Here is a 57025-nt window from a genome sequence, read left to right as displayed (position 1 = left end):
CGCCGGCGAGCGAAGCCGAAGCGCTGGCCGAACTGGCTGCGACCATGGCAAAAAACACGGTGCTGAAGAGCTTCATCGGCGCCGGCTATCACGGCGTCCATGTGCCGCCGGTCATCCAGCGCAACCTGTTCGAGAACCCGGCCTGGTACACCGCCTATACGCCCTACCAGGCCGAGATCAGCCAGGGCCGCCTGGAAATGCTGTTCAACTTCCAGACCCTGGTCACCGAATTGACCGGCCTGCCGGTGGCTTCGGCTTCCCTGCTCGACGAAGCGACGGCGGTGGCCGAAGCGGTCGGCATCGCGCTGCGCCATCATCGCGACAAGCGCACCAAGGTAGCGCTGGCCGGCACGCCGCATCCGCAGACGCTGGACGTCGTGCGCACCCGCGCCGAGCCGCTCGGCATCGAGATCGATGGCGAGACCATCGACGACAACACCGCCGCCCTGCTGGTCTCCTGGCCGGACACGTTTGGCGTCTATGGCGACCACAAGGCGGCGATCGAGAAGGCTCGCGCCACCGGCGCCGTGGTCGTCTTCATCGCCGATCCGCTTGGTCTCACGCTGACCGACGCGCCGGCAAGGCTTGGCGCCGACATCGCCGTCGGCCCGATGCAGCGCTTTGGCGTGCCGATGGGCTTTGGCGGCCCGCACGCCGCCTATTGCGCCGTCTCCGACAAGCTGACCCGGCTGATGCCCGGCCGCCTCGTCGGGCAGTCGATAGACAGCAAGGGCCGTCCCGGCTATCGCCTCGCCCTGCAGACGCGCGAACAGCATATCCGCCGCGACAAGGCGACCTCCAACATCTGCACCGCGCAGGCGCTGCTTGCCAACATGGCGACCGCCTATGCGATCTGGCACGGCCCCACTGGTTTGCAGGCGATCGCAGCGCGCATCCATGAGCTCGCCAACCGCCTCGCAGCAGGCCTGAAAACCGCTGGTGTTTCCGTGCTCGGCTCAAGCCGTTTCGACACGGTGACGGCCGAAGTGAAGGGCAAGGCAGCTTCGATCGCCGCTGCCGCTGAAAAAGGTGGCCGGCTGCTGCGCGTCATCGATGCCGACCGCATCAGCATCGCCTTCGACGAAACCTCGACCGAGGCGGATCTCGAGGCTATCGCCGCCCTGTTCGGCGCCAAGTCCGGCGCTACTGAGGCCGGCGCGATGCCCGGCAAGCCGCGCGGCAAGGAGTTTCTGACCCAGCCGGTTTTCCGCGAAAACCACTCCGAGACCGACATGATGCGCCTGCTGCGCAGGCTAGCCGACAAGGATTTGGCGCTCGACCGCACCATGATCCCGCTGGGCTCCTGCACCATGAAGCTCAACGCGGCGGCCGAAATGATGCCGGTCAGCTGGCCTGTTGTCGCCAACCTCCATCCCTTCGCGCCGGCCAGCCATTCGGCCGGCTATCGCGCCATGGTCGGCGAGCTGGAAGGCTGGCTGGCGGAGATCACCGGCTTCGACGCCGTCAGCCTGCAGCCCAATGCCGGCAGCCAAGGCGAATATGCCGGTCTGCTCGCCATCCGCGCCTATCATCGCGCGCGCGGTGAAGGCCATCGCACCATCTGCCTGATCCCCCAGTCCGCGCATGGCACCAATCCGGCGAGTGCGGCGATGGCCGGCATGAGCGTCGTCGTCGTGCGTTGCCTGGAGGACGGCAATATCGACATGGACGATATGCGGGCCAAGGCCAACGAGCATTCGACCAATCTCGCAGCTCTGATGTTCACCTATCCCTCGACGCACGGCGTCTACGAGGAAGGCGCGCGCCACCTGTGCGCTCTCATCCACGAACATGGCGGCCAGGTCTATTTCGACGGCGCCAACCTTAACGCGCTGGTCGCCCTGGCGCGGCCCGCCGACATCGGCGCCGATGTCTGCCACATGAACCTGCACAAGACCTTCTGCATCCCGCATGGCGGCGGCGGTCCGGGCGTCGGTCCGATCGGCGTCAGGGCGCATCTGAAACCCTATCTGCCGGGTCATGTCACGGAGGGCTCGGCGCATGCCGTGTCCGCTGCCCCGTTCGGCAGCGCTTCCATCCTGCCGATCACCTGGATGTACATCCGCATGATGGGGGCCGCCGGCCTGAAGCAGGCGACGGAGACGGCGATCATCTCGGCCAACTATGTGGCGACGCGGCTCGCGCCGCACTTCCCGCTTCTCTACAAGGGCAGGCACGATCGCATCGCGCATGAATGCATCCTCGACACGCGCGTGCTCAAGGAGAGCGCCGGCATCAGCGTCGACGATATCGCCAAGCGGCTGATCGACTACGGTTTTCACGCGCCGACCATGTCGTTCCCTGTCGCCGGCACGCTGATGGTCGAGCCGACCGAATCCGAGCCCAAGCGCGAGCTCGACCGGTTCTGCGAGGCGATGATCGCCATTGCCGGCGAGGCCGCGAAAGTGGCGAAGGGTGAATGGCCGCTCGAAGACAACCCGCTGGTCAATGCCCCGCACACGGCGGCCGAAACCCTTGCCGGCCAGTGGACCCACCCCTATTCGCGGCTGGAAGCGGCCTACCCCGCCGGCGATGTCGACACAGCGGCCAAATACTGGCCGCCGGTCTCGCGCATCGACAATGTCGCCGGCGACCGCAACCTCGTCTGCTCCTGCCCGCCGCTGTCGGAATATCTCGGCGCCGCCGAATAACACTCTGGCCTGTCAGGCTGAGCGCAGGGCCGGTCCGTCAGCTTTGCCGTTGAGGACAAGCACGCGATTTCGCCCGGCGTTCTTGGCCGCGTAGAGCGCCCGGTCGGCCTCGGCCAGCACTTCATCCAGGCTGCTGCCGTCTTCCTTGCCAAAGCCAATGCTGCCGCTGACGCTGCTGCGCAACGGCCCGCGCGGCGTCGGCACCACTTCCGTGCCGAAGGCGACGCCGATCCTGCTGGCGAGATCGTAGGCCTTGTCTTCGGTCATCCGAGACATGACCAACGCGAACTCCTCGCCGCCCAGCCGGAAGGCGTCGACGCCAACCCTGTCATACTTCTTGATGACTGCGGCGAAACGGCAGAGCACCCGGTCGCCGACGGGATGGCCATAGATGTCGTTGGTCCGCTTGAAGTGGTCGAGATCGAACATGGCGACCGACATGAATGAGCCGAAGACGCGCTCGCCATAAAGCGAGTTCAAAGCCCGCCGGTTCATGAGACCGGTCAACGGGTCGGTCAAGGTCTCGGCCTTCAGTTCTATCTGTGCCTGCAGATGATGCAGCGACAGCGTCAGCGCGCCGAGAGCCGTCATGCAGGCGACCGCCACGACCGAATTCAACCGCTCGGCCCAATTGTCGGGTGCGACGCCGAGCACCCACTGGCCCTTGACCAGAAGCACGGCGCCGCAGAGCCCGAAGGATACGCCGCAGACGCCGCTTAGCGCCGAAACGACCAGCAGAATGCCGCGATCCTGACCGCCCTTGATCCAGAACATCACCCCGATCGAGGCGAGCAGCACTGTTACCGTCGTATAGGTGAGGATGAAGCCGACACCATCGAAACCGAGATAGGTCACGCCGGCGCAGACAGCGATCGCGAACATGGCCGGCAGGACAGCGCGGCTGTAATTGCGCACACCGAGATATTGCATGGCCGAAAGTGAAAGCGCCAGGAAACCGAGGCTGAGCAGCGCCAACGCTGCCTGACAAAGCAACGGACTGGGCTCCCTCGTGTAGCGCCAGAAGACGATGACGTGGGCGACAAGGACGAGAATGCCGCACGCAACCGTCAGCACGAAGCGTGCACGCGGCGCCGTGAACCAGATCACAAACATGGTGACGCTCAGGCATGTGCCCGACAGCGCAGCCGCCAGCAATAGCGAACTGAAATCCAGCATGGATGAGCGGCAACCTTTGGGATCTTCGATTTGTGGCGCATCATAGGCATGCAACCGGCCGGAGATACCGTTTTCGGCCGGTTTTCAAAGCAACCTGCCGACAGGGTTTACAAAGCGTCGACTGCCGTCCCGCGAAGCTCGGCACGCGAGTGTCCCTAGTCTCAGCCCTTGTTGAGCAGCGCCAGATTGGCGTTCACCACGCTCGGGTCGGCCATGCCGGCCCTTGCTTCCATGAGCAGCGCTCTCGCCTTCTTCTTGTTGCCGCGCAGCAGCTGCGAATAGCCCATATTGTTGACAATCTGCGGCTTGCGCCCGGCAACTTTCAAAAGCTGGTCGTAGGCGCGGTCGGCGAAGTCGAAGCGGCCGAGTTCGTCATAGGAGGCGGCAAGCCCCATCCATCCCTCGGCACTGTCGGCCTTCAGTTCCACAGCCTTGCGGAAATGCTGTTCGGCAAGGCCGTAATTGGCCTCGCGGAACTGCGCCTTGCCTTGCGCAAGGTCGGAGGTGCTGACGTCTTTTGCCACCGGTTGGATCGATGTGGTCTTGGTTTTGTCGACGTTGTCGGTCGTGCAGCCGCCGACCATCAAGACCGCCGCTAGCGCGGCCATTGCCGTGAAACTTCTGTGACGCATGCCCCTGGCCCCAATCGCCCGATTTACCGGGTCGTTCTCTGAGGAAGCAGACTACAACAGGGCGATTAAACTTCAGTGCGGAAACGCGCCTAAAATTTGGTTTCGGGCACAGAAGCCATTAACCAACCGAAGCCTATTCCGGCTCCAGCGCCTTGAGCCCCGCCGGAAACTGATAGCGCCTGCCGTCGTAGCGCAGCCGGTAGGTTCGTTTCATGGACCTGCCGGGATGGGACTGGCACTCGCCATTCTTGTCGACAGACGGATTGTCGGTGTCCAACCGCTCGAACACTGTGATGTCGTGATAGCCGTGATGTCTCGCCGGGCTCATCGCCAGGCTGACCCGGTTGGATTGAAAGGATCCTGCGCAATTGGTGCGCCTTCGCCGCCAAAGCCGGCCACGATGATGCCGTCGAGCACCAGGCGCAGAGCACCGCCGTCAAGGGCATAGAGCCGCAGGTCGGTTTCACTGAAAGGATTCGGCTGCGAATGGTTTGCCATGTCGATGCGCAGGCCGAAGGCGCCGACATCGGGCGCCAATCTGTAGCGCCCGGTATCGAAGTCGATCTCGCGGATGCCGACGGCATCATCGGTCATCAGCCCGGGCTGGAGCAGGCGCTGGCGCACCTGCCGGGTCTTCCTGTCGACGACCAGAAGCTCGACATCGCCGACATGTCCGTCGTCGCTGGATTGGGAGCTGTCGATCAGCGGCACGGCGACCAACAACAGGTCGTCATGGGCGGGCCAGATCTTGCAGACCACGCCGAATGGCGCATCGCCATCCCAAAGCGTCTGGGCGATGCTGGTGTGAGGTTCGAGCGTGAAGGAGGCGCCATCGGCACTCTTTTGGGCTTTCGGATATGCCTGCTGCACCAGAGCGGCAGCGTCGCCGCAATCGTCGGCCGCGGCCGAGGCCGGCGACAGACTGGCCGCAGCGAGGCCGAGGAAGGCGGTGCACAAGACTATTCGCATGGACGGCTCACTCATTTTGCTTTTTGCGGATTTTGCCGAAGGAGAGCGGCCAAACCGGCCGGATATGACATCCAGGCGAAGCGTAGTTGAAGTGAGTAACCGTAGAAAGCCGCCGGGCGGCCACTTGGTATCTACTGCCTTGGTATCTACTGAACCGCCGTCATTTTGACGATGATCGGGATGACGGCGATCATCAGCACCACCGGCAGGATGCACACCACCACCGGCACCGACATCTTGGCCGGCAAGGCATGTGCCTTCTCCTCGGCCAGCGACATGCGCTTGTGGCGCATTTCGTCGGAGAACACGCGCAGCGCCCCGGCGAGGCTGGTGCCGAGTTCCTTCGACTGCTGCAAGAGCGTGGCGAAGGAGCGCACCTCGTCCAGGCTGAGGCGGTCGGCGAGCGCCTTCAATGCATCGTCGAGGCTGCGGCCGGCCCTGAGTTCCAGCGACACCAGCTGCAGGTTTTGGCTCAGCGACGGATAGGTCTTGGCCAGTTCCTTCGAGACCCGCTCGATGCCTGCCTCCATGCTCATGCCGGCATCGGAGCAGACGATCATCAAATCCATGAAGTCGGGAAAGCCGTTGCGGTATTCGCGCATCTTTTCCCGCACCTTCTGGCTGAGCACCAGGCCGGGCACGAAATAGCCGGCGGCTCCCGACAGGATGATGAAGGTCCAGCGGCTGGTCGCGGTGGAATCGGCGCTGCCCATCCAATGGTTGACCAGGAACGCGCCGATGGCTGCGCCCACCAGGCAGGCGAAGCGGATCAGGAAGAATGTGCCGACCGCGCGCGGCTCCATATAGCCCGCCTGGATCAGCTTCATACGCAACCGGGCGACATTTTCCGGATCGCTCTTGGCGTAGAATTCCTGCGCCCGCTTCACCGCCTTCTCGCGCACGACGCTCTGGTTCTTCTTCGGCGCCACCTCGGCCTGTTGGGGAGTCTTGCTGTCGTCGATCTTGAGCCGGCGCTTGAGATCGTTGCGGTCGCCTTTGGCCACCACCAGCGGCCATGCCACCGCGCTGCCGCCCAATGCCAGCAGCATCGCGGCTACCGGCATCAGCGACGTCGGCGCCAGCGAGGCAAGAAACTGGATCACCTGCTCCATCTCAGAACCGGAAGTTCGACATCTTGAACATGATCATGTTGCCCAGCATCAGCCATGTCACCGAACCGCCCAGCAGATACCAGGTCTTCGGCACATCCCAGACGCTTTGATAAAATTGCGGCATCATCACCATGATGGCGGCGAACAGCAGCGCCGGCACCGCCGTCAGGATATAGGCCGACATACGACCCTCGGTCGAAATGGCGCGCACCTTGCGGCGCAGCTTGCCGCGTTCGCGGATCGTCGTCGACAGCCCGTCGAGGATCTCGCGCAGATTGCCGCCCGAACTCGTCTGGATGGAAACCGCGGTGACGAACAGCGGCAGATCCTCCTGGCCGACGCGATCAACCAGTGAATTCAACGCCGAAACCAGGTCGGAACCATAAGTCACCTCGTCGGAGATAACGCCGAATTCGGTGCCGATCGGATCGGGCATCTCGCGCGACACCATGGAGATCGCCACCGGAACCGGATGCCCGGCCTTCAAGCCGCGCGTGATCAATTCCAGCGCCTCCGGCAACTGCACGCCGAAACGCTTCACCCGCCGGGCACGCTTGGAACGCAGCACAATTACCGGCAGCAGCGCTGTCAGCACCACAAACAGCAAAATGGCGAGCAACAGCGGCAGGCCGTACCAGAGCGCGACGAGCATCATCGCCAGCGCCACGCCCGTCGTCATCGTCAGGAATTTCGGCAAGGGCATCACCATGCCAGACTGCGTGCGCAGCGCGCGAAAACGGTCGGGCGAGAAGAATGACGTGCCGGAATCGAGGCCGCGTTCCTTGCGCAGCTGGATCAGCACCTGTTCCTGGCTGATCTTGTTTTCCTGCAGCTTCATGCGCCGGTTGATAGCCAGGCGCTTGTCGCTGCGGCCGGCATAGAGCAGATAGCAGCCTTCGGCGATCATGATGCCGGTCAGCGCTGCCGCGGCATAGACGACATAGATCGGGCTGAAATTCTCGAACACCCGGCTACTCCTGCGGCCGGCCGGGTTCGAAATATTTGCCGGGGAATTCAATGCCCATATTGCGCAGGTCCTCGAGGAAACGCGGGCGAATGCCGGTCGCCTCGTAGTGACCGAGGATCTTGCCGTCGGCTTCCATGCCGGTGCGCACGAAGCGGAATATCTCCTGCATCTGGATGACGTCGCCTTCCATGCCGGTCACCTCGGCGACGCTGGTCACCTTGCGCTTGCCGTCCGACAGTCGCGTCAGCTGGACGATAAGGTCGAGCGCGCTGGCGATCTGGCTGCGGATCGACTGCACCGTCATCGGCATGCCGGTCATGCCCAGCATCTGCTCGAGGCGCGAAATGGCGTCGCGCGGCGTGTTGGCGTGGATGGTCGCCATCGAGCCTTCATGGCCGGTGTTCATCGCCTGCAGCATGTCGAAGGCCTCCTCGCCGCGGCACTCGCCGAGGATGACGCGGTCAGGGCGCATGCGCAGCGCGTTCTTGACCAGGTCGCGCTGCTTCAGCTCGCCATGACCTTCGATGTTGGCGGGGCGCGTTTCCATGCGCGCGACATGCGGCTGCTGCAGCTGCAGTTCGGCCGCGTCCTCGATGGTGATCAACCGTTCGTCTTCCGGAATAAAGGCTGACAATGCGTTGAGCATTGTCGTCTTGCCGGTGCCGGTACCGCCCGAGATGATGGTCGTTTTGCGGGCGTGGACTGCAGCCGCCAGCACCTCGGCCATGTTCTGGGTGATGGCGCCGAACTCGACCAGCTTGTGCAGGCCGAGCTTGTTCTTTGAAAACTTGCGGATCGACACCAGCGGCCCGTCGACGGCGACCGGGCGAATGGCGGCGTTGAAGCGCGAGCCGTCGAGCATGCGGGCATCGACCATCGGCTGCGATTCGTCGACCCGGCGGCCGACGGCGGCGACGATCTTGTTGACGATGCGCAACAGGTGCGCCTCGTCCTTGAACGGGATATGGACCTGCTGCAGCTTGCCCCGTTTTTCGACGAAGCAGTTCTGGTGGCCGTTGATCAGGATGTCGTTGATGTCGGGGTCCTTGAGCAGCGGTTCCAGCGGGCCGAGGCCGACCATCTCATCGACGATGTCATCGACCAGCGCTTCAAGTTCGACGGTGTTGATCGCCATACGCTCCTGGCGGGTCTTTTCCGACACGAACTCCTGCACCTGCCGGCGCATCTCATCCTTGGGCAGGCGCTCCAGCGCGACCAGGTTGATTTCCTCCAGCAGCAGCCGGTGGATGCGCACGCGGGCATCGAGCACCTTGTTGGCGCTTTTTCCCGGTGTTGTCTCCGGCTTCGGCGGCAAGGCCTTGCGGTTCGTCGGGATGACCACGGCGTGATGCGCGACCGGCGCCGCCTCGGCCGGCTTCAGCGCGCGGACGTCACGGTTCTGCAGGGTCGAGAAGCGGCTGGTCATCCGGCTTTCCTCTTCAGGAGGCCCCTGCCGATGCCGAACAGCGAGCGCGATTTCTCCGGCGTCACGACGGCTTCTTCCGGCAGGATGATCCTCTTCAGATCGTTGACGACATTGGCGTTCGGATCGATCTCATGCAGCGGCACGCCGCGGTCGACCGCTTCGCGCACAAGCCGGTAATTGTTGGAGATGCCGCCGACGAAATGCTCGCCGAGGATTTCCTGGACATCCGCCTGCTTGATGCCGTTGTCGAACATCTTCTGCTCGAAACGATTGACGATGACGTTCGGCTTCACTTCCTTGCCGGCCGTCTCGTAGACCGCCTGGATCAGCCGCTGCGTGTGGCGCAGGCATGGCACCGTCATTTCGGCGACGATGTAGAGCTTGTTGGAGCCGAGCAGCACCGTCTCCGTCCACGGAAACCAGGTGCGCGGCATGTCGATGACGACGTTGTCGAAATAGGCCGAGACGAGATCGAGCATGCGCACCACGACATCGGTCTTGAACGAGCGCATTTCCGACGGATGCGTGGGCGCCGCCAGCACGCAGAGCCCGCTCGCATGCTTGGACAGCATCACGTCCAGCAGCTGACGGTCGAGGCGCTCGGGCTGGTTCTCGATTTCGGTGATGTCGAAGCGCGGCTCCAGGTCGAGATATTCGGCGCAGGCGCCTTGCTGGAAGTTGAGGTCGACCACGCAGGTCGACGCGCCACGCGTCACCGAATGATGCAGCTGGAAGGCGGTCTGCAGCGCCAGCGTCGTGGTGCCGACGCCGCCGGCGGCCGGCATGAAGGTATAGATCTGCGACTCGGTGTTTTCCTCGCGCCCCGGCCCTTGCAGCGCGCGCACGACCGACCGCACCAGATCGGCGGTGGTGATCGGCTTGACCAGGAAATCAGCGACCTGGAGCTGCACCAGGATGCGCACCGCGGCGGCGTTGAATTCCTGGGTGACGACGACCACGGGAACGCGGCCTTCGAGCCGGCGCATGATGCGCTGCAGCGACTCGATCTCTTCCAGCTTTGCCGCATCCATGTCGACGATGAGCGCGCCGAAATCGGCTTCCTGTACCTCGCCGCGCAGTTCGGTAATGTTCTTCTCGACGGTCGAAAGCTGGATCACCTCCGAGGCCGCGAACGCGGTGCGCGTATCCTGCGCAAAGGTCCGGTCGCTGGACACCAGCAGGATCTTCTTGGTCTTGATGCCGCTTGCCATTTTGTCAGCCTGTCAGGTCATTCCCGGTCAAATCACCGGGCAAATCAATCGGTTGTCGCTGTCGGTTGCACGGCCTTGGCGGCAGCAGCCTGGTCGGCGGCGTTGACTGCCGCCTCACTGCGCTGCGCCGGCACCAGCAGCCTGGTGTTCTGGACGCCGTATTTCCAGGGATCGACCATCTGCATGGCCGTATTGGCGGCCTGTGCGTTGCCGGCGGCAATCGTCGGTCCCTCGGAGCGGACATAGTCGTCGCTGGTGCAGCCGCTGGCGAGGCCGGCGAGCAGCAGGGCGATGCATGATTCCACGCGCATGGCTTCAATCCTTCGGCAGGTCGAGGAAATGCCCGACGGTGGTGACCGCGGCCGGCTGTGCCGTACTGCCGCTGGCCATTGCCACTGCACGATTGGCTTCGGACGATTTCACTTCCTCGGTGTTGTTGAGGAAATAGTCGACATTGCTGGCCGGCTGCGTGCCGTCGGTCGGCTCGAGCAGCTTCTTCGACGGATCGACCGGCTTGACCAGATAGGGGGTGACGATGATCACCAGATCGGTCTCGCGCCGCTGATAGGATTTGGAGGAGAACAGCGAGCCGAGCACCGGCAGCTTGCCGAGGCCGGGAAGACGCGATGTGGTAATGTCGTTCTGTGACTGCAGCAGGCCGGCGATCATGAAGCTCTGGCCATTCTTCAGGTCGACGGATGTTTTGGCGCGGCGCACGATAAAGCCCGGGACCGAGATATTGCCGATATTGTAGGAGGCCGAAGCGTCGATCGAGGACACTTCCGGCGCGATGTCGAGGCTCACCAGCCCGTCCTTGAGAACCGTCGGCGTGAAGTCGAGGCTGACGCCGTATTTCTTGTAGCTGACGGAAATCTTGCCATTGTCCTCGGAGACCGGGATCGGGAACTCGCCGCCGGCGAGGAAGCTTGCCGTCTGGCCCGAGCGGGCGATCAGGTTCGGCTCGGCCAGCCGCCTGGCGAGACCACGTTCCTCCAGCGCCTTGATGGCGACGTCGATCGACAGGCCGTTGGACAGCAGCCGGCCGATGATCTCGCCATTGCCGGCTCCCGGCACCGAGCCCGGCTCGAGGGTGACGTCGCGCCCGCCAATGCCGTAAGCGAAATTGGCGCTGTATTTGGCGCCGAGATCCTGTCCGGCCTGGCGATTGATCTCGACGAAGCGGACGTTGAGCTGAACCTGCTGCGAGGACGAGATGTTGACCGAATTGATCACTTCTTCATTGCCGGAGAAGCGGCTGGCGATCTTGCTTGCCTTCTCGGCGGCGACCGCGTCATCGGCCTCGCCCGACAGCACGACGCGGCCATTGGCCGAGCCGACCTTGATCTTGGCGTCCGGCACGCTGGCGCGAATGGTGCTGGCCAGCTGGTCGGTGTCCAGCGTCACCTCGATGTCGACGGTGCCGACCAACTGCTTGTTCTCGTCGAACAGCGCGATGCCGGTGGTGCCGAGATTGTTGCCCAGCACATAGAAGGATTTGTCGGTCAGCGGATTGACGTTGGCGATCTCCGGATCGCCGATGACGATCTGATAGAAGGCGGCATTGGTCATGACCGTCTTCGGCTTGCCCTTGGCCACCTTGATCGACGCATTCGTTGTCGACGAGACATGGACGATATCGTTGTCGGCCTTGGCTGGCGCGCTGAGGCCGAGCATTGCGGCCGCGGCGAGGCAAGCCGCTATCGCGAGCGCCCGCATTGGGCGCAGTCCTTTCGCCATCTGAAATGCATGAAGTCCCGACATCTGTCCCGTCCCTCGCCCGGTCCCCACCGGCAGTTATTGCTGGTCCCGCGCAGGAACCTGGTATTCTTCGACCTGCGTGCCGCGCGTCACGATGATCGTCTTGAATTTCGGCTTCTCAGGCTCCTTGGTCGCGGCAGTGAACAGCGCGCCGGCAGCGGCCTGGACGCCGGAGGCGACCGATCCGCCGAAGGACGAGATGGTGGTGACGCCGTCCTTGGCGGCCCCTCCGTCTGCGGCCGAGCGGAGCGACAGCGACAAGGTGCCGACGGTGCGGGCAAGCGCCACTTTCTGCGCGCCTTCGGTCGTCACCTCGATGGTGACGGAATTGGCGATCTGCGGTGTGGTCTGGCGCTCGTCGGCGCCCTGCCCCACGGTCAGCACCTTGGCGTCGGAGACGACGATCTCGGAGGTAACGGTCGATCCGGCAGCGCCCTGCGCGTTCTTGGCCACTTCCTGGATTTCGCCCGCATCGCGTGTCAGCACCACGTCGACCCGGTCGCCCGGCATGACGAAGCCGCCGACACCGGCGATCTCGTCGGTGCGGATTGTCACCGCCCGCATGCCGGGCGTCATCATGTTGGATAGCGTCGCGCGGCCGTTCGGCCCCGACAATTTGCTGATCAGCACCGGCTCGTTGATCTCGATCGGCGACAATACCACGCGGCTGCCTTCGGCGAGCAATGCATTGACTGTGGTGAATGCGCCCTGCGGCACCGAATCCTCGGACCATGGGATTTCGCTGAGCTGCGCCCGGTCAAGCTCCATGCCGTAACGCAGCGGCGCGTTGGCCACCACGATGGTCTTGAAGACGACCTTGGGGACGGCGGGCGCCGGGATCGACGCCGTTTTCTCTTCGGCATCGGCCTTGGCCTGGCTTTTCACCCAGAAATCCGCGGCAAAGATTGAAATCGCGCCGAAGACGGCAGCGATGCCAATCATCGTTATGGCCTTGCCCCTCACAACCAACCCCTGACATTCGTGGTCTTTTGTTTTGTTGAGGCGACGCTAGGCCGCTTTGTTAAAGATTCAGGAATCGCGCCCGCTCCGCACGGACCTATTTCCGCCGGCTTGGTTATCGAAAGGTTTTAGGATAAGAAGGGTTTAATCCCCGAACGTAACAGGAACTTCCGTCGCTTGGCGCCGAAAAGCGTGGCAGTATCGACGGGTGATTCGCGGCACGGATTCTATGGTAGGCATGGACGACAACAACGATCTTTTCGGCAATCTGGAAAAGCAGCCCCAACCGGCTCGGACACCTTCGCGCCCGGCCGACCCGCTGGTGCAGGCCACGAAGCGTCCTGCCGCGACCAAGGACGGCAGCGAGGGCTATAGCGCCGCCGACATCGAGGTGCTGGAGGGGCTGGAGCCGGTGCGGCGCCGTCCCGGCATGTATATTGGCGGCACCGACGACAAGGCGATGCACCATCTGTTTGCCGAGGTCATCGATAATTCGATGGACGAGGCGGTCGCCGGCCATGCCACCTTCATCGATGTCGAGCTGTCGGCCGACGGATTTCTGACCGTCACCGACAATGGCCGCGGCATTCCGGTCGATCCGCATCCGAAATTCAAGAAACCGGCGCTCGAAGTCATCATGACGACGCTGCATTCGGGCGGCAAGTTCGATAGCAAGGTCTATGAGACCTCCGGCGGTCTGCACGGTGTCGGCGTCTCGGTCGTCAATGCGCTGTCGGACCATCTCGAAGTCGAGGTCGCGCGCGGTCGCCAGCTTTACCGCCAAAGGTTCTCGCGCGGCGTTCCGGTGAGCGGGCTGGAGCAGCTCGGCGAAGTGCACAACCGGCGCGGCACCAAAATCCGCTTCCATCCCGACGAGCAGATTTTCGGCAAGGGCGCCGCCTTCGAGCCGGCGCGGCTCTATCGCATGACCCGCTCGAAAGCCTATCTGTTCGGCGGCGTCGAGATCCGCTGGAGCTGCGACCCATCGCTGATCAAGGAAAAGGACCAGACGCCGGCCAAGGCGGAGTTCCATTTCCCCGGCGGCTTGAAGGACTATCTCAAGGCATCGCTCGGCGATGATTTCCAGGTGACCCGCGAAATCTTCGCCGGCAAGAGCGAGAAGCAGGGCGGCCACGGTTCGCTGGAATGGGCGGTGACCTGGTTCGGCGGTGACGGCTTCGTCAACTCCTACTGCAACACAATCCCGACCGGCGAAGGCGGCACGCATGAGGCCGGCTTTCGCAATGTGCTGACGCGCGGGCTTCGGGCCTATGCCGACCTGGTCGGCAACAAGCGCGCCTCGATCGTCACCTCCGAAGACGTGATGATCTCGGCGGCAGGCATGCTGTCGGTGTTTATTCGCGAGCCGGAATTCGTCGGCCAGACCAAGGACAGGCTGGCAACGATCGAAGCCATTCGCATTGTCGAGACCGCCATCCGCGATCCCTTCGACCACTGGCTGGCCGACAATCCGCAGGAAGCCTCCAAGCTGCTGGAATGGGTGATTGCGCGCGCCGACGAGCGGGTGCGCCGGCGCCAGGAAAAGGAAGTGTCGCGCAAGAGCGCGGTGCGCAAGCTGCGCCTTCCCGGCAAGCTCGCCGACTGCACGCAGAATGCCGCCGCGGGCGCCGAACTGTTCATCGTCGAAGGCGACTCGGCCGGCGGCTCGGCCAAGCAGGCGCGCGACCGCGCCAGCCAGGCGGTGCTGCCGCTGCGCGGAAAAATCCTCAACGTCGCCAGCGCCGGCAACGACAAGCTAGCCGCCAACCAGCAGATTTCGGACCTGATTCAGGCGCTCGGTTGCGGCACGCGCTCGAAATACCGCGACGAGGATTTGCGCTACGACCGCGTGATCATCATGACCGACGCCGACGTCGACGGCGCTCACATAGCCTCGCTGCTGATCACCTTCTTCTACCAGGAAATGCCGAACCTGGTGAATGGCGGCCATCTCTATCTGGCGGTGCCGCCGCTCTATTCGATCCGGCAAGGCGGCAAGGTTGCCTATGCCAGGGACGATGCGCACAAGGACGAGCTGTTGCGCACCGAATTCACCGGCCGCGCCAAAGTCGAGATCGGCCGTTTCAAGGGCTTGGGCGAAATGATGGCCGCGCAGCTCAAGGAAACCACCATGGACCCGAGGAAGCGCACGCTGCTCCGGGTCGATGTCATCGACGCCGTGGCGGCGACCAAGGATGCTGTCGACGCGCTGATGGGCACCAAGCCGGAAGCCCGCTTCCGCTTCATCCAGGAACGCGCCGAATTCGCCGCGACGGAAGTGCTGGATATCTGAGCGCCGGCCGACTCTTCGTTTTGACGCAGTTCCGGGCGGAAAACCGTTTCAAACTTTTCCTGGAATTGCTCTAGCCTGCACTTCCGATACGGAGACCAGCTTGTGATCCGGGCGCGGCTGAAGAGCTACTTCGAAACCAGTTTGGCGGGCCTGACGCAGCCGACGCGCTCGGATTGGATTTTCGCCCTGCGCACGGTTTCGGCCGGTCTGATCGCGCTTCTCGCTGCTTACGCGTTGAAACTCGACCACCCGCAATGGGCGATGATGACGGTCTTCATCGTCGCCCAGCCGGTCGCCGGCATGGTGCTGGCGAAAGGTTTTTACCGGCTGCTCGGCACGCTGGCCGGTGGACTTGCGGCGATCGGCATCACCTCGGTTTTCGGCACCAATCCCTGGCTGCTGGTCACGGCGCTGTCCGTCTGGATTGGGCTGTGCACGCTGGTTTCGTCGCTGCTGCGCAATCCGGAAGCCTATGGCGCCGCACTTGCCGGCTATACCGCGATGATCATTGGGCTGCCGGCTTTCGGCCAGCCGCATGTGATCGTCGATCTCGCTGTCGCGCGCTGCGCCGAGATCGTGCTCGGCATCGTCTGCGCCGGCCTGACCAGCCGGCTGATCCTGCCCAAGCTGGCCGCTGACGCCATTATCTCCAGGCTGAAGCGCAGCATCCTCGACCTTGCAACCTATGCAGGCGGCGCTTTTTCCGGTGGCGACCCGGCGACGCTGGCCGGCCTGCACCGCAAGCTGATCACCGACGCCCAGATGCTGGCCGAGATGCGCGCCTATGCCCGGCTCGAAGCCCCGAGCTTCGCCACCCGCGCCCATCCGGTCCGCCTAACCATCGGTCAGCTTCTCTCGGCGCTGTCGGCGGCGCGCGCGCTGCATTCGCATGCCGCGCCGAAAAACGCAGCGCTCATTCCGGTGCGCTCGGAACTGCAGTCGTTGGTCAGCGAGCTGGCAGCGACGCCCGAGGCGCTGGACGACACGTCGCCCTGGGTGACGCGGCTCGACGCGATTGCCGGCAAGGCCCGGCAAATGCCCGACGCCTCGACCGATCAGGGCGACGACAAGGTCGGCACCATAACCCGCCTCACCATCGCCGCCGATTTCGCCGAAGCCTTCAAGCAGGTGCTGCGCGGCCTCGACGCCCTGCGCGCACCGGTGACGGGCCCCAGCCGGAGCAACAGGCAGCCGCCTGCGCTGGTGGTGCACCGCGATTATCCCGGGGCTTCGCGCAATGCCATACGCGCCGGCCTTGCCACGTTGGCGGTCGCCGCCTTCTGGCTGACGACGAAATGGTCCGACGCGGCCGGCACCGTCATCCTCGTTGCCGTCGTCTCCAGTCTTTTCGCCGCGCGGCCTGACCCGGTGCGGGTGTCCTGGGGCTTCTTCAAGGGAACGCTGCTGGCTTTGCCCTTTGCCTTCCTTGTCGGCCAGGTCGCGCTGCCTGCTTTGCCCGGCTTCGGCTGGTTCGCGCTGTTTGTCGTGCCGATCCTGGTACCGACGGCGCTGGGCATGGCCAATCCGCGCACCGTCGGCGTGGCGACGGCCTTTGCCATCAATTTCCTCGCCTTCCTCAGCCCGCATCAGGCGATGACCTATGCCCCAGGCCCGTTTTTCGCCGGCTCGGCGTCGGTGCTGGTCGGCATCCTGCTGGCGATCGGCGTCTTCATCGTGGTGCTGCCGGTGGATCCATGGCGCGCGGCCAACCGCATCGTGCGGGCCATGCGCGAGGATCTGGCGCGGCTGTGCCTGCATGAGCGGGTGCCGCGGCGTTCGGCCTTCGAGAGCCTGGCCTATGACCGCATCAACCAGCTGATGCCGCTCTTGCAAAATGCCGGCAGGAAAGGCGATGCGATTCTGGGCGGCGGGGTCGCCGCCGTTACCGTCGGCCTTGAAATCCTGCGTCTGCGCGCCGCGCAGCAGAGCCCGTCCACTCCTACCGACACCGCGCTCTCGATCGCCAATTTCCTGCGCGGCCTCGCGCGTGAACTGCTCTTTCGCGCAACCGGCGATCCACAGACAGCAACTGTCACTGTGGCCCGGCAATATGCAGCCAGCCTTTCAGAGCGCAGCGGCGGTGCGGATATGCTGCAGATCGCAGCCTCGCTGCGCATCATCGCCGCCGCGATCGAGGATTTCCCGGATTTCTTCACTAGGGACCGTGGCTAGGGCGTCAGGCCGCGGCTATCGCCAGCGCATGCCCGCGCGCGTTTTCCCGCAGCGCGTCGAGATGGATCGACTTGACCAGGCCGGCGAGATCGCCCTCAGTGGATTGACCTCCGAGTTCCTTCAGCATCAGCCAGCTGACTTCCTGCACGCCGGCGAGGCGCTTGCCGTTGGCGACTTCGCGCCAGATTTTGAGCGCGCGCAGGATGATGCCATGGGTGGAAGCGGCAAGGCCGGCGCTGCGGAACAGCGCCTGCAACGCAACGTCCTGGCCGCCGGCGAGCAAGGCCCGCACCCGCTGCTCCGACTGCTGGCTGAGCGCAACCAGGGCCGAGCCGAAAAAGTCGACCTTGCCGTGGGCAATGGCACGGATGACGAAACTTGCGGTCAGGTCGCCGCGCAGGCGCAGATGTTCGATAAGTGCCGCATGTTCCTCCGCGCGCGTGCCTTCGACCAGCCGCACCGAAGCCTTGACGCAAGCATCGCGCGTGACGCGCTCGGCTCTGGCCGCCCCCATCAGCGCCATCACCAGCGGCGAAGCCTTCAGCGTTTCGCCGAGCTTGACCAGTAGCATGTGCCGGCAGTCGGCCGGCAGCCGCACATCCGTGACCATTGCCTCGCGCAAATGAGCGATATGGCCATGCCGCTCGGCGATGCGGCGGAAGGAGAGCGAGGCTATGTCGGCGCCGTCATTGGCGAGCAGCGCCGCACACGCTTCCGGTTCGCCGATCTCGGCGATCGCCGCGGCAACCGCCATCGAAACGACCGGCCGGTCGGCGATCAGTTTTTGCGTCGCCTTGTGCCCGGCCGCGACGCGGTCGATCAGGTCGGCGTCTGTCAGCAGCGGGGAGCGCGCCAGCACCAGGGCTGCCACTTCCGGCTGATCGGAGGCAAGCGCGCTGATGATCTGCAGCGGCGCGTGATGGCTCATCGACAGCGCTTCGGCCATAGCCAGCCGCACCTTCGACGAGGCGTCGTCGAGCAGCAGCGTCAGCGCCGCTTCGGCCGCGCAACGGTCTTCGAAAGGCAGGTCGGAATTGACGTAGGCGCGGGCCAGCGCGCTCGCCGCCGCGGCGCGCTCCGAAACTCTCGCGGTGTAGATCCATTTGAGAAAATGCGAGACAACCATACTGCCTGCTACGCCCCTTGCCGGAAAGCTTCCGGCCCCAGGAATGACCCTAGGCAGAAATGGTTTACGAACGGTTCACCATGTTTATTAACTGGCTTGCGGGTGGCATGGGCAGCGCCTATCAACCGTCAGGCAGCGGAGGAGAAAAACGATGCCCGGGCTTTATCTCGAAGAGTTCGTCGTCGGACATGTCTTTCGGCACACGCTGCGCAAGACCGTCACCGAAAGCGATAACATGCTGTTCTCGGTGATGACGCTGAACCCGCAGCCGCTGCACATCGACTTCGACTTCGCCGCCAAGAGCGAATGGGGCAGACCGCTGGTCAATTCGCTGTTCACGCTCGGCCTGATGATCGGCATTTCCGTCAATGACATCACCGTCGGCACCACAATTGCCAATCTCGGCATGAAGGAGACGGTGTTTCCGCACCCGGTCTTCCATGGCGACACCATCCGTGTCGAAACGACTGTGATCTCGGTCAGGGAATCGAAATCCAAGCCGGACCGCGGCATCGTCGAGTTCGAGCATCGCGCCTACAATCAGAACGATGTGCTCGTCGCCAAATGCACGCGCCAGGCGATGATGATGAAAAAGGCGGCCTGATGCGCTCGCTGCTGTTTGTGCCCGGCGATTCCGAAAAGAAGCTGGACAAAGGCTTTGGCGCCGGCGCCGACGTGGTCATCGTCGACCTTGAGGATTCCGTGGCGCCACAAAACAAGGCGTCGGCACGCGACATCGCGGCACGCTTTATCGGCGGCAACCGGCAGCAGACAAGCTCCGCCATCTATATCCGCGTCAACGATCTCTCGACCGGATTGACCGACGACGATCTGGCCGCCCTGGTTCCGGTCAAACCCGACGGCATCATGCTGCCGAAGTCGAACAGCGGCCAGGATGTCCAGCAGCTATCCGTAAAGCTCCGCGTACATGAGGCCGAAAACGGATTGCCGGATGGCGCGATCAAGATCCTGCCGATCATTACCGAGACCGCTGCTGGGTTGCTGGCCGCCGCGACCTATGCCGGGGCAAGCGCCAGGCTTGCCGGCCTCACCTGGGGTGCCGAAGATCTGTCGGCGGCGATCGGCGCGCAGGCTGCGCGCGACGATAACGGCCGCTACACCGATGTCTTCCGCCTTGCCCGCACCATGACCATCCTTGCCGCCGGCGCAGCTGAAGTCGCGGCGATCGACACGGTTTTCCCCGCCTTTCGCGACATGGCCGCCTTCGAAGCCGAATGCACGGAGGCCGAGCGTGACGGCTTTACCGGCAAGATGGCGATCCATCCGGCGCAAGTGCCGGTCATCAACGCCGCCTTCACGCCATCGGCGGAGGCAGTGCAACGCTCGCAGGCCATCGTCGCGGCCTTCGAGGCGGCCGGAAATCCCGGCGTGGTCGGCATTGACGGCAAGATGTATGACCGGCCGCATCTCAGGCTCGCCGAACGGCTTCTGGCTCGCGCCAAGGCAGTCGGGGTTTAGTCCCGCGCCAGCACGATGACCCGGTCCTCAGGCAGGTAGGCCAGCGCTTGCGACTTCAACGGGTTGACGGTGACGCCGCCCAGAGCCCGCTCATCACTCTGCGCAGCGCGAACGCGCCTATGTCCGATGGCGATCTCGCCGCGCAGCCGCGCCGATTCCGCGATCGTCCAGAACGTCACCGGCTGATCGATGGCGACATAGTGGCCGACCGGACGCATGTAGATTTCGGAGCCCTCCTCGTCGAGCAGGTCATCGAAGATCGCGGCGAGATGCTGGTTCTCCGATGCCTGCGCCAGCATCAGGCTGACCAGCCGGTTGCTGACGACGAAGTCATCGGCCTTGGTCACCGCCGCCAACTCGCGGTTGCGCACGTCGATCATTTCGCTAACAATCGAGATATGCGTGCCGGCATCGTCTGCGATTTTGCGCAAATGCAGCAGCGTCACCAGCGTGCGCGTATCGGCGGGCTGCGCTGCCATGGTCTCGCTGTAGCCGAGGACGAGCACGTGGTCGTAGGAAGGCACGTCCAGGCTTGCCAGTGCTGTGCTGCTCGACGTGTCGGTGATCCGGCAGGAAACCGACAGATTGTCGCCGACGACCGGCAGCCCGGTAACTTCCTGTTCGAGGCCTGCCGTATCGGCGGCGATGGTCAGGATCGAACCAGGCGCGACATAGCGCGACAGTTCATAGGTTATGATCGGACCGCGCCGGTTCCAGCCAAGGATCAGCGTGCGCTCCGGCTTCGCCTCGATGGGCTGATGGCGAAGAATCGCCGCGGCATGGATCTTGGCTCCGGCGCTTCCCAGCTTGATGGCGGCATCGTCCTCGGCAATGATGATGGCGCGCGTGTCCTTGCCGATTACCAGCTCCGACGGCGGGTTGAGATTGACGCGCCCCTGCTGGTCGCAGAGCCCGATCAGCGTGCAATGCTCATACGCCATCACTGCCTCGCCGAAGGTCTTGCCGGTGAGATCAGGCTGCTCGGTCGTGTAGATTTCGCAGCCGTCGAAATCGAGCAGCTCCGAATAGACGCCGCTGAGACCCGACTGCCGGCTCGAATGCACGACGATGCGCGAGATCAGCTGGTCGGCCAGGACAAGCTGTACCTCGGCCCCGCCGACGACGCGGGCGACCTCGGCGTTCTTTCCGTCGCGGATCTCGGCGGCGATGTTATAGGGCGCCGTGCGCCGGTTCGGGTCGTTGGCCAGCGCCAGCACCGTCTTGATCACCTGCGAATCCGGGTCGTCGCCGTCCGGCGACAGCACGATGATCGAGCGCGAGGTCTGCGGGTTGACGATGGCCAGATCGTAGAGGTCGGTCGGGTCGCCGCTGCGGCAGATGATGCGTGTATTGCCCAGTCTGCCGACTTTGGCGGCGATCTCGTCCTCCATCGCCACCTTGTCCATATTGGCCATGACGACAATGCGCGGATGGCGGCGGCTGGCATTGGCAATGACGAGTTCGGAGATGACGTCGAAGATCGACGGCGACCAGTTGAGGATGATGGTGTGGTCGCTCTCCAGCACCCGCGAACGGCCCTTGCGCAATTCATCGAGCTTGCTGTCGACGCCGGCGCTGAGCACGCCGATGAGGGCCGACACGACGAAGATGCCGGCGAGCGTGACAAAGAGCATGACGAGACGAAAGGCCCAGCCGGTGTCGCCGCCCATCGTGCCGGAATCGAGCGTGCGCATCAGCGATTCCCAGAATGCTTCGAAGAAGTTCAGTGGTTCGCCGCCCTCCGGCGCGATGCGGGTCACCGCAAGAAAAGCCGCGGCGGCGATGATGATCAGCAGCGAAGCGACGGCGAGCCAGCCGATCAGCGCGATCGGCCCGGCCGCCATGCTCTTGTCAAACCCATAGCGCAGCCGGGTTCGCAGCGAGTCTCGTTTCTTCATGTCGCCGGCGACCCCCAAAAAAATCCCCATGGTCGATGCGCCAACCCCCAACGCATCGCCGAAGCCGCTGTCTTAGCCTGTGTTTAAATAAAGGGGAATCGCTTTCGGGTGTCAGCCGTTCCACGGCCCAGCATAATCGGCATAGAGCTTTGCCGGATCGGGCCGCGGCCGTTCCGGCGCCGGTCCCTGATAGCAGCCGATGTGGACGAAGCCGACAACACGTTCCTGTGGCGCCACTCCCAGCAGCGCCCTGCCCTCCGCCACGTCGGAATACCAGTTGCTGATCATGTTGGTGCCGTAGCCCAGCGCATTGGCTGCGATCATCAGGTTCATCGCCGCCATGCCGCCGGACAGGAACATTTCCCATTGCGGGATTTTTGGATTGTCCTTCGGGCTCGAGACCACGCCGATCACCAGCGGCGCACGCGAAAACCGAGCCAGTTCCTGGTTGCGGCGGTTTTCCGGCAGCGGTCCTTCGCGCTCTTCGGCGAGCGCCGCCAGCTTCCTGCCGATCTCGACGCGCGCCTCGCCGCGATAAAGGATGAAGCGCCACGGCTCCAGCCGGCCGTGATCGGGCACCCGGCTTGCAGCCGCGATCATGGTCGCGATATCGCCATCGCTGGGCGCCGGTTCCTTCAATTCAGGAATCGGTGCGGAGTTTCGGGTCAGCAGGAAGTCGATGATCGGCGGCGCCATGGGGCCAGGTCTCCTAAAGCACTCGATTTTGAGCTGAAGCGCGCCATTGCGGATCGGGGCGGCTCGGGCATTGGCGCGGGCGCGCCGGACGAAAGAACCTGTTGCCAAGGCGGTCGGACTCTTAAGCCTTGAAATTGCCACCGCCTTGGGCTTCAACGCAAGGCATGTTTGAGGGGACATCGCGCCTTTTCCTGATTTGGCTCGCCGTAGCGCTGTTTGCGCCGGCCTCGATGGCCATGGCGCAGAATGCCGACGGCATCGGCAATCTGAAACTCCCCGATATTTCGAGCTATGCACCGCCCAAGGGCGAGACGCCGCTGGCACTCGGTGGCGGCGGTGCCATAACGCTGTCGGCGCAGTTGACCGACAAGGGCGCCGACATCACGCGCGGCATCGTCTGGCGCGTCTTCAAGCCCGAGGCCGCCGGCGACGGCAAGCTGCCGATGGTGGCTTCCGCGCATGGCGGCAGCGCCGTGTTCCAGCTCGAACCCGGCAGCTATCTGGTCCACGCCTCATACGGACGCGCCGGCGCCACCAAGCGCATCACCGTCGGCAAGGACGCCAGGCGCGAAAGCCTGGTGCTCGATGCCGGCGGCCTCAAGCTCGACGCGGTGCTGTCGGGCGGCGTGCGTATTCCGCCGAAAAAACTGCGCTTCTCCATTTATGAGGGCACCGCCGAGGCCAATGGCGACCGCGCTTTGATCATTCCCGATGTCGAGCCGAACAGCGTCGTGCGGCTCAACGCCGGCGTTTATCATGTCGTCTCCACCTATGGCGCGGTCAATGCCGTTATTCGCTCCGACATCCGTGTCGAAGCCGGCAAGCTGACCGAAGCCACCGTCGAGCATCGCGCGGCGGAGGAGACCATGAAGCTGGTGCGCGAGACCGGCGGCGAGGCCATCGCCGATACATCCTGGTCGCTGCTCAACGAATCCGGCGATCCGATCAAGGAGGCCGTCGGCGCCTTCGCCTCGATGGTGCTGGCCGAAGGCCAATACACCATCATCGCCAAGAACCGCGACCGCATCTACCAGAAGGATTTCACCGTGGTCGCTGGGCAGAACCAGGAGATCGAGGTGCTGGCCACTGATGCCTCTGCGATCGATCCGGAGGAAGGCGCCGACTAGGTTGTGGACTCATAAGCCCGAAGCCACAGCCGGACGGATCGACCTTGCGATTCGTTTCTAGGCACCGGTTGGAGTGGCCACGATCCGGCATTCGTGGTATGTTTTTGCGGCCTTGAAAGCATGACCCGTACCGCAGTTTGCCTTGGGAGATGCCAAAATGCGCATGTCCTTGCTTTTCATTCCACTACTGCTTGCACCGATTGTATCGCATGCCGCCGGCATTCACGACGCCGCCATGAAGGGCGATGTCGCGGCGATCACGGCAGCGCTCGACGCTGGTGCCGGCGTCGATGAGAGCGACGGGCGCACGACACCACTCTATCTTGCGGTCAAAGGCGGTCATTTTGCAGCGGCAAAACTGCTCATTGAACGCGGTGCCGACGTCAACGCCGTCCCGGACCCGCGTTTGGGTCCTGCCCTTATTCTGGCTTTGGCAAAACGCAGGACCGATTTGATCAATCTGTTGCTGGACGGGGGCGCAAATCCAAATTCGAAGCGCAGCCGCGAAAACGCTATCCACATCGCGGTCAATCTCGGTTGCCTCGATTGCGTGAAAGCACTGGTTGGGGCCGGCGCGGACGTGAATGCGAAGACAATGGACGGCAAGACACCGCTCCATCTGGCAAAATTCAAGGGGCAACGCGAAGTTGCTGACTATCTCATGTCGCACGGCGTCGTGTTGCCAACGCCAGCTCCGATCTCGATGAAGTTGGCTGCTGCCGATGTCGAGAAAGGCCGAACCTACTTCACACACGTGTGCCACGGTTGCCACAATGCCGAGCCACAGGGAGGGATCAAAACGGGACCGAACTTATGGGGCGTCGTCGGCCGCGACAAGGCATCCATGGCAAATATGCGTTACTCCGACACCTTGCTGGCCTTAGAGGGTGTATGGACGTACGAGGACCTGAACAAATATCTGCTTGAGCCCATGCTCACCACGCCGGGTGTTTACATGGAGGTGCCTGGCGTCCCGGACGAGACCGAACGGGTCAACCTGATCGCCTACTTGCGTACACTCAGCGACAAACCGCTCCCACTGCCCTAGGAGCTATTGAGCAAAAGGGCCGAGGTTGTCGAAAAGTTGACCGACTGAACGTCGTTTATGAGTACACGCCCTAGTTAGCGTCTCTCAGGCTGCCTTGCGCATACGGCGCGGCAGGAAGTGGACGCGGCTGCGCGGTGCGTCGGGCGCCAGATCGAAGACGCTGCGATGAAGGCGATCAAGCAAGGTCTTGCGGTCGCGCAGCGGCTCCAGCTCATCCCAGCGCAGTACGTTGCCGACGCGCACGTCGATCGTCTTGCCGGACAGCCGCGCAAATTCGCGGATGAGCATTGAAAGGCGCAACGTCAGCGACGCCTTGCCGACGAATTTCGCCAGCCTTCCTTCGCGCTCGGCCATGTTCATCGGACCGCTGACCAGATGGAACAGCCGGCCGTTCTGACCGGAAAAATGCATCGGCACCACCGACGCCTTGGCGTCCTGCACGAGGCGCGCCGGAAACATCTTCCACGGCAGGTCGCGCGCCCGGCCAAAGCCTTTCGGCGCGGTGGCGACGCCGCCGGCCGGAAATACGACGATGGTGACGCCCTCTTTCAACAGCCGCACTGCCTCGTGGCGCACCGCCATGTTGTTCTTCACCGCGTCCTTGGTCTCGGAAAAGTCGATCGGCAGCGAGTACGGTTCCATCTCGCGGACCTTCAGCAGATCCTTGTGGATCATGACGCGGAACGGACGCCCGAGCTGCTCGACGAGCGACAGCACGGCAATGCCGTCGCCAATGCCGAACGGGTGGTTGGCGACGATCACCAGCGGCGTGTCGGGCAGCCCCGCCGGCGGCCACTGATCGGTGCTGCGCACCTTGACGTCGATCAGCTGCAGCATGCGGCTGAACACCCGCTCGCCGGTCGGCGCCACCTGGCGGCGCCAGAAATCATAGAGCGCGGCATACCGGTCGCGCCCCGACAGACCTTCAATGGAATGGATGAACCAGCGCGTCAGCGCCGGCTGGCTCGCATTGGCGTAGGAGAGTTCGGGAAACGGTCTTTCCCGTATCTTCAGCTTGAGCATGGGGGCTCGTTACAAGGTTGGCGTGACAGGCATGTGAAAATGGCGGTGGATCGCTCCACCGCCATTTCTACGAAACATTGTTTGCTCAGGCCGCGCTGCGCCTTCGGTCGGCTGAAACAGCCTCGTCGGAAAGCAGCTTCAGCGCGTCGGCCAGCTTGAGCGATTCCTGATCGCGCGAGCCGAGCCGGCGCATGTTGACGGTCTCCTCTTCCGCCTCGCGCTTGCCGCAGACGAGGATCACAGGAACCTTGGCCAGCGAATGCTCACGCACCTTGTAGTTGATCTTCTCGTTGCGCAGATCCGGTTCGGCCAAAAGTCCTGCCGCCTTCAACTGTGCGACAACCTTTCGCGCATAGTCGTCAGCATCCGAGGTGATCGTCGCCACAACCACCTGCAGCGGCGCGAACCACAGCGGGAAATGGCCGGAATAATGCTCGATCAGGATGCCGAGAAAGCGTTCCATCGAACCGCAGATGGCGCGATGCACCATCACCGGCTGCTTCTTTTCCGAATCCGAACCGATGTAGAAGGCGCCAAAGCGTTCCGGCAGATTGAAGTCGACCTGCGTGGTGCCGCACTGCCATTCGCGGCCGATGGCGTCCTTCAGCACATATTCGAATTTCGGCCCGTAGAAAGCGCCCTCGCCCGGATTGATCGAGGTCTTGATGCGGTTTCCCGAGCGCGTCCTGATTGTATCCAGCACGTTGCCCATGATCGCCTCGGCATGATCCCAGGCCTCGTCGGTGCCGACGCGCTTATCCGGCCGCGTCGACAGCTTCACGCTGACATCGTCGAAGCCGAAATCGGCGTAGGTCGACAGGATCAGATCGTTGATGCGCAGGCACTCCGCGGCCAGTTGCTCCTCGGTGCAGAAGATATGCGCATCGTCCTGCGTGAAGCCGCGCACGCGCATCAGCCCGTGCAAGGCGCCGGACGGTTCGTAACGATGCACATTGCCGAATTCCGCAAGCTTTACGGGCAGATCTCGATAGGATTTCAACCCATGCTTGAAGATCTGCACGTGGCCCGGACAATTCATCGGCTTCAGCGCGAACACGCGGTCGTCGTCGGTGTCGTCGCCGGCCACCGTCACCTTGAACATGGCATCGCGATACCAGCCCCAGTGGCCCGACGTCTCCCACAGGCTCTTGTCGAGAACCTGCGGTGCGTTGACCTCCTGGTAGCCTTGCTCGTCGAGGCGGCGGCGCATGTAGTTGACCAGATTCTGGAACATCTTCCAGCCCTTGGCGTGCCAGAAGACGACGCCCGGCCCCTCTTCCTGGAAATGGAACAGGTCCATCTCGCGGCCGAGTTTGCGGTGGTCGCGCTTCTCGGCCTCTTCCAGCATCGTCTGGTAGGCATCGAGTTCAGCCTGCTCGGCCCAGGCCGTGCCGTAGATGCGGGTCAGCATCGGGTTGTTCGAATCGCCGCGCCAATAGGCGCCGGCCACCTTCATCAGCTTGAAGGCGTTGCCGATCTGGCCGGTCGAGGCCATGTGCGGGCCGCGGCAGAGGTCGAACCAGTCACCCTGGGAATAGATCTTGAGATCCTGGTCTTCGGGAATGGTGTCGATCAGCTCGAGCTTGTAGCGCTCGCCCTTCTCGGCAAAGACATTTTTCGCCTTGTCGCGCGACCAGACTTCCTTGGTGAACGGCTTGTTGCGCGCAATGATCTCGCGCATCTTCTTTTCGATCACTGGGAAATCGTCCGGCGTGAACGGCTCGTTGCGGGCGAAGTCGTAATAGAATCCGTTCTCGATCACCGGCCCGATGGTCACTTGCGTTCCCGGCCACAGTTCCTGCACGGCCTCCGCCAGCACGTGTGCTGCATCATGACGGATGAGCTCCAGCGCGCGCGGATCGGTGCGGGTGATGATCTCGACCTTGCCGGACTTGCCAAGCGGGTCGGAAAGATCGCGAACGGTGCCGTCGATGGCATAGGCGACAGCCTTCTTGGCCAGCGACTTCGAGATCGATTCGGCGAGGCCCGCACCGGTCATCGCCGCGTCATAGTCGCGGACGGAGCCATCGGGAAATGTCAGGGAAACGGAATTCAGCATTTGTATCTCCTATCCAGTCCCGCAAACGAGCGCGGGTGGTCGTGGTGTGAAGCCGGAAGCATCCGGCAGCGGGCGGGTTTTAGAGGCAGCACGGTGTGAGGTAAAGAGCGCTGGTAGTGTGTCAGTTTGAATTCCAGTTGGAACGTTGCCATTGGCCTCCCGATCGGAACGACCAAGGACCGCCACTTTGCAGCCGTTCAAGGCTAGCGCGAGCTTTCACTCACTCGCGCAGGCCTGCCTTGCGCAAGTTCTCGCGAAGATGTTCCAAGTCACCTGAGTTCTTGTATGGCGCCATGTCCGAGGTCGTTCTCATCGTGATTGTGGCTCGCGGCTCCAGCTGCAAAATGTGCTCGATGACCTGCTGCGCTTCGTCTTCGCTCCCTAAAGCCGCGTAGCTCGCTGCCAGGTATAAGTGTTGGTATACGGTGTCGAGGGTTCGTAGACCTTCCAACGCCGCGATCGCTTCACGATATCTGCGAACGTCGTAGTAAATCTGGCCAATCTGTAGGATGTACCACTCGGGGTAGTGAGGGTTGAGACGCATGGCTTTTTGCGCCGTCTCAAGGCCTTCCTGTGCCCTCCCGCAATAGCTTAGGCAGGAACCGTAATCCAACAGCACGTCGGCGTCATTTGGATTAAGCTCAAGGGCGCGTTGATACTCAACGATAGCGCGTTCGTATTGTCCGCAAAATAGGCAGTGCCCTGCGAGCGCATAGTGCCCCCATGCCTCGGCGTCGTCCCGTTTGATCGCCAAATTGGCGAATTTCAGGCCACATGCCAGTGAAGCCTCGGGATTCGCGCTCCAACCGTCGCTTGCGTCGATCATGTGCGTCCAAGCGAGCTTCGCAAACGCCTTTCCGAACTTCGGATCGAGTTCGCCCGCCTTCTCAAAGAGTTCCCGAGCACGCAAGTTGTCTTGTTTTGTGTAGCGGTTGAGAGACTCCATGCCGCGCACGAAATAGTCCAGCGCCTCAAAATTCCGCGTCCCCGCGACTTCCGGGCGCTCTTGCCACGCCTTTAATAGTCGGCCTCCGTACGCTGTGGCTAAACTGCCGATTATTCTTTCAGTGACATCGTCCTGCACGGCAAAGATGTCCTCGATGCCTCGGTCGTAGCGCTCTGCCCAAAGGTGCCGCCCAGTCTTGCCGTCAATGAGCTGGGCGGTAATCCGGACCCGGTCCTTCGACCTCTGTACACTGCCCTCCAAGATATAGCGGGCACCCAGCTCTCGGCTGGCATCCTGTATCTTCGTGGCTTTGCCCTTGTAAGCAAACGTCGAATTACTGGCGATGACGGAAAGATCGCGAAACCGAGACAATCCGGTGATGACGTTCTCTGTGATCCCATCCGCAAAGTAGTCCTGCTGACGGTCGTCGCTCATATTGACGAACGGCAGCAAAGCGATGGATGGCTTATCAGCAAGCGACGCCGGCGAAGTGGGGGCCGCTTCGGGACCGTCGAGGCGCACCGCATAAGCTCGCACGGGGCGTTCAATATTTTTAAGTATCTGCTCACCAATGTCGTCGAATTGCACTTCAAGCCGGTTTCCGAGGTGATCTCGCACCGTGCCCGAAACCATAACACCTCCAACAGGAGCGATGCCTTCGAGCCTTGTCGCCACGTTCACGCCGTCACCCAACAGATCGTCATCCTCGACGATTACGTCACCGAGGTTGATCCCAACGCGGAATTGTATTCTTCGGTCCTCGGACAGTTTTGCGCTGCGACCCGACATGGCACGCTGCATAGCAACGGCACAAGCCACGGCGTTCACGACACTTGGAAACTCGGCGAGGATGCCGTCGCCAGTCGTTTTGAAGATGCGACCTTGGTGCTCGGCCATATTGGGGTCGATAAGGTGGGCCCGTATCTCCTTCAGATCGGCAAGTGTGCCGGCCTCGTCGCTGCCCATCAGGCGCGTATACCCCACCACGTCAGCGGCCAGAATTGCGGCAAGACGGCGTTGGACGCGTCCTTCGGTCATGTGGTGCATTGCTTTCAAGAGCAACAGGACCGGGATTGTAAGGGCGACGGCCGACAGAGTCCACGAGCCGGAACGTCGACTGATACATTTCCGCAGCGGTCATTGGCACAGCCGCTTGTCGCGGCAACTCACTTCACCAGTTGCGGCAACTCCCTCAGGAACGCCGCGCGTGTCGCCGGGCCTTTCGGCATGTCGATCGGCTTGGTGTCGACGACCAGCCGGGCGAAGACGATCCGGCGGCCGCCCTTTTCGGCCCAGCCGACGAACCAGCCCAGCGCGCGCTTGTCCTTGCTGTTTCCCAGCCTGGTGCTGCCGGTCTTGCCCCGCACCGTCCAGCCGCCGGCCTGGAAAGTCGGCAGGATGGCTCGGGTCATCTCATGCGCCTTGGCAGAAACCGGCATCTTGCCGGCGAGCAGCTGGCGCAGGAAGGCTGTCTGTTCGACCGGCGATATCTCAAGCGAGGAATTTATCCAGGATTGCGTGAGCCCGTTGTCCTTGTCGGCATCGCCCGAGACATCCATGTTGCCGTAGCCGAATTTCGAGACGTAGCCGGCAAAGCTTTTTGCGCCGAGCCGGCGCACGATCTCGCGCGAATACCATACGATCGAGTCGCGCTCCCAGATCATCGGGTCGACGGCTTTGTGGTCGCGGCTCACGGCCCTGAATTCAGGCTTGTAGTCCCAGGTCGGCGTATGCGCATCGCTCAGGATTCCGCTGTCGTAGCCGATCAGTGCCAGCGGCACCTTGAAGGTCGATGCCGGGCTGACGCGTTGGTCGCAGACGCCATTCTGGCAGAGCGTCTCGCCGCTCGCCGCGTCCTGGATAAGCGTACAGGCGACATCGCCAAGCGGCGCCGATTGCGCCCGCATCGGAAATCCCAGAAACCAGGCCAGCAGGAAGAGGACCGCGGCAATGATGAAGGGATGGGTTTCGATCCGACGCATGTGGGCTCTCCTGGGAATGAACAGGAGGCGCTTAGCGAAGTCTCTTGGCTCGATTTTGACTCAAATGCGCAGTCTTTGTGCAGGCCGTTGTTAACCCTACCGGATCGTAAAGAAATGCCGCCCTGGCGATCTGGATCAGGGACCCAGCGCGTCCGCCGTCAGGCCTCGCCGCGCTTCCTGCCGATCTGCCAATAACGCCATGGCGTGAACCAGACGTAGCGCGGAGCGAGCACCTCCGGCACGCGGTCGACGCCGTGCGTTCCGAACGGCCCGCAGCGCAGCACCCGGAACAGCCCCATGAAGCCGCCGGCCCACAGGCCATGGCGGGCGATCGCCTCATGCGCGTATTCGGAACAGGTCGGCAGATGCCGGCAGGAATTGCCCACAAATCCGGACAGCGTCAGTTGATAGAGGCGCACCAGCGACGTGCCGAAAATGCGGCCGGGTGTTTTGCGCCAGGGACCGGGCCAGTTGCGCCCGCGCCGGGTCCGTCCGGCGGCATGCACATGCCGATGCTGGTCGCCCACTGCAGCCTCTTTCCGAACGCGACCCCGAGACCGGCTTCCGGGTCAGCTTGCGTTTCCAAACCGATAGATGTGAGCTTCGGCCGGCAAACGCAATCCTCTTCACTCGCCTCTTTATCGGCTTCAGGGTCGCGAGCGGCGAAAGGGATGCCGCTCCGCTGGAACCGCCCAGCGGGTGGCCGGCCTTTGCTCGGTGCGCTGCACATGATGCCGCCTGTCGCCACGCCGTTGAAAAGTCACGATCCGCATCACATCGCCAAAGATTTCCAGAAACTGGATCATGTCCGTGTCTCCTCTAAGAGCGGATTAGACGCCCGCTGGCCTTCGCCTTCAAAAGAGTATAATTTCCGGTTCGGATAACTTCGGGTTATGCGAAATGAAGCGCGGACGGTTGCCCCTGACGGCGTTGCGAAGTTTCGAGGCAGCCGGCCGGCAATTGAGTTTCAGCCGGGCCGCCGAGGAGCTGTTCGTCTCGCAGGCCGCCATCAGCCGGCAGATCCGCGAACTCGAGCAGTTCTTGCGCCAGCCCTTGTTCCGCCGTCATCACCGCCGCGTCGAGCTGACCGAGGCCGGCCAGCGCCTGCTCGATCAACTGGTCAGGAGTTTCGACGACATCGACAGGCTGCTTTCGGACCTGGTGGCGGCCCCGGCGCAGTCGGTGGTCCGCGTCAGTGTCGAGCCGTCGCTGGCCTCGGTATGGCTGTTGCCGCGGCTCAACCGCTTCAGCCAGTTGCGGCCCGATATCGACGTTTCCCTCGAAGTTGACCCAAGGCCGATCGAGTTCCGCAGCGATCAGCCCGAACTCGCCTTGCGCTTCAGCGCGCGCGCCACCTCATGGCCGCGCAGCGAGGCCGAATGGCTAGCCTCGACCGTCGATTCACCGGTCCTGTCGCCGGCCTTGCTGGCATCGGGCCCCGCCCTCGAAAAGCCGCTCGACCTCGCCCGCTACACGCTGTTGCACGAGGAAAATCGTCAGGGCTGGGCGCGCTGGTTCGAAGCGGCTGGCGTGTCAGCCGACACCATTCCGGCGCGCGGCCCTATGCTGGCGGATGTGTCGCTGTCGAAGCAGGCGGCCCTGCTCGGCCACGGCGTGGCGCTGGGCGACCTCTTGCAGATCGGCGAGGAGATAGCATCCGGCGCGCTGATCAAGCCGTTCGACATCGACGTCGCATCGGGCGCCTACTGGCTGGTCGCCAGGAGCTTGAAGGACCTGCCGGAGCCGGCCAAGGCCTTCGCCGACTGGGTGAGAAGCGAATTTGCCGAAAGCAGACGGGCGCAGCAAACCAAGGCATGAGCCCGGTTACGTGAGAAGCTCCTCGACGTGTTCAACGCCCAAGTTTGACAATTCACCGGCTGTTGGAGGAGCCGTCATGTACCAACATCACGCTGCTTCTTCTGCGCGTTTCTTCTCGATTTGACCGATGGCATCGACGACCGCATCGAAGGTCAGCATGGTCGAGGCATGGCGCGCCTTGTAGTCGCGCACCGGCTCCAGATATCTCAGATCGGCAAAGCGGCCTTGCGGCGGCGCGCCATTTTCCTTGAGCATCTTCAGCATGGTGTCGCGCACCGCCCGCAATTCGTCGGCGCTGGCGCCGATGACATGTTGAGCCATGATCGAGGACGAGGCTTGGCCGAGGGCGCAGGCCTTCACGTCATGAGCGAAATCGGTGACGACGCCATTGTCCATCTTGAGGTCGACGGTTACCGTCGAGCCGCACAATTTGGAATGAGCCTTGGCGCTCGCATCCGGATGATCGAGCCGGCCTATGCGGGCGATGTTTCCGGCAAAACCCAGAATTTTCGCATTGTAGACGTCGTCAATCATATTTTTCCAATCCGTCGCCGCCAAGCGAACAGCGATTGCCGCTGTGGCGTCTTTCATTCGCTGCGCACGACCATATATAATGCTGGCAGTCGGGTATCGACAAGGCAACGCAAAGCCATCGTCCTTGCCCATTTCGTTCACGCCGCTTGCGGGCTGGAAACCGGGCGAGTTTTCAGCACCCGAAAGGTCGTGGTCCGTTCAACTCGTTCCTCCTGAGAGAGGAACTACGGGAGACGCCTTTATGGATGCCGTCATCAAGAAAATAATGCCCCCTTCCGACTATCTGGACAAGCCGGTCACCGACAGGCCGAGCGAAGCCGAGGTCGAGGCCGCCGTGCGCACGCTGTTGCGCTGGACCGGCGACAATCCGGACCGCGAGGGCCTGATCGACACGCCCAAGCGCGTCACCAAGGCCTTTCTCGAAATGTTCAACGGCTATGACATGTGCCCGGCCGAAGAACTCGGCCGCACCTTCGAGGAAGTCGCCGGCTATGACGATCTCGTCATCGTCAGGGACATCCAGTTCCACTCGCATTGCGAGCACCACATGGTGCCGATCATCGGCAAGGCGCATGTCGGCTACCTCCCGGATGGCAAGGTCGTCGGCCTGTCCAAGATCGCGCGCGTCGTCGATATCTTCGCCCATCGCCTGCAGACTCAGGAGGCCATGACCGCACAGATCGCCGGCGTCATCCAGGACGTGCTCAATCCGCGCGGTGTCGCCGTCATGATCGAGGCCGAGCATATGTGCATGGCCATGCGCGGCATCCGCAAGCAGGGCTCCACCACGCTGACCTCGACCTTCACCGGCGTGTTCAAGGACACGCCCGAGGAACAGGTCCGTTTCGTCACCATGGTGCGCGGCCTCGGGGCGTAAGCCCCTCGCCGGCATCGCTAGATCAAGGACCGGCGATGTCGGCACTAACATTTCCCACGGCTCCATCAGACAAGAAGGCTCTCGAAGAAGGCGCGGTGTTTTCCCCGCGCTTCGATGCTGCCGGGCTGGTCACCGTCGTCGTCACCGACGCCGCTGACGGTATGCTGCTGATGGTCGCGCATATGAATGCCGAGGCGCTGGCGCTGACGCTCGAAACCGGCATCGCGCACTACTGGTCGCGCTCGCGCAGCACGCTGTGGAAGAAGGGCGAAACATCAGGCAATTTTCAGACGGTCGTCGAGATGCTCACGGATTGTGACCAGGACGCCATATGGTTGCGCGTCAAAGTGTTGGGCCACGACGCAACTTGTCACACCGGTCGGCGTTCATGTTTTTATCGGACGGTGGGGCTAATCGGCGGCAAGGCAACGCTTGCCGGCGATGGCAGCACGCCGCTGTTCGATGCGGAAAAAACGTATCGGAAGCCCGCGTGAACCATTCAACAGTCGCAAACCACTCATATTCACTATTCTCAAACGTCCTTCCTGTAGAACGGACGCGGGACAAGGGAGATCATGATGCTCGAGTGGGCGTCATTGCGTAGCAGACCGGACGTGCGGGAGGCCAATGGCCCCTCATCGTCCGGCGGCGTGCCTGACCCGCAACCCGCGGGCAAGACAGGCATTTCGCTCGCGCTGGGCGGCGGCTGCGCACGCGGCTGGGCGCACATTGGCGTGCTGCGCGCGCTCGACGAAGCCGGCATCGAAGTCTCAATGATCGCCGGCACCTCGATCGGCGCGCTGGTTGGCGGCTGCTATCTCGCCGGCAAGCTGGACGAACTCGAGGAGTTCGCCCGCAGCCTGACCAAGCGGCGCATCTTCGGCCTGCTCGATCTCAATCTGCGCGGCAGCGGCCTGTTCGGCGGCATGAAACTGGACGTCAGGCTGCGCGAGCACATGGCAGGCATCCGCTTCGAGGATCTGACGAAACCCTTCGTCGCCGTTGGCGCGGAAATCCGCACCGGCCATGAGATCTGGCTGTCCAGCGGTTCGCTGATCACCGCGATGCGGGCTTCCTATGCGCTGCCGGGCGTGTTCGAACCGGTGAATTGCAACGGCCGCATTCTGGTCGACGGCGCGCTGGTCAACCCGGTTCCGGTTTCGGTCTGCCGCGCCTACGAGCAGCCGCTGGTCGTCGCGGTCAACCTTCACTACGATCTGTTCGGCCGCGCCGCCGTCATCAAGCACAGCGCCGGCGAACTGCTCATCGAGAAGGACGCGCCCCGGCCAGGCCAGGCCAGCCCCGACCACCAGCCGCACCAGAGCCGTCTCGGCATCACCGGCGTCATGGTCGAAGCCTTCAACATCATCCAGGACCGGATTTCACGCGCAAGGCTGGCGGGCGATCCGCCCGACATGTCGCTCCAACCGAAACTCAGCCATATCGGCTTGACCGAATTCCACCGCGCGGATGAGGCGATCAGCGTCGGTTACCAGGCGACGATGGCGCAGATCAGCGAGTTGAAGCGGCTGCAGACGGTTCTCGCTTAAACCAGTTCGGCAATGTCAGGCTTTGGCCGCATCGGTGATGCGGAACTGCACCGTGCGGTTGCCGTTCCAATAATTCCCCGACAGCGAGCCGGCTACATGGATCGTGTTGCCCCTGTTCTTGAACAGGAATTCGCCCAGCGCGGTATCGACGGATCGAAAGGCGATGCCCTGGATGCGGCCGCCGCTTTCCGACTGCAGATCAGCCCGGATGTGGTTGGTGCCGACGGCCCGCGCGTCGGCCAGCCGATGGCGCGGCAGCGCGAACACCGGCGCGACATGGCCGGCGCCGAAAGGCCCGGCCTTTTCCAGTGCATCGAGCAAAGCAATCGTCGCGCCCTCGGCGGCGAGCGCGCCGTCGACGGCCAGACTTTCTTCGTCCTGCAGCCGGAACACTTCGGCCGCTGCGCGCTCCTCGAAGAAAGCACGGAGTTCGCCGAGCTTGGCGCGTTCCACCGTGATGCCGGCGGCCATGCCGTGGCCGCCGCCCTTGACGATCAGCCCGGCATCGGCGGCTGCGCGCACCAGCCGTCCGAGATCGAAGCCCGACACCGAACGGCCGGAGCCGGTGCCGATGCCATTGGCGTTGAAGGCGATGGCGAAGGCCGGCCGCCGCGCATGGTCCTTCAGCCGCGAGGCGATCAAGCCGACAATGCCGGGATGCCAATTGGTGCTGGCGGTGACGATGATGGCCGGCCCGTTGCCGCCGGCAAGTTCGGCGTCAGCCTCGGCGCGCGCCGCTGCCAGCATCTCCAGCTCCATCTGCTGGCGTTCCTGGTTGAGCCGGTCGAGTGTCTCGGCAATGGTCCTGGCCTCAACCGGATCGTCGGTGGCGAGCAGCCGGCTGCCAAGTGCTGCATCGCCGATGCGGCCGCCGGCATTGATGCGCGGCCCAATCAGATAGGCGAGATGAAAGGTGCTTATCGGCTCACCAATGCGGGACACCCGCGCCAGTGTGGCGAGCCCCTCATTCTTCTGCTGCCGCGCCATCTGTAGTCCCTTGACGACGAAAGCGCGGTTCACGCCGATGAGCGGCACCACATCGCAAACCGTGGCCAGCGCCGCCAAGTCGAGCAACGACAACAGGTCCGGTGGCGCTGCGTCGGGCAATCGGCTGCGCAGGACCCTCGCCGTCTGCACCAGAGTGAGGAAGACGACACCGGCGGCGCACAGATGGCCTTGCCCGGAAAGGTCGTCCTCGCGATTGGGATTGACGACCGCGGTCGCCTCCGGCAGCGGGCCGCCGACCTGATGGTGGTCGAGCACCACCACATCGGCGCCTGCGGCCTTGGCGGCATCAATGGAGACAGCGCTGTTGGTGCCGCAATCGACGGTGACGATCAGCGTCGCGCCGCGCGAGACCAGTTCGCGCATAGCCTCCGGATTGGGGCCGTAGCCCTCGAAGATGCGGTCGGGAATGTAGATCTCCGAAGGCACCGAGAAATGCGTCAGGAAGCGCTTGAGCAACGCCGAAGAGGCGGCGCCGTCGACATCGTAGTCGCCGAAGATTGCCACCTTCTCCTTGGCCATGACCGCCTCGGCGATGCGGGTCGCAGCCTTGCCCATGTCGGTCAGCGAAGCCGGATCCGGCAACAGATTGCGGATCGTCGGATCGAGGAAGCGCTCGGCCTGGTCCGCGGTGACGCCCCGCCCGGCGAGCACGCGCGCCACAATGTCGGGCACGCCGTGGCCCTGCGCTATGGCGAGCGCAGTCATGTCCTGCCGCTCGCTCAACCGGTGTTCCCAGGAAACACCGGTCGCCGACTGCCTGATATCGAGGAAGAAGCGTTTGTCGCCCGTCATAGGAGGCGTAGTCTACAGATTGTCATTTCCGGCAATATGCGACGGCTAAACAGGAAAGTCTCAACTTTTCCACCTCCTGGTGACGCGCCTTGATCTCGCGGCTCACGCCTCCGCCAGAACCCAATGATGACTGGTGGGTTCGACCTGAAATCTCAATCCGGCTCCAAATCAAAGAGATAGAGCATTATGGCGTCCGAAACCACTTTTCAGCAGCAGCATCAATCGGTTAAAGGAAAAAAATGACTTGGCCTAGCCCGCACGCTCGATGCGGATGACCTGCGGCTTGTCTGTGAGGTGGCCGTCCTTGGTGATGCCGTCGACAGCCTTGCGCACCGCTGCTTCCGTCGTCTCGTGGGTGACCAGGATCACCGTCTTTTGCGCGTCCGTCTCGCCGCTGACGGCATGCTGGACGATCGATTCCAGCGAAATGTCGTTGTCCGCCATGCGCTTGGCGATCGCGGCGAAGACGCCGATGCGGTCGTGCACGGTCAGCCGGATGAAATAGCCGCCGGCATGGCTGCGCATCTGCGCCTTCTTGTAGGGGCGCAGTTCCTTGGCCGGCAGGCCGAACACCGGACCGTGCTGGAAGCCCGGCCGGCTCTTTGCGATGTCGGCAATATCGCCGACCACGGCGGACGCGGTGGCGTTGCCGCCGGCGCCCGGGCCGGAGAGCAGCAGTTCGCCCAAAATGTCGGTTTCGATGGCCACCGCATTGGTAACGCCATGCACCTGTGCGATCACCGACGCGGTCGGCACCATGGTCGGGTGCACGCGCTGCTCGATGCCGCTGTCGGTGCGTTGGGCGACGCCGAGCAATTTTATCCGGTAGCCAAGGTCGCCCGCGGCGCGGATATCGGCCTGGCTGATATTGGAAATGCCTTCCATGTAGATGTCATTGGCGGCGATCCTGGTGCCGAAGGCCAGGCTGGTCAGGATCGACAATTTATGCGCCGTGTCATGGCCCTCGATATCGAAAGTCGGATCGGCTTCGGCGTAGCCCAGCCGTTGCGCGTCCTTCAGGCACTCGTCGAAGGAGATGCCCTCGGCCTCCATGCGGGTCAGGATGTAGTTGCAGGTGCCGTTCAGGATGCCGAAGACGCGGGTGACCGAATTGCCGGCCATCGCCTCGCGCATCGTCTTGATGACCGGGATGCCGCCGGCAACTGCCGCCTCGTAGTTGAGCAGCACGCCCTTCTTCTCGGCGATTTCGGCAAGCGCCACGCCGTGCTTGGCCAACAGCGCCTTGTTGGCGGTGACGACATGACGTCCGGCTTCAAGTGCTGCTTTGACCGACGCGCGCGCTGCCCCTTCGTCGCCGCCGATCAGTTCGACGAAGAGGTCGATATCGGCGGTCTGCGCCATCTTGATCGGATCGTCGAACCATTTGGCGGCGCTGAGGTCGGCGCCACGGTCGCGCTTGGGATCACGCGCGGAAACGGCCGTGACGATGACATCGCGTCCGCACTGGCGCGTCAGTTCCGCTGCCTTGTCGCGCAGCACGCGCGCCACCGAGGCGCCAACCGTACCCAGACCCGCAATTCCAACACGCAACGCTTCAGCCATGCCCGGCGACGCCCCTCAAAGAATCTGCTCGAATAAGATGTGCGGCGACTTTAGCGATGCGCGGCGAGCGGCACCACATTGTTCGGCTGCTTGGCGCTGGACGCCAGGAAACGCTTGATGTTGCGCGCCGCCTGCCGGATCCGGTGCTCGTTCTCGACCAGAGCGATGCGGACGTGATCGTCGCCATGCTCGCCAAAGCCGATGCCCGGCGCCACCGCGACGTCGGCGTGCTCGATCAGGAGCTTGGAAAACTCAAGCGAGCCGAGATGCTTGAACGGCTCCGGGATCGGCGCCCAGGCGAACATCGAGGCAGCCGGTGCCGGAATGGTCCAGCCGGCGCGGCTGAAGGCATCTACCATGACGTCGCGGCGCTTCAAATAGACCTCGCGAACTTCGGCGATGTCGGCGCCGTCGCCATTCAGCGCATGCGCCGCCGCCACCTGGATCGGCGTGAAGGCGCCGTAATCGAGATAGGACTTCACCCGCGTCAACGCCGAGATCAGCCGCTCATTGCCGACGGCGAAGCCCATGCGCCAGCCAGGCATGGAGAAGGTCTTCGACATCGAGGTGAACTCGACGCAGACATCGATGGCGCCCGGCACCTGCAGCACCGAAGGCGGCGGATTGCCGTCGAAATAGATCTCCGAATAGGCAAGGTCCGACAGGATGATGATGTCGTTCTTCTTGGCGAAGGCGACCACGTCCTTGTAGAAATCGAGCGAGGCGACCAGCGCCGTCGGGTTCGACGGATAGTTGAGGATCAATGCCAGCGGCTTCGGGATCGAATGACGGACACCGCGCTCGAGCGCCGGGATGAAGCCGTCATCCGGCTCGACCTGCAGCGAACGGATGACGCCGCCCGACATGATGAAGCCGAAAGCATGGATCGGATAGGTCGGGTTGGGGCACAGGATCACGTCGCCCGGCGCGGTGATCGCCTGCGCCATATTGGCGAAGCCTTCCTTCGAACCGAGCGTCGCCACCACCTGCGTGTCGGGATTGAGCTTCACGCCGAAGCGGCGCTGATAATAGGCGGCCTGGGCGCGGCGCAGACCTGGGATGCCGCGGGAGGAGGAATAGCGATGCGTGCGCGGATCGCGCACCACTTCGCACAATTTGTCGACGATCGCCTTCGGCGTCGGCAGGTCCGGATTGCCCATGCCAAGGTCGATAATGTCGGCGCCGCGCGAACGGGCGCTGGCCTTCAGCCGGTTGACCTGCTCGAACACGTAGGGCGGAAGCCGGCGGACCTTGTGAAATTCTTCCATGTCAGTTCCAGACGATTTAAGATTGGCTTTAGCACAGTTGGCTTGGCTAGGCGCCTTTGGCAAAGACCGCTTTCGGCGCGCGATATAGCCTTATTTGCAGGTAGGGTCGAGGGCGGGATCGCATTTGGCTTCGATCTGCTTCAGCGTGTCCTTGCCATGGTTCTTCGCCAGCGAGTTCAGCGCCGCCGGGCTGGTGGACGGGGCACCGCCGCCGCCCTTGGCCACTTGCCCCTGCTGTTCGCCCTTCAACTGGGCAAGCTTGGCCTGCGTCTCCTCAGGGGTGAGTTGCCTTGCCGCCACCTGCGGCGGGATGTTGAGATTGGGATAAGAGCCGGTGTCCTGCGCGCCCTGCGTCAGGCCGACATTCATCCCGTTGCCGGTATTGGCGCTCGTGCAGCCACTTGCCGCCAGCAGCCCTGGCGCCAGACAGGCGATTGCAACCGCGACGCGGCAAAAGCGGCCTGCCCCCGAAAAAATGGTCTTGCCGGTGTTAATCGTCATATTGTTTTCCTGGCAGCCGGGGTACAGCGCATTGGACCCGGTCAGATGTCCCATGATAATATGTCAAGAAAACGCCTCGGGAGGAACCCCGCGAGCCATGTCCAAAACACCTGATTCGAGCAAAGCGGAAGATGATCAATCTTCGACCGTCGAGCAATATCTGGTGAAAGACCCGGAACGCTTCGCGTTGAACATGGCGCGCATGGTCGAGCAGGCCGGCAAAGCCGCCTCCGCCTGGGCCGAGCCGCGCAAAAAGGGCGAGGTGCGCGATCATGTCGCCGAACCCGTGGTCGACATGGTAAAAACCCTTTCCAAGCTCAGCGAATATTGGCTGGCCGACCCGCAACGCGCGCTGGAAGCGCAGACGCGACTGTTCGCCGGCTACATGACGGTCTGGGGCAACGCCATCCAGAAGGTTAGCCCGAATGCCGAGGCGCCCGAAGATGCGGTCAAGCCCGAGCGCGGCGACAAGCGTTTTCAAGACCCCGAATGGGGTCGCAACGCTTTCTTCGATTTCCTCAAACAGGCCTATCTCGTCACCTCGCGCTGGGCGGCCGACCTGGTCGAGCACGCCGAAGGCCTCGACGATCACACCCGCCATAAGGCCAGCTTCTACGTCAAGCAGGTGTCCAATGCCATCTCGCCGTCGAACTTCATCCTGACCAATCCGGAGCTGTTTCGAGAAACCGTTGCCTCGAATGGCGAAAACCTGGTGCGCGGCATGAAGATGCTGGCCGAAGACATCGCCGCCGGCAAGGGCGACCTGAAGCTGAGACAAGCTGACTATTCGCCCTTCGAGATCGGCAAGAACGTCGCGACATCCCCCGGCAAGGTGGTCGGGCGCAGCGATGTCGCCGAAATCATCCAGTACGATCCGACGACGGAGACGGTGCTCAAGCGCCCGCTGCTGATCTGCCCGCCCTGGATCAACAAGTTCTACATCCTCGATCTCAACCCGCAAAAGTCCTTCATCCGCTGGGCGATCGAGCAAGGCCATACCGTGTTCGTCATCTCCTGGATCAATCCCGACGAGCGGCACGGCGCCAAGGGCTGGGAAGCTTACATAGGGGAAGGCCTGCAATACGGCCTCGACACGATCGAGAAGGCGACCGGCGAGAAAGAGGTCAACGCCATCGGCTATTGCGTCGGCGGCACGCTGCTGGCGGCCGCACTCGCACTGCTGGCACAGGAAGGCGACAACCGCATCAAATCGGCGACCTTCTTCACCACGCAGGTCGACTTCACCCATGCCGGCGACCTGAAAGTCTTCGTCGACGAGGACCAGGTGGCAGCGGTCGAGAAATCGATGAACGAAAAGGGCTACCTCGACGGCACCAAGATGGCGACCGCTTTCAACATGCTGCGCTCGGGCGACCTGATCTGGCCTTATGTCATCAACAATTACATGCGCGGCAAGGATCCCCTTCCCTTCGACCTGCTCTACTGGAACGCCGATTCCACCCGCATGGCGGCCGCCAACCACTCCTTCTACCTGCGCAACTGTTATCTCGAGAACAATCTGACGCGTGGCGTGATGGAACTCGCCGGCCGCACTTTGTCGCTGGCCGACGTCACCATCCCGGTTTACAACCTGGCGTCGAAGGAAGATCACATCGCGCCGGCCCTTTCCGTGTTTCTCGGCTCGCAATATTTCGGCGGTGACGTCGAGTTTGTGATGGCTGGTTCCGGCCACATTGCCGGTGTCGTCAACCCGCCGGCAGCCAAGAAATACCAGTACTGGACCGGCGGCAAACCGACAGGCGATTTTGACCAGTGGCTCGCCTGCGCGGTGGAGCATCCCGGCTCCTGGTGGACGCATTGGCAGCACTGGATCGAGACCCAGGACGACACCCTCGTTCCGGCCCGCAAACCGGGCAAGCACATGAAAACCCTGGGTGATGCCCCCGGCACCTATGTGAAGGTGCGTGTGTAACGGCCGGCACCTTTTGCAGGTGCCTGTGTGTAACGGAATGTAATGTCTGGTGAGTTGACGAGCCGGCAAAACGGGGCGAAATGGTGTCGTCAACCTTCAAGAAGCCTCAATTGGCCTCCAACGAGCAAATAATTCAGAGGCTTGCAGAATTGACACAAGTCTCGTTTCCGGTTTGGGAACACAAGGCATTGGATGTGAACGTTTCGACGCCGCACCAATAGCATGCCGACCGGACACCGAGGGGGAATTTAGTTTTGAAATCAGTAGGATCGCGTCTCGCGGGGAGAGAAGGTCGCACTATAGCGGCAGCGCTTTTCTCCGTGCTTCTGGCGTCCTGCACCTCCGCCAGCGACCCCACAATGTCCGTCGGCATGCCTGGCTACAACGCGACCGCTTCTGACATCGCCGCGGCTTCCGGCGCCAGCCCTGCGGCGCCGGGCGATTCGACCGTGCAGGTCACATCCACCGGGCCGCAGATGATGATGACGGCAGCGGGCGATGCGACACTGCCCGAGCAGGTCGCCTATGTGCCGGTGGCCAAGCCCGGCACCGGCTTCCCGGTCAATGTTCCCGCCGGCTCCGAAACCATTGTCGGCCAGACGCCGCAGTCGCTGCAGCAGTCAGCACAGACCGCGGCCGCAACGGACGCCGTGGCGCAGAAGATCGCCGCCGCCGATGCCGGCGTGACCGCGCCGAAACCGACTGCCGCGGCACCCGCGCCCGGCGAGGTCTACGTGACCGCCGCGCCCCAGCAGATCGACACGCCGAAGAAGGGCTTCCTGGCCTCACTGTTCAGCACCACGCCAACCTCGGCGGCACCTGCTCCGCTGGTCAACTCGCGCTCGGGCGAACAGCCTGCGGTTGCTGCCCAGAAGGCCGCCCCGGCAAAGCCGATCATCACGTTGGCCTCAGCCAGTTCGGCCGACAAGCCCTTGCAGCTTGCCTCGCTTGGCAACGAGAGCAACCACATCACCGGCAGCGATGCCTTGCCCGGCGTGCGCCAGACGGCGCTGTTCGAGATCAAGCGCAAATCCGGCCTCGACGACGAAAGCGACGTCGACCTGAACGAGGACGAGGGTTCGGGCGGCGCCTATCAGGTGGCTTCCGCCGCCGGCCTCGCCCGGCTGGCGCCCAACGGCCTGTTGAAGCAAAACGAGAGCGTCGACGTCGCCTGCCTGAAGCCGTCGCTGGTGCGTGTGCTGAAGACCATCGAAGGCCATTACGGCCGCAAGATGATGGTCACATCAGGCTACCGCGACCCGGCCCGCAACCGGCGCGCCAACGGCGCCAAGAATTCGCTGCACATGTATTGCGCCGCCGCCGACATCCAGGTTCCCGGCGTCTCCAAATGGGAACTGGCGAGCTACATCCGAACCATGCCCGGCCGCGGTGGCGTCGGCACCTACTGCCATACCGAATCCGTTCACGTCGACGTCGGCCCCGAGCGCGACTGGAATTGGCGCTGCCGCCGGCGGGGGTAGCATCCCCATTCGGCAAACGGGCCGAGGGGCTGTTAGCAGCCCGCCGTTTTTTCCGATTACCTATCAGCGACGTTCGAGATTAGCCGAGGCACCCGCGACTTCGTCATCCTATGGCGAAGCAAGGAGCGCAGCGACGCAGCGCAGACGCGAGGATGACGACTGCGCGGCGCATTCGTCCAAAGATGTGCAACGACGCGAGGCCAGAAAACCTGCGCTTGCTCACCAAACTGGCCGTTTTCGCCCCTCTTGAAAAAAGTTTCTGCATCTGGCGGCTGATGGGTTGCCGGTTGGCAACAACGCAATTATAAGCCGCTTCGTCTGAGCGCGCCCATCGTCTAGCGGTTAGGACACCGCCCTTTCACGGCGGTAACAGGGGTTCGATTCCCCTTGGGCGTACCAGATCTTTCAGGAAAACAGGAAGCCTCGCGGCAGCCGCCGAACTAGCAGCGGCTGGAAGGGTGGCGCGGCGCATCGGTTGAAACGGCGAACAGCGGCTGCCGTGCCGAGGTTTCCCTCGGCGCCTGCTCGCGGCAATCTCCGGCCACTCACCCTTGGTCGTGCGCTACCTGCGGCCAGCGCTGTAACGCCGCGTGGCCACCCTCGGTCAGCGCGTAGACGCCGCGCTCGGCCCTGGCGAACCAGCCATAGACATTGTCCAATAGGATGCTGGCCGCGCGCGGCGAAATCGCTTTCAGATCGCGCGGGCGTTTCGGCCCGTCGGTCATGGCTGCGGCGCAGGCCAGCGCATCCTGCCGGTAGGCAGTCATGATCGGGGCTCGCGAGCCACCGCCGACCACCGGATCGCCGCGCCGGCGACGGTGTTCCTCCATCAGCCGCGAGCGCCGCTTTGGATCGCGACGCGGCGGCAGAGCGGCCGGGCTGAGCAGCAATTCGACCTCCCCCTTGCCGCTGACAGCCAGAAGCCCGAAGCCGAGCCGCCGGCACAGCGCGCGAAAACGGCGGTCGTGCTCGCGGCCTTTGCCACGCGCCGACATGCGCGCGGCCAGCCACACTTCGTCGCATGCCGCCGCGCGATCGACACCTTGCAGCACCAGTTCGAGGTTGAACTGCAATTTCAGTTCGCAGATGACCAGCACAGGCGGCTCGCCGTCGCGCACCGCCACGATATCGCAGTGGCCGACTTCGCCCTTCACCGTGAATTCCAGGCTCTCGAGAAACCGCTTCACCGGGATGTAGAGAGACGTTTCCTGCATCGCGCAGGCATAGCCGATTCGGATCGGGTCGGCACAGGGATCGCCGAGAGGCCGACGCCTTGCGCTAAACCGCGTCGATCCCACCATCTGCAAAAGCCATCCGTAAGGCAGGTTCTCCGGCGTGATGGTCCCGCCATAGCGCTCGACGATTTCCTTGGCGATGACCGACGTCACCAGGGCCGAGCGCGACCAGTATTTCATCGCCTGTCTCGCGTTCAACAAGGCGCTCGCCGTGGCTGGGACGGCACGATCGACAGCGCAAGGCCCGAGATCGTCGACGCCAAGACCGGTCCACGGTTGGCCACAGTGAGCGCGTGTCGGTCCTCTGTTCGAAGCTAGAGGCGGGTGCGCGTCCGGCGCTGCCCTGGTGCGGCATCGTCCGCCTTGAAATGCATCTCGTCCTGGACCGCGGCAAAAAACCGGCGGACATCGTTGGCCGCCGAAGCCGCATCGCAGCCGGCCGCGACCGCCTTGTCGAGGAGTTCGCGCGCCGTGGCCTTCCAGAACGACGTGGCCGTGTCGCCGTGCAGTCTGCCCAGCCTTGCGGCGACCTCGCGCACCAGCACGGTCTGCCGGTCTAGCGGGAAGGTACGCACATTGGCTGAAGACATGTTCTGCACCATGAAACCGACGCAACGAATCAGACGCTGCTCTATGGCTCATGCCTAGCTGTGAAGTCGGAAACGGAACCTTAACGCCGCGGAGTCCGCGCCGATTGGAACGAGTCGGTTGGCCGGCCTCCAGGCCAAGCAGAACTCTAGACCCTCAGGCCCCTCGCCTCGCCGGCGCGCTTGGCCGTAACCATCATGTCCCTGGCCAGCAGGCCACTGACCCGGCAAAACGCCATGAAGGCGCGCCATGCGTCCTCAGTCCTGACCACATCCACCGTGGCCCCGAAACAGGCATTGAACGCCGCTTCATAGACCTTGCCCTGTCGCTTCTTTGGCCAGTCATGCAGGATATCCAGCGCCTGTTCGACGCTGTATATTTCCTCTACCGGCAGCCCGTGCGCGGGCGCGATGCGCACCGGCACCTCGAATTGCAATCTGTCCATTCTATATCTCCCGAACTGGCGTCGACCACAGCAACGCCGTTCGTCGTCAAAAGTTGCTTTGGCTGCTTTTGCGCGAAAATGTGTTGTCAGTGCGATCTCGGCATTCGGAGGAGATCGCGCACCTGGATGTCATCTGAGCGGCCGCGCAAGCCAGGAATATCGCCAGTATCAGTCCATTGCCGGCAGTTCTTCCTTGAACCTTGCGGCTTGCAGTGCCAAATCTGAGGAAATTTTCTAACGGGCTGGTATGCGCCGCCCGCTTACAGGCAAACGGACACTATGGTCACCTATCTCGACGCCGCCACGGCACCCCTCAGGAATACCGGCCAGATCCGCCTCTATGGCGAAGAAGGATTTGCCGGCATGCGCAAGGCCTGCGATCTCACCGCGCGCTGCCTTGATGAACTGGTGCCGATGGTCCAGCCGGGTGTCACCACCGAGACCATCGACCGTTTCGTCTTCGAATTCGGCATGGACCAAGGCGCGCTACCGGCGACGCTCAACTACCGCGGCTACACCAAATCGTCCTGCACCTCGATCAACCACGTCGTCTGCCACGGCATTCCAGACAGCAAGCCGTTGAAGGATGGCGACATCGTCAACATCGACGTCACCTACATCCTCGACGGCTGGCACGGCGATTCCTCGCGCATGTATCCCGTCGGCACCATCAAGCGCGCCGCCGAACGCCTGCTTGAAGTCACTCATGAGTGCCTGATGCGCGGAATCGCGGCGGTCCGGCCCGGCGCCCGCACCGGCGCCATCGGCGCCGCCATCCAGACCTATGCCGAGGCAGAGCGCTGCTCGGTGGTGCGCGATTTCTGCGGCCACGGCGTTGGCCAGTTGTTCCACGACGCACCCAACATCCTGCACTATGGCACCGCCTCGGAAGGCGTCGAGATGCGGCCGGGCATGATCTTCACCATCGAGCCCATGATCAATCTTGGCCGGCCGCATGTGAAAGTGCTGTCGGACGGCTGGACGGCGGTGACGCGCGACCGCTCGCTGTCGGCGCAGTACGAACACACGATAGGCGTCACCGAAACTGGCTGCGAGATTTTCACCCTGTCGCCAAACAAGCTCGACCGCCCCGGCCTGCCGGCGGTCAGCTGAAAACAAGATCGCCTCAAGCCGCGGCTTTGAGGCGCCGTCGCCGAAAAAACTCGACCGCGCGCTGCTTACCGCTCTAATCTGCCGTCGAAGCCTTCGGGGAGTGTGTGGGGTCGATGGGGAAGAGTGGCGACGACGAACGGGGGTTCTTCTCCGAGCGGTGGCTTGAACCACCGGCGAAGAACAAGGCACCAAGAGACAAATCGACGGAGAAGCCACACTATCACGGCCATCGCGACCGTTTGCGCGAGCGCTTCGTTGCCGGCGACGCAGACGTCCTGCCCGACTACGAACTTCTCGAACTGCTGCTGTTTCGCCTGATCCCGCGCGTCGACACCAAGCCGATCGCCAAGGCGCTCTTGGCGCGCTTCGGCACTTTTGGCGAAGTGCTTGGCGCACCGGTGGCGCTGCTGCAGGAGGTGAAGGGCATCGGCCCCGCCGTGGCGGTCGACCTGAAGGTGATTGCCGCTGCCGCGCAGCGCATGGCGCGGACCGAGGTTCGCGACCGCGAGGTGCTGTCCAACTGGACGCAGCTTCTTGCGTACTGCCGCTCGGCGATGGCGTTCGAGAACCGCGAACATTTCCGCATCCTGTTCCTCGACAAGAAGAACGTGCTGATCGCCGACGAGGTACAGCAGGTCGGCACCGTGGACCACACGCCGGTCTATCCGCGCGAAGTGATCAAGCGCGCGCTCGAACTGTCGGCCAGCGCCGTCATCCTGGTGCATAATCATCCCACTCGCCTCCTTTCGATCACGCACGATCACGCTTTAGCACATTGATACCTATCGCTTTTTAGACTTGTCGCAGAGTCGGATATTGTGGCATATTGGGGTCGGTTTTAGGGGGATCGAAGCCCGTTTTGAACCCAACCACGGCCCCCTACTACCCGTCAGCCGATCCCACTCGAAAGCCTACGGGAGACCCCAGTGCCAAGCCTTACCGATGGAGAGATTCGCCGCGCTTTGAAGCAGGTCGAGGAGACCGGAAAGCAGCAGAACCTTGTCGATGGCGAGGGCCACGGCACAGGCCGCCTCGTTCTAGCTATAAAGCCAATGCCGACACGGGTAACGGCGGACTGGATGGCCCAGCAGTGGCGAGACCAAAAGCGTCTCAAGAAAAAGCTCGGCTCGTATCCGTCAATGGGCCTCGCCCAGGCCCGGGAGATTTTCAGACGCGACTTCGCCGACATGATCCAGAAGGGACGGAGCATCAAGATTGCGGGCGACACGCGACCCGGCACGGTCGCCGATCTGTTCGAGGCTTACGTCGCGTCGCTCAAGGCAGATGGAAAACCGTCCTGGAAGGAGGCCGAAAAGGGCCTGGACAAGATCGCCGATTCGCTCGGTCGCAACCGCCCTGCCCGCGACATCGAGCCTGATGAGATCAGGGACATCATTCGCCCGATTTATCAGCGAGGCAAACGGTCCATGGCCGATCATGTTCGCAGCTATATTCGATCGGCCTACAGTTGGGGGCTGAAATCCGAGCATGACTACCGCTCAACCTCGGTCCGTCGCTTTCGTCTCGTCTACAATCCAGCTGCAGGTATTCCAACCGAACCGAAAAACGTTGGAACGCGCTGGTTGGACGAGGAGGAATTTATCCGTCTCTATCGTTGGCTCGAATCTCCCGACGCGCCGGTCCACCCCCCTTACACGCGTGCCGTAAGAATTCTTATGCTGACCGGCCAGCGCGTCGAGGAGATCGCTCGGCTACACGTCGATCAATGGGATGCGGCCGAGCGCATCATCGATTGGTCCAAAACTAAGAATGGAAAGCCTCACGCCATCCCCGTGCCCATGATCGCTGCCGAGCTTATCGGGTCGATCAAGCCGAATGAATTTGGCTGGTTTTTTCCATCCGCAACCGACCCGTCCAAGCCGGTCAGCCATGGCACGCTCTATTCGTTCATGTGGCGCCAACGCGATCGCGAGGTCATCCCCGTCGTGACAAATCGCGATCTCCGGCGAACCTGGAAGACGCTTGCTGGAAAGGCAGGGCTCTCGAAAGAGATCCGAGACCGATTGCAGAACCACACTCTGCAGGACGTCAGCTCCAAGAGCTACGATCGCTGGAACTACATGCCGGAAAAACGTGCTGCCATGGCCCGGTGGGACAAGTTTGTCCGCGAGCTCCTGACGAAGAAGAAGCGTAAAGCCGCGCTTAAGGAAGCTGCATGAGCTAGCGATTGCTTTTCCTCACCGCCTTCACCGGCGGAGGCAAAGCTTCACCTTGGGAACCAGACTACGAATCTGGGGGTCAGGAGTTCGAATCTCTTCGGGCGCGCCATTCCATCCAATTGAAATCGCTCGCCTTTTAGACCTCGCCAACGCGACCGCACCGGCTTGAATTCCAGAATTCAGCCGGTTTTTCAGCCGGTTTTGGAAGAACGGACATTCCTTCGAACCATGTCGCAGCTTGGCGAATGGTGGCTCTCCTGTTTTTCTCTTGTTCAACATGCGGCATAATCAGATTCGCACGGACCGGGCTGGCGCTCATCACGGCTGCCAGGTGTAGGTTTGAGGCGGCAGGTGTTGATGTTGTCGGCTTCCTCACGCAAAACCTAGGGAATGACAGTCCGAAAAAAGGCAAACCGTCTCCAACTCCCGCCGCTTGTTGCAGGCGAATGGCGCGGTGAGATCGTTGGCTCAGCCAACATCAATTTTGGCCAGTCCGTGCAACCCGGACCACCACGTCACTCAGTCGAGTTCAGCTATGTCATACTGGCTGCCTCGCTGATCATGCCGAACGCAGCATTCAGATGGCCTGGCGTCGTCATGATCATGGTCCCAACTCCCATGAAGACGGAACATCCCGACGCGGGCGCTCTTTTTGAAGCAGATCAGCTGGCGTCGCTGAGCCTCTCCCTTGAAGTCACCAGGGCGCAATTTTCCGACATGCTGCCACGCTTTGAAGCGAAGAGATTCAGGAATTTTCATATTGTGGTAGAGGAAAAGGAGGGAGGCAATAGATGGCCGCTGCGAAGCTGGGGCATGGGAAACGTCCCGCTTTGAATGCCTGCTCACGATACTCGCAAGTTGCTACGAGACAGCCGCAAGCGTCTATTAACCCGTCTTGCGGTCGGCAGGCATGGGTTCAACGGTCGCCTCGGTGTCCCTATTCGCGTCGAGCCCCAATTCCTCCCCCAATGCGGCGATTAAGGCTGCCACGCGACCACGCACCCGTGGAGGAAGCTGCATCAGCCCCTCGATCAGGCGCCGGCCTTCCGCGCTGGCGATAAAGTCGATGCGCTCATCGACCGGCAGAGGCGAAGCGTTGCGGCTTGTCTCGTCATTTCCGGGCAGGCCTTCGAAAAAGCGGCTGACAGGAACGCCAAGCGACTTAGCAATCTCGTAAAGCATGGATGCGCTCACGCGGTTCCTCGCATTCTCGTATTTCTGGAGCTGCTGGAAGCTGATACCGATGGATCGGGCAAGCTGTGCCTGCGAGACGTCCGACTGCACGCGGATCGTGGCGATCTGCCTACCAACATGCTGATCGGCGGGATGAGGTGCCGCTCCGGCCCTTGCCCACACCTCGAATCGGGTCAGCTTCGATTCCGGCAAAGCCTTCTGATGCTGCATTTATCACTCCCGACTGGAGAGTTTGTCGCGGTACGCTCCCGCGAAACTCACCAAACTTTCAAATGATCAGGGAGTGCAAAACCTTCCTAGTTGGCTCTGCGGCCTTTGGTTACGGGTAATCCGGATTACCCGTAGGTCAGAGAGTTTGATGCCACTTTGCTGGCACCAATCGCCAGTGGGGTCTTGCAGCCCGAAGATCCTCGTCTCGTCCGCGGCACGATCGCCAACGTCATGAACGCGAATACATATTATAGTTGATAAACTCAAAGTGTGTAAATTGCCAAGTCTGCGCACATGGACATGCGCAAACTCGTGGGCCGAAACTTCGGTCGCTTGCGTCGGGAGAAGGGCCTGACCCAGGAGCAGGTGGAAGCGCGTTCAGGGTTCAGCCAGCAATATCTAAGTGGTCTGGAACGCGGTCGTCGCAACCCGACGGTCATCACGCTCTATGAGTTGGCTCAGGCAATAGATGTGAGCCATGTTCAACTTGTCGAACCCGACGTTGAAGAAATTTAGATAGCTGCAATGACAGACCGATGCGCCTCTTGTGAGAAGCGCTTTCCGAAAAGCGTTCGTAGTCACATCCCTCGGCTTTGAGATTGCTTGTGTCCTGATCCGTCGATCTCGCGACGCATGACAGCGATGTCATGCCGCCCCCTTGGCTCCCCAATGAGCTTGCGGCGCCAGGATTATCATGGCCGGATCCCGGTTGATGATTTCAGTTACACAACGAACTGATCCTCGCCGCCCAGACGCTACCTCAAAGATGCGCGTCCTGTCGCGATGCCTTTTCGTGTCGAGTCACGCGCCTCACCTCTGGAATGGCGCGCCCCTTTCCGCCTTCCGGCCTTGGTAGTCATATTAAGGCACCGCACATCACACTAAGCCACGGAAAAATAACAATAATCGACGATCTTGAGAGGTGCGAGATAATCCGCACCTCGCGAGAATGACGCATAACCCTTTGAAACAACACGACCGATCGGCGCCGCACCTCGCGGCCTTTTATCTCGCCGTCTTAATCGGTCGTGCTATGCGAGAATTTGTACGCATCGTCGTTTCTCCTTCCATCTACGATAATATACGAATTTATTCTCCACGCTACGTTTCCACGTTTTGGCGTCGAGTTCCGATGCGCCGAGCAGTCTTACGCGCTCTGCGACGGGTGTTTCGGCTGCACTGTGGCAGCGCGCGAACCGTCGTGGCGCACTTTTCCATCGGACTGGCGGAGCATCGTCACAGGCAATCGAGCGCGGTCCGGCCGTCTGTGGATCGGCGCGGCCGCAGGCAAGATAACGTGCGTTCCGTCGTTCCTGGTCTGCATCGGTCCTCATCCGCCAAGGCGGATCTTCGTGTTCAGCTGGCGTCGTTCACGTTGCTGACGCCCTGCGTTTCAACTGACGATCCCCTGCTCATCGATGGGCTCCGAGCAGCTTGCGGTCCTTGAGATGAGCGCGCTGGGCAGCGTCGGTTGGGCTTGCCGCCGGATCGCCGACGTAGAACGTTCCGTCGCTCCACATGCCGTGCATGATCACCGCCAGCTTGCGCGCCACCGCCACGCACGCCTTGCGATGGCAGGAGCGTTTGGCGATTTCCCGGCCCAAGCTTTTGCCCTTGTCCATGCCGCGGAGGCGCGTCATCAGCGCCGACGCCGCCTCGTAGAGCGCGCGCCGCACGTCCGCGTCGCCAGCCTTCGAGATGCGTCCCTGGACGTCGATCATGTGCTCGACTGCCATCGCCGCGAGGTCAGCCCGAAGTAGGTGGCGACGTCACGCGAGCGGCGGAAGCGCGATCGTCGATCGCCGTCATGAAGGAGAGCGCCGTCACCGGGCCGACGCCGGGGATGGCCATGAAGCGTCGGCACAGCTCGCTACGCGCGACGATCTCACCACCAGATCGTGCAGCCGGCAATATTCCCGCCACTGAACGGCGCGCCCCGACAACATGGCGTCCATCAACTCGGCTGACAGCGGATCGGCCGCGACGGCCGCGTGCACCGCCTGGTCGAAAGCGCCACGCGACGTGCCGCCAAGCTTGATGCCAAACGCCTTCAGCGAGTGCCGGAGGCGTTCTCAAGATCGAGGAACTTGCGCTTCAGGTTGCGCCGGTGGGTCAGTAAAAGCCGCATCCGATAGCAATCCTGCGTCTTGATATGGGCCTGACGAAACCAGCCGGTGCGCATGATGTGGGCGATGCCGAGCGCATCGGCGGCATCCGTGTTGTTGCGCTGCGCCGACATCGCGGCCCACGTGCTGTGTCTCCAGGCAGATCGCCGGAAGGCGGCGTTTCAGAAGCTCGGGATTGAGCCAGGGCGACAGCGATCCGGCCTCGTGGCCGACGCGCCGCAGCCGCGCCACGAACGGCTTCAACACCACGAACAACGCATCCGGATCGGTCTCCACCTTGACCGTCAAATGCACCTCACCATGTTCGTCGACGACGCACACCGCAGTTTCGTCCACGCAACATCCAGTCCGCAAAAATATTCCATCAGCCGCCTCCTGCGTGGCTTGACAGGTGATTCCTTAGCAGATGCCCTGCTGTACTTATATATACTACTCCACAACAAAGGTAATTTGAAACGGACTCAGCATTATGCCGCAGTCTCCATTCTCAGCGAAGACAAACCTGATACCTCCATCCTCAAGAGTTTTTTCAATCGAGCTGAGTGTTCGTGGACCTATTGGAGTGCCAGCTTCCAATCGCGTGATGGTTGTCGGGGCGACCCCCGCAAGGCTGGCCAGCTCGCTTATTTTCAGTCCCAGCGCCGCCCGAGCCATTCTGCATTGGACACCTCGGATCGTCATTTCTCGTTGCCCCGGTGAAGGAAAGTCCCTGGCAGAGATCATATAACTGCTATTCGCGCCATGGTTTCCCTTTCTGTTTTTTGAGAAGGCATAATCCGGCCTTTTTGCCCGTCAGATCGTGTCCCGCGGCGTGGTGTAGCTGGCGGCATTAGTCGCCGTGCTCTCCGGCATGGGCCGGGCTGATCAGCGCGCCACGGCAGGCAGGCTGATCAGGGGATCATCGCTCATCTGGCTGATCGTTTCCAGAGTCATATATCTGGCCCGCTGCACTGCCCATTCATCGTTCTGTTCGAGCAGGATTGCGCCGACGAGGCGCACGATCGCATCGTCGTTCGGGAAGATTCCGACGACCTCGGTGCGCCGCTTGATCTCGCCGTTGAGACGTTCGATCGGATTCGTCGAGTGGAGCTTGGCGCGATGTTCCTTGGGGAAGGTCATGTAGGCCAGGACGTCGGGCTCGGCGTCGTCCACCATTGTCGCCAGCTTCGGCACCTTCGGCTGGATCTGGTCGGCGACGGCGCGCCATTGTACGGACGCGGCCTCGGGCGTTTCCTGGGCGAAAGCGGTGGCGATGAAGGCTGAGACGACCCTGCGGCCGCTCTTGCCGGCATGGGCCAGCACGTTCCTCATGAAGTGGACGCGGCACCTCTGCCATGTCGCGCACAGCACCTTGGTGACGGCCGCCTTGAGGCCTTCGTGAGCATCGGAGACGACGAGCTTGACGCCGCGCAGGCCGCGACGTGTCAGCTTGCGCAGGAACTCTGTCCAGATCGGCTCGGCCTCCGAGGTGCCAATCTCCATGCCCAGTACCTCGCGCCGGCCGTCCGCGTTGACGCCGACGGCGATGATAACGGCGACCGAGACGATCCGCCCACCGCGGCGGACCTTCAGGTAAGTGGCGTCGATCCACAGGTATGGCCAATCGCCCTCGATCGGCCGCTCGAGGAAGGCCTTCACCTTCCCGTCGATCTCCTCGCACAGCCGCGAGACCTGGCTCTTGGATATGCCGCTCATACCCATGGCCTTGACCAGGTCGTCAACCGACCGGGTCGAGATGCCTTGCACATAAGCTTCCTGGATGACGGCGGTTAGCGCCTTCTCGGCCATGCGGCGCGGTTCGAGGAAACCTGGGAAGTAGCTTCCCTTCCTGAGCTTCGGGATGCGCAGCTCGACCGTGCCGGCCCGCGTCTCCCAGTCCCGGTCGCGGTAGCCATTGCGCTGGGCGAGCCGCAGCGGGTTCTTCTCGCCATAGCTGGGGCCGGTGGCCGCGCCCACCTCATTTCCATCAGTCGCTCGGCGGCAAAGCCGATCATCTCCCGCAGCAGATCGGCATCCGGGGTCTTCTCCACGAGCGTGCGCAGGTTCATCATGTCGTCGGTCATCGGTGGTCCTTCCGAAATGGGTTGGCGTCAACAACCAAACCCTACCGGAAAGCGCCGATGACCACCCACACGCCGCTCGCTCGCTACAGCGCTAATAACGGCGCGCTCGTGAGCGGCTTCGCTACCGCCGAGCTACACCACCTGATGGGACACGACCGCCCGTTCACGGCAGGTCGCGCATAACATAGTATATCTCGGAAGTTAACTAAGCCTAAACATTCAACTGCAGCGTCATACCTGATTATATCAATCAGCCATACAAGTGGTTGCAATTCTTTGGAGGTGCCTGTCTCTTGCCGGGAAATGCCGGAGGGATTTCAGCAATGACCACCAATATCGATTTGGACAGTTTTTCGGGTTTGGCCGACGAGCATTCCGGGCCCAATGAACACAGCAGCCAGGCAACGCCGGTAGAGATCCAGGTTGCGCAAGCAACTTCGACGCAGCCGCCCGCGCCGCCAGCGTCCGAACCGGTGCCGGTCGACGTCGGAAGCGGCGCGCCCGTTCAACCGGCGGCTCCCGCGGCGGCGAACGCAGCGGCGGCGCCCCATGAATATGTGGCCGACGCCAGCAACATGGTCAGGCTTCCGTCCAACGTTTCCATCGACAACATCAAGGTCGACGGCCACAACCTTTTGCTCGAACAGGCCGACGGCTCGGTGATCGCGATCAAGGATGGCGCCCTGAACGTTCCGACCTTCATCATCGGCGACGTCGAGGTGCCGCGCGTTGCCTTGCTGGCCGCCCTTGAAGCAAGCCACGTCGATGTCGCCTTCGGCGCCGATGGTTCCATGTCGGCTGGTCCGGGAGGTGCCCCGGGCAGTGCTGGTGGGGACTTTACGGTTCCCCCAGGCGGTATCGGTGACGGATTCGACCTTTCGGCCTTGCTCCCCCCGACGGACCTGCAGTTTGGGCAGTTGGAGCCACGCGAGTTGACCATCGGCGTCTTGGGAAAGGACTCCACGCCATCGATTGGGCTCATAGGAGAGACCACCGTCTATGAGGCCGGCCTTCCGGCACGCGGCGGCGAGTCCGCGGGCTCGAACGCTGCCGCCAACTCGGAGACCACCTCGGGCACCATCGGCTTCACTTCGCCGGACGGCGTGTCGGTAGTCTCGCTCGGCGGCCATGTGCTGACCGGCGCCGCGCAGACCTTCACCGACGCCACCGGCTCGCTGACGGCAAGCTATGTCTACAATCCGGCCACCGGCGCCGGCACGATCAGCTATTCCTACACGCTTGTCGACAACACCACCGGCGACAACACCACCGCCAGCTTCGCAGTCGTCGTCACCGACACTGACGGCGACAGCGCACCGGCCGGCAACCTGGTCATCAACATCATCGACGACGTGCCGACGGCGCATGCCGATACCGACAGTGTAGCCTCCAACCAGTTCACGGCCGAGGCCGGCAACGTGCTGACGGCGGTGGGCACCACCTCGCCGGTGACCGGCATCGATGTCCTGGGTGCAGACGGCGCAGCGGTGGTTGGCGTCCAGGCCGGCGACACCAATGCCGACTTCACCGGCTCGCTCGGCGTGCAGATCCAGGGCACCTACGGCAAGCTGACGCTTAACGCCGACGGCTCCTACTCCTATGTACGCGATGCCGGCTCGCAGGGCGGCCACGACGACGTCTTCACCTACACCATCAAGGATGGCGACGGCGACACCTCGCACACCACGCTGACCATCTCGATCGGCGACTCGACGCCGACCGACAGCATTCCGGCGCCGGGCCTTGCCTCGACCACCGTCTATGAGGCCGGCCTTCCGGCACGCGGCGGCGAGTCCGCGGGCTCGAACGCTGCCGCCAACTCGGAGACCACCTCG

Annotated in this window: 49 protein-coding genes, 1 tRNA gene and 2 pseudogenes (1 of these 52 cut by a window edge); 20 read left to right on the top strand and 32 right to left on the bottom strand. The window is 62.7% G+C overall.

Translation table 11 applies throughout. From position 1 onward, the window contains the following. On the top strand, positions 1 to 2651 hold the 3' portion of the coding sequence (gene gcvP / locus NKJ77_RS17585) for an aminomethyl-transferring glycine dehydrogenase (RefSeq protein WP_352535534.1). It extends 160 nt beyond the left edge of the window; the window shows 2651 of its 2811 coding nt (coding positions 161-2811); its start codon lies beyond the left edge, outside the window; its stop codon occupies positions 2649 to 2651. A 12-nt stretch (positions 2652 to 2663) separates the two neighbouring features. On the opposite strand, the gene NKJ77_RS17580 is transcribed toward gcvP, so the two are convergent. The 11 genes from NKJ77_RS17580 to cpaB form a co-directional block, all read right to left on the bottom strand. Beyond that, positions 2664 to 3827, bottom strand: coding sequence for a GGDEF domain-containing protein (locus NKJ77_RS17580; RefSeq protein ID WP_352535533.1), 1164 nt, complete (start codon positions 3825 to 3827; stop codon positions 2664 to 2666). Positions 3828 to 3988: 161 nt separating this feature from the next. Next, the gene (locus tag NKJ77_RS17575; protein WP_023688294.1) at positions 3989 to 4459 is read right to left on the bottom strand and encodes a hypothetical protein; all 471 of its coding nucleotides are present in this window, start codon (positions 4457 to 4459) and stop codon (positions 3989 to 3991) included. Positions 4460 to 4592: 133 nt separating this feature from the next. After that, positions 4593 to 4787: a hypothetical protein gene (locus tag NKJ77_RS17570; protein ID WP_352444082.1), complete on the bottom strand. Its 195-nt coding sequence runs from the start codon at positions 4785 to 4787 to the stop codon at positions 4593 to 4595. Then, the gene (locus tag NKJ77_RS17565) at positions 4784 to 5428 is read right to left on the bottom strand and encodes a PA3715 family protein (protein ID WP_352535532.1); all 645 of its coding nucleotides are present in this window, start codon (positions 5426 to 5428) and stop codon (positions 4784 to 4786) included. The genes NKJ77_RS17570 and NKJ77_RS17565 overlap by 4 nt, the downstream gene beginning before the upstream one ends. A gap of 146 nt (positions 5429 to 5574) precedes the next feature. Further along, complete coding sequence (locus tag NKJ77_RS17560) at positions 5575 to 6540, bottom strand: type II secretion system F family protein (RefSeq protein WP_023725707.1); 966 nt, start codon at positions 6538 to 6540, stop codon at positions 5575 to 5577. Position 6541: 1 nt separating this feature from the next. Beyond that, complete coding sequence (locus NKJ77_RS17555) at positions 6542 to 7507, bottom strand: type II secretion system F family protein (RefSeq protein ID WP_352535531.1); 966 nt, start codon at positions 7505 to 7507, stop codon at positions 6542 to 6544. Between the two features lie 4 nt (positions 7508 to 7511). Continuing rightward, positions 7512 to 8933: a TadA family conjugal transfer-associated ATPase gene (locus tag NKJ77_RS17550; RefSeq protein ID WP_023667600.1), complete on the bottom strand. Its 1422-nt coding sequence runs from the start codon at positions 8931 to 8933 to the stop codon at positions 7512 to 7514. Beyond that, positions 8930 to 10144: a CpaE/TadZ family protein gene (locus tag NKJ77_RS17545; RefSeq protein WP_023667601.1), complete on the bottom strand. Its 1215-nt coding sequence runs from the start codon at positions 10142 to 10144 to the stop codon at positions 8930 to 8932. Before NKJ77_RS17545 ends, NKJ77_RS17550 begins: the two co-directional genes overlap by 4 nt. A 44-nt stretch (positions 10145 to 10188) precedes the next feature. Continuing rightward, a complete protein-coding gene (locus NKJ77_RS17540) occupies positions 10189 to 10455 on the bottom strand; it encodes a hypothetical protein (RefSeq protein ID WP_352535530.1) in 267 nt (88 codons plus the stop codon). 4 nt (positions 10456 to 10459) lie between these two features. After that, positions 10460 to 11860, bottom strand: a complete 1401-nt coding sequence (locus NKJ77_RS17535; RefSeq protein ID WP_352535529.1) for a type II and III secretion system protein family protein — start codon at positions 11858 to 11860, stop codon at positions 10460 to 10462. 78 nt (positions 11861 to 11938) lie between these two features. Continuing rightward, positions 11939 to 12844: a Flp pilus assembly protein CpaB gene (gene cpaB, locus NKJ77_RS17530; protein WP_023681601.1), complete on the bottom strand. Its 906-nt coding sequence runs from the start codon at positions 12842 to 12844 to the stop codon at positions 11939 to 11941. A 256-nt stretch (positions 12845 to 13100) separates the two neighbouring features. Between cpaB and parE the strand changes: the two genes are divergently transcribed. Both parE and NKJ77_RS17520 read left to right on the top strand, forming a co-directional pair. After that, complete coding sequence (gene parE / locus NKJ77_RS17525; RefSeq protein ID WP_023691142.1) at positions 13101 to 15155, top strand: DNA topoisomerase IV subunit B; 2055 nt, start codon at positions 13101 to 13103, stop codon at positions 15153 to 15155. Positions 15156 to 15257: 102 nt separating this feature from the next. Further along, complete coding sequence (locus tag NKJ77_RS17520) at positions 15258 to 17327, top strand: FUSC family protein (RefSeq protein WP_352535528.1); 2070 nt, start codon at positions 15258 to 15260, stop codon at positions 17325 to 17327. A gap of 4 nt (positions 17328 to 17331) precedes the next feature. Here NKJ77_RS17520 and NKJ77_RS17515 read toward each other — a convergent pair whose 3' ends face one another. After that, positions 17332 to 18453, bottom strand: a complete 1122-nt coding sequence (locus NKJ77_RS17515; protein ID WP_352535527.1) for a DUF2336 domain-containing protein — start codon at positions 18451 to 18453, stop codon at positions 17332 to 17334. 91 nt (positions 18454 to 18544) lie between these two features. Here NKJ77_RS17515 and NKJ77_RS17510 point away from each other — a divergent pair, with 91 nt between their 5' ends. Next, complete coding sequence (locus tag NKJ77_RS17510; RefSeq protein ID WP_502902103.1) at positions 18545 to 19057, top strand: MaoC family dehydratase; 513 nt, start codon at positions 18545 to 18547, stop codon at positions 19055 to 19057. Continuing rightward, positions 19057 to 19932, top strand: coding sequence for an HpcH/HpaI aldolase/citrate lyase family protein (locus NKJ77_RS17505; RefSeq protein WP_023753331.1), 876 nt, complete (start codon positions 19057 to 19059; stop codon positions 19930 to 19932). The genes NKJ77_RS17510 and NKJ77_RS17505 overlap by 1 nt, the downstream gene beginning before the upstream one ends. Here the strand turns inward: NKJ77_RS17505 and NKJ77_RS17500 are convergent. Beyond that, on the bottom strand, positions 19929 to 21830 hold the full coding sequence (locus tag NKJ77_RS17500; protein WP_352535526.1) for a CASTOR/POLLUX-related putative ion channel: 1902 nt from the start codon (positions 21828 to 21830) through the stop codon (positions 19929 to 19931). The two genes, NKJ77_RS17505 and NKJ77_RS17500, sit on opposite strands and share 4 nt — an antisense overlap. Positions 21831 to 21941: 111 nt before the next feature. Continuing rightward, positions 21942 to 22526, bottom strand: coding sequence for a nitroreductase family protein (locus NKJ77_RS17495; protein ID WP_352535525.1), 585 nt, complete (start codon positions 22524 to 22526; stop codon positions 21942 to 21944). 164 nt (positions 22527 to 22690) lie between these two features. On the opposite strand from NKJ77_RS17495, the gene NKJ77_RS17490 reads away from it, so the two are divergent. Then, positions 22691 to 23653 (top strand): RgsD C-terminal domain-containing protein, encoded by a 963-nt coding sequence (locus NKJ77_RS17490; RefSeq protein WP_023815388.1) that lies wholly within the window; start codon positions 22691 to 22693, stop codon positions 23651 to 23653. A 157-nt stretch (positions 23654 to 23810) separates the two neighbouring features. After that, the gene (locus tag NKJ77_RS17485; protein ID WP_352535524.1) at positions 23811 to 24701 is read left to right on the top strand and encodes an ankyrin repeat domain-containing protein; all 891 of its coding nucleotides are present in this window, start codon (positions 23811 to 23813) and stop codon (positions 24699 to 24701) included. Between the two features lie 84 nt (positions 24702 to 24785). On the opposite strand, the gene NKJ77_RS17480 is transcribed toward NKJ77_RS17485, so the two are convergent. From NKJ77_RS17480 to NKJ77_RS17455, 6 genes are all read right to left on the bottom strand, one after another. Continuing rightward, a complete protein-coding gene (locus NKJ77_RS17480) occupies positions 24786 to 25724 on the bottom strand; it encodes a lysophospholipid acyltransferase family protein (RefSeq protein WP_023830636.1) in 939 nt (312 codons plus the stop codon). Positions 25725 to 25809: 85 nt separating this feature from the next. Continuing rightward, the gene (thrS, locus tag NKJ77_RS17475; RefSeq protein ID WP_023830635.1) at positions 25810 to 27783 is read right to left on the bottom strand and encodes a threonine--tRNA ligase; all 1974 of its coding nucleotides are present in this window, start codon (positions 27781 to 27783) and stop codon (positions 25810 to 25812) included. A gap of 220 nt (positions 27784 to 28003) precedes the next feature. Next, positions 28004 to 29767, bottom strand: a complete 1764-nt coding sequence (locus NKJ77_RS17470; protein WP_352535523.1) for a tetratricopeptide repeat protein — start codon at positions 29765 to 29767, stop codon at positions 28004 to 28006. 128 nt (positions 29768 to 29895) lie between these two features. Next, on the bottom strand, positions 29896 to 30711 hold the full coding sequence (gene blaOXA / locus NKJ77_RS17465) for a class D beta-lactamase (protein ID WP_023830633.1): 816 nt from the start codon (positions 30709 to 30711) through the stop codon (positions 29896 to 29898). 158 nt (positions 30712 to 30869) lie between these two features. Next, positions 30870 to 31238 carry a membrane protein insertion efficiency factor YidD gene (gene yidD / locus NKJ77_RS17460; RefSeq protein WP_023830632.1) on the bottom strand — a complete coding sequence of 123 codons (369 nt, stop codon included), beginning with the start codon at positions 31236 to 31238 and terminating at the stop codon, positions 30870 to 30872. A 120-nt stretch (positions 31239 to 31358) separates the two neighbouring features. Next, the gene (locus tag NKJ77_RS17455; RefSeq protein ID WP_023830631.1) at positions 31359 to 31517 is read right to left on the bottom strand and encodes a hypothetical protein; all 159 of its coding nucleotides are present in this window, start codon (positions 31515 to 31517) and stop codon (positions 31359 to 31361) included. A gap of 94 nt (positions 31518 to 31611) precedes the next feature. Between NKJ77_RS17455 and NKJ77_RS17450 the strand changes: the two genes are divergently transcribed. Then, complete coding sequence (locus NKJ77_RS17450; RefSeq protein WP_023830630.1) at positions 31612 to 32529, top strand: LysR substrate-binding domain-containing protein; 918 nt, start codon at positions 31612 to 31614, stop codon at positions 32527 to 32529. An 87-nt stretch (positions 32530 to 32616) separates the two neighbouring features. On the opposite strand, the gene NKJ77_RS17445 is transcribed toward NKJ77_RS17450, so the two are convergent. Continuing rightward, positions 32617 to 33063 (bottom strand): iron-sulfur cluster assembly scaffold protein, encoded by a 447-nt coding sequence (locus NKJ77_RS17445; protein ID WP_023707147.1) that lies wholly within the window; start codon positions 33061 to 33063, stop codon positions 32617 to 32619. Between the two features lie 241 nt (positions 33064 to 33304). Between NKJ77_RS17445 and folE the strand changes: the two genes are divergently transcribed. From folE to NKJ77_RS17430, 3 genes are all read left to right on the top strand, one after another. Continuing rightward, entirely contained in the window at positions 33305 to 33940 is a 636-nt protein-coding gene (gene folE, locus NKJ77_RS17440) for a GTP cyclohydrolase I FolE (protein ID WP_023667622.1), read from the top strand. A gap of 35 nt (positions 33941 to 33975) precedes the next feature. Continuing rightward, positions 33976 to 34434 carry a phosphoribosyl-AMP cyclohydrolase gene (gene hisI / locus NKJ77_RS17435; protein ID WP_023729882.1) on the top strand — a complete coding sequence of 153 codons (459 nt, stop codon included), beginning with the start codon at positions 33976 to 33978 and terminating at the stop codon, positions 34432 to 34434. Positions 34435 to 34518: 84 nt separating this feature from the next. Then, entirely contained in the window at positions 34519 to 35490 is a 972-nt protein-coding gene (locus tag NKJ77_RS17430; RefSeq protein ID WP_023667624.1) for a patatin family protein, read from the top strand. A 15-nt stretch (positions 35491 to 35505) separates the two neighbouring features. Here the strand turns inward: NKJ77_RS17430 and recJ are convergent, their stop codons facing one another. The 4 genes from recJ to NKJ77_RS17410 form a co-directional block, all read right to left on the bottom strand. Further along, complete coding sequence (recJ, locus tag NKJ77_RS17425) at positions 35506 to 37290, bottom strand: single-stranded-DNA-specific exonuclease RecJ (protein ID WP_023830629.1); 1785 nt, start codon at positions 37288 to 37290, stop codon at positions 35506 to 35508. A 249-nt stretch (positions 37291 to 37539) separates the two neighbouring features. Next, entirely contained in the window at positions 37540 to 38853 is a 1314-nt protein-coding gene (locus NKJ77_RS17420) for a homoserine dehydrogenase (RefSeq protein WP_023830628.1), read from the bottom strand. A gap of 50 nt (positions 38854 to 38903) precedes the next feature. Next, a complete protein-coding gene (locus NKJ77_RS17415) occupies positions 38904 to 40121 on the bottom strand; it encodes an LL-diaminopimelate aminotransferase (RefSeq protein ID WP_023681615.1) in 1218 nt (405 codons plus the stop codon). A gap of 90 nt (positions 40122 to 40211) precedes the next feature. Further along, positions 40212 to 40622: a hypothetical protein gene (locus NKJ77_RS17410; RefSeq protein ID WP_023691128.1), complete on the bottom strand. Its 411-nt coding sequence runs from the start codon at positions 40620 to 40622 to the stop codon at positions 40212 to 40214. Between the two features lie 97 nt (positions 40623 to 40719). Here NKJ77_RS17410 and phaC point away from each other — a divergent pair, with 97 nt between their 5' ends. The 3 genes from phaC (at position 40720) to NKJ77_RS17395 (ending at position 44435) form a co-directional block, all read left to right on the top strand. Continuing rightward, a complete protein-coding gene (gene phaC, locus NKJ77_RS17405; protein ID WP_352535522.1) occupies positions 40720 to 42555 on the top strand; it encodes a class I poly(R)-hydroxyalkanoic acid synthase in 1836 nt (611 codons plus the stop codon). Positions 42556 to 42914: 359 nt separating this feature from the next. Next, positions 42915 to 44036, top strand: a complete 1122-nt coding sequence (locus tag NKJ77_RS17400; protein WP_023691126.1) for a YcbK family protein — start codon at positions 42915 to 42917, stop codon at positions 44034 to 44036. 324 nt (positions 44037 to 44360) lie between these two features. Further along, positions 44361 to 44435 (top strand) — tRNA-Glu (locus NKJ77_RS17395). 146 nt (positions 44436 to 44581) lie between these two features. On the opposite strand, the gene NKJ77_RS17390 is transcribed toward NKJ77_RS17395, so the two are convergent. From NKJ77_RS17390 to NKJ77_RS17380, 3 genes are all read right to left on the bottom strand, one after another. Continuing rightward, positions 44582 to 45250: a DUF2161 domain-containing phosphodiesterase gene (locus NKJ77_RS17390; RefSeq protein WP_023688243.1), complete on the bottom strand. Its 669-nt coding sequence runs from the start codon at positions 45248 to 45250 to the stop codon at positions 44582 to 44584. A 335-nt stretch (positions 45251 to 45585) separates the two neighbouring features. After that, positions 45586 to 45861, bottom strand: coding sequence for a DUF6074 family protein (locus tag NKJ77_RS17385; RefSeq protein WP_023691124.1), 276 nt, complete (start codon positions 45859 to 45861; stop codon positions 45586 to 45588). Positions 45862 to 46007: 146 nt separating this feature from the next. Next, positions 46008 to 46304 (bottom strand): DUF982 domain-containing protein, encoded by a 297-nt coding sequence (locus NKJ77_RS17380; RefSeq protein WP_023830625.1) that lies wholly within the window; start codon positions 46302 to 46304, stop codon positions 46008 to 46010. Between the two features lie 279 nt (positions 46305 to 46583). Here NKJ77_RS17380 and map point away from each other — a divergent pair, with 279 nt between their 5' ends. The 4 genes from map (at position 46584) to NKJ77_RS17360 (ending at position 50431) form a co-directional block, all read left to right on the top strand. After that, positions 46584 to 47417, top strand: a complete 834-nt coding sequence (map, locus tag NKJ77_RS17375; protein WP_023821427.1) for a type I methionyl aminopeptidase — start codon at positions 46584 to 46586, stop codon at positions 47415 to 47417. A gap of 113 nt (positions 47418 to 47530) precedes the next feature. Next, positions 47531 to 48196: a JAB domain-containing protein gene (locus NKJ77_RS17370; RefSeq protein WP_352535521.1), complete on the top strand. Its 666-nt coding sequence runs from the start codon at positions 47531 to 47533 to the stop codon at positions 48194 to 48196. Between the two features lie 147 nt (positions 48197 to 48343). Continuing rightward, positions 48344 to 49597: a tyrosine-type recombinase/integrase gene (locus NKJ77_RS17365; RefSeq protein ID WP_352535520.1), complete on the top strand. Its 1254-nt coding sequence runs from the start codon at positions 48344 to 48346 to the stop codon at positions 49595 to 49597. 390 nt (positions 49598 to 49987) lie between these two features. Continuing rightward, positions 49988 to 50431, top strand: a complete 444-nt coding sequence (locus NKJ77_RS17360) for a hypothetical protein (protein ID WP_352535519.1) — start codon at positions 49988 to 49990, stop codon at positions 50429 to 50431. 51 nt (positions 50432 to 50482) lie between these two features. On the opposite strand, the gene NKJ77_RS17355 is transcribed toward NKJ77_RS17360, so the two are convergent. Further along, the gene (locus NKJ77_RS17355; RefSeq protein ID WP_352535518.1) at positions 50483 to 51001 is read right to left on the bottom strand and encodes a helix-turn-helix domain-containing protein; all 519 of its coding nucleotides are present in this window, start codon (positions 50999 to 51001) and stop codon (positions 50483 to 50485) included. A gap of 294 nt (positions 51002 to 51295) precedes the next feature. Between NKJ77_RS17355 and NKJ77_RS17350 the strand changes: the two genes are divergently transcribed. Then, on the top strand, positions 51296 to 51517 hold the full coding sequence (locus NKJ77_RS17350; protein WP_127327475.1) for a helix-turn-helix domain-containing protein: 222 nt from the start codon (positions 51296 to 51298) through the stop codon (positions 51515 to 51517). An 896-nt stretch (positions 51518 to 52413) separates the two neighbouring features. Here NKJ77_RS17350 and NKJ77_RS17345 read toward each other — a convergent pair. The 3 genes and pseudogenes from NKJ77_RS17345 to NKJ77_RS17335 form a co-directional block, all read right to left on the bottom strand. After that, positions 52414 to 53492 (bottom strand): annotated as a pseudogene (locus NKJ77_RS17345) (IS110 family RNA-guided transposase). 64 nt (positions 53493 to 53556) lie between these two features. After that, positions 53557 to 53781: a helix-turn-helix domain-containing protein gene (locus NKJ77_RS17340; protein ID WP_352535517.1), complete on the bottom strand. Its 225-nt coding sequence runs from the start codon at positions 53779 to 53781 to the stop codon at positions 53557 to 53559. Between the two features lie 210 nt (positions 53782 to 53991). Next, a pseudogene (locus NKJ77_RS17335) lies at positions 53992 to 55190 on the bottom strand (IS256 family transposase). Positions 55191 to 55513: 323 nt separating this feature from the next. On the opposite strand from NKJ77_RS17335, the gene NKJ77_RS17330 reads away from it, so the two are divergent. After that, positions 55514 to 57025: Ig-like domain-containing protein (locus NKJ77_RS17330; protein WP_502904431.1), on the top strand; the 1512-nt coding region annotated here is incomplete at its 3' end.

The sequence above is a fragment of the Mesorhizobium sp. M0052 genome, assembly GCF_040323255.1.
Classification (GTDB): Bacteria; Pseudomonadota; Alphaproteobacteria; order Rhizobiales; family Rhizobiaceae; genus Mesorhizobium.
The sequence above is the reverse complement of the archived record's forward strand: the minus strand, read 5'-3'. Positions and strand labels throughout refer to the sequence as shown.

Bases quoted from the DNA above. Each gene is read 5' to 3' on its own strand.
- NKJ77_RS17580 (WP_352535533.1), bottom strand. From the start codon at position 3,827: ATGCTGGATTTCAGTTCGCTATTGCTGGCGGCTGCGCTGTCGGGCACA.
- NKJ77_RS17575 (WP_023688294.1), bottom strand. From the start codon at position 4,459: ATGCGTCACAGAAGTTTCACGGCAATGGCCGCGCTAGCGGCGGTCTTG.
- NKJ77_RS17570 (WP_352444082.1), bottom strand. From the start codon at position 4,787: ATGAGCCCGGCGAGACATCACGGCTATCACGACATCACAGTGTTCGAG.
- NKJ77_RS17565 (WP_352535532.1), bottom strand. From the start codon at position 5,428: ATGCGAATAGTCTTGTGCACCGCCTTCCTCGGCCTCGCTGCGGCCAGT.
- NKJ77_RS17560 (WP_023725707.1), bottom strand. From the start codon at position 6,540: ATGGAGCAGGTGATCCAGTTTCTTGCCTCGCTGGCGCCGACGTCGCTG.
- NKJ77_RS17550 (WP_023667600.1), bottom strand. From the start codon at position 8,933: ATGACCAGCCGCTTCTCGACCCTGCAGAACCGTGACGTCCGCGCGCTG.
- NKJ77_RS17545 (WP_023667601.1), bottom strand. From the start codon at position 10,144: ATGGCAAGCGGCATCAAGACCAAGAAGATCCTGCTGGTGTCCAGCGAC.
- NKJ77_RS17540 (WP_352535530.1), bottom strand. From the start codon at position 10,455: ATGCGCGTGGAATCATGCATCGCCCTGCTGCTCGCCGGCCTCGCCAGC.
- NKJ77_RS17535 (WP_352535529.1), bottom strand. From the start codon at position 11,860: ATGCGGGCGCTCGCGATAGCGGCTTGCCTCGCCGCGGCCGCAATGCTC.
- cpaB (WP_023681601.1), bottom strand. From the start codon at position 12,844: ATGATTGGCATCGCTGCCGTCTTCGGCGCGATTTCAATCTTTGCCGCG.
- parE (WP_023691142.1), top strand. From the start codon at position 13,101: ATGGACGACAACAACGATCTTTTCGGCAATCTGGAAAAGCAGCCCCAA.
- NKJ77_RS17515 (WP_352535527.1), bottom strand. From the start codon at position 18,453: ATGGTTGTCTCGCATTTTCTCAAATGGATCTACACCGCGAGAGTTTCG.
- NKJ77_RS17505 (WP_023753331.1), top strand. From the start codon at position 19,057: ATGCGCTCGCTGCTGTTTGTGCCCGGCGATTCCGAAAAGAAGCTGGAC.
- NKJ77_RS17500 (WP_352535526.1), bottom strand. From the start codon at position 21,830: ATGAAGAAACGAGACTCGCTGCGAACCCGGCTGCGCTATGGGTTTGAC.
- NKJ77_RS17495 (WP_352535525.1), bottom strand. From the start codon at position 22,526: ATGGCGCCGCCGATCATCGACTTCCTGCTGACCCGAAACTCCGCACCG.
- NKJ77_RS17490 (WP_023815388.1), top strand. From the start codon at position 22,691: ATGTTTGAGGGGACATCGCGCCTTTTCCTGATTTGGCTCGCCGTAGCG.
- NKJ77_RS17485 (WP_352535524.1), top strand. From the start codon at position 23,811: ATGCGCATGTCCTTGCTTTTCATTCCACTACTGCTTGCACCGATTGTA.
- NKJ77_RS17480 (WP_023830636.1), bottom strand. From the start codon at position 25,724: ATGCTCAAGCTGAAGATACGGGAAAGACCGTTTCCCGAACTCTCCTAC.
- thrS (WP_023830635.1), bottom strand. From the start codon at position 27,783: ATGCTGAATTCCGTTTCCCTGACATTTCCCGATGGCTCCGTCCGCGAC.
- NKJ77_RS17470 (WP_352535523.1), bottom strand. From the start codon at position 29,767: ATGACCGAAGGACGCGTCCAACGCCGTCTTGCCGCAATTCTGGCCGCT.
- blaOXA (WP_023830633.1), bottom strand. From the start codon at position 30,711: ATGCGTCGGATCGAAACCCATCCCTTCATCATTGCCGCGGTCCTCTTC.
- NKJ77_RS17455 (WP_023830631.1), bottom strand. From the start codon at position 31,517: ATGATCCAGTTTCTGGAAATCTTTGGCGATGTGATGCGGATCGTGACT.
- NKJ77_RS17450 (WP_023830630.1), top strand. From the start codon at position 31,612: ATGAAGCGCGGACGGTTGCCCCTGACGGCGTTGCGAAGTTTCGAGGCA.
- NKJ77_RS17445 (WP_023707147.1), bottom strand. From the start codon at position 33,063: ATGATTGACGACGTCTACAATGCGAAAATTCTGGGTTTTGCCGGAAAC.
- folE (WP_023667622.1), top strand. From the start codon at position 33,305: ATGGATGCCGTCATCAAGAAAATAATGCCCCCTTCCGACTATCTGGAC.
- hisI (WP_023729882.1), top strand. From the start codon at position 33,976: ATGTCGGCACTAACATTTCCCACGGCTCCATCAGACAAGAAGGCTCTC.
- NKJ77_RS17430 (WP_023667624.1), top strand. From the start codon at position 34,519: ATGCTCGAGTGGGCGTCATTGCGTAGCAGACCGGACGTGCGGGAGGCC.
- recJ (WP_023830629.1), bottom strand. From the start codon at position 37,290: ATGACGGGCGACAAACGCTTCTTCCTCGATATCAGGCAGTCGGCGACC.
- NKJ77_RS17420 (WP_023830628.1), bottom strand. From the start codon at position 38,853: ATGGCTGAAGCGTTGCGTGTTGGAATTGCGGGTCTGGGTACGGTTGGC.
- NKJ77_RS17415 (WP_023681615.1), bottom strand. From the start codon at position 40,121: ATGGAAGAATTTCACAAGGTCCGCCGGCTTCCGCCCTACGTGTTCGAG.
- NKJ77_RS17410 (WP_023691128.1), bottom strand. From the start codon at position 40,622: ATGACGATTAACACCGGCAAGACCATTTTTTCGGGGGCAGGCCGCTTT.
- phaC (WP_352535522.1), top strand. From the start codon at position 40,720: ATGTCCAAAACACCTGATTCGAGCAAAGCGGAAGATGATCAATCTTCG.
- NKJ77_RS17400 (WP_023691126.1), top strand. From the start codon at position 42,915: ATGTCCGTCGGCATGCCTGGCTACAACGCGACCGCTTCTGACATCGCC.
- NKJ77_RS17390 (WP_023688243.1), bottom strand. From the start codon at position 45,250: ATGCAGGAAACGTCTCTCTACATCCCGGTGAAGCGGTTTCTCGAGAGC.
- NKJ77_RS17385 (WP_023691124.1), bottom strand. From the start codon at position 45,861: ATGTCTTCAGCCAATGTGCGTACCTTCCCGCTAGACCGGCAGACCGTG.
- NKJ77_RS17380 (WP_023830625.1), bottom strand. From the start codon at position 46,304: ATGGACAGATTGCAATTCGAGGTGCCGGTGCGCATCGCGCCCGCGCAC.
- map (WP_023821427.1), top strand. From the start codon at position 46,584: ATGGTCACCTATCTCGACGCCGCCACGGCACCCCTCAGGAATACCGGC.
- NKJ77_RS17370 (WP_352535521.1), top strand. From the start codon at position 47,531: ATGGGGAAGAGTGGCGACGACGAACGGGGGTTCTTCTCCGAGCGGTGG.
- NKJ77_RS17360 (WP_352535519.1), top strand. From the start codon at position 49,988: ATGACAGTCCGAAAAAAGGCAAACCGTCTCCAACTCCCGCCGCTTGTT.
- NKJ77_RS17355 (WP_352535518.1), bottom strand. From the start codon at position 51,001: ATGCAGCATCAGAAGGCTTTGCCGGAATCGAAGCTGACCCGATTCGAG.
- NKJ77_RS17350 (WP_127327475.1), top strand. From the start codon at position 51,296: ATGGACATGCGCAAACTCGTGGGCCGAAACTTCGGTCGCTTGCGTCGG.
- NKJ77_RS17340 (WP_352535517.1), bottom strand. From the start codon at position 53,781: ATGGCTCGGGCGGCGCTGGGACTGAAAATAAGCGAGCTGGCCAGCCTT.